Origin of the sequence: Enterobacter sp. BIDMC92, from assembly GCF_001030225.1 — a bacterium.
GTDB classification, from domain to species: domain Bacteria; phylum Pseudomonadota; class Gammaproteobacteria; order Enterobacterales; family Enterobacteriaceae; genus Enterobacter; species Enterobacter sichuanensis.
This window is the reverse complement of the sequence record NZ_KQ087598.1, coordinates 1,147,784-1,205,454: the sequence shown is the minus strand read 5'-3', so window position 1 is coordinate 1,205,454 and position 57,671 is coordinate 1,147,784. Positions and strand designations below refer to the sequence as shown.

51 protein-coding genes and 1 tRNA gene (2 of these 52 running past the window's edge) are annotated in these 57,671 nt (G+C 56.5%); 24 read left to right on the top strand and 28 right to left on the bottom strand.

Features of this window, described 5'->3' with window-relative positions; translation table 11 throughout:
- A protein-coding gene (locus tag SP99_RS05390) for a mechanosensitive ion channel family protein (protein WP_047957937.1) crosses the window boundary here: on the top strand, positions 1 to 743 show its 3' portion. 502 nt of this gene lie to the left of the window's left edge; only the last 743 of its 1,245 coding nucleotides appear in the window; its start codon lies off the left edge, out of view; its stop codon occupies positions 741 to 743.
- Here the strand turns inward: SP99_RS05390 and SP99_RS05385 are convergent, their stop codons facing one another.
- From SP99_RS05385 to SP99_RS05325, 13 genes are all read right to left on the bottom strand, one after another.
- Positions 744 to 1,715 (bottom strand): LacI family DNA-binding transcriptional regulator, encoded by a 972-nt coding sequence (locus SP99_RS05385; protein WP_047957936.1) that lies wholly within the window; start codon positions 1,713 to 1,715, stop codon positions 744 to 746.
- Between the two features lie 75 nt (positions 1,716 to 1,790).
- Positions 1,791 to 2,933: a Gfo/Idh/MocA family protein gene (locus tag SP99_RS05380; RefSeq protein WP_047957935.1), complete on the bottom strand. Its 1,143-nt coding sequence runs from the start codon at positions 2,931 to 2,933 to the stop codon at positions 1,791 to 1,793.
- Positions 2,926 to 3,951 carry a sugar phosphate isomerase/epimerase family protein gene (locus SP99_RS05375; protein ID WP_047957934.1) on the bottom strand — a complete coding sequence of 342 codons (1,026 nt, stop codon included), beginning with the start codon at positions 3,949 to 3,951 and terminating at the stop codon, positions 2,926 to 2,928. Before SP99_RS05375 ends, SP99_RS05380 begins: the two co-directional genes overlap by 8 nt.
- 15 nt (positions 3,952 to 3,966) lie before the next feature.
- Complete coding sequence (locus tag SP99_RS05370) at positions 3,967 to 5,205, bottom strand: MFS transporter (RefSeq protein ID WP_047957933.1); 1,239 nt, start codon at positions 5,203 to 5,205, stop codon at positions 3,967 to 3,969.
- Between the two features lie 229 nt (positions 5,206 to 5,434).
- The gene (gene pheP, locus SP99_RS05365) at positions 5,435 to 6,823 is read right to left on the bottom strand and encodes a phenylalanine transporter (protein WP_047957932.1); all 1,389 of its coding nucleotides are present in this window, start codon (positions 6,821 to 6,823) and stop codon (positions 5,435 to 5,437) included.
- A gap of 102 nt (positions 6,824 to 6,925) precedes the next feature.
- Positions 6,926 to 8,899 (bottom strand): PhoX family protein, encoded by a 1,974-nt coding sequence (locus SP99_RS05360; protein ID WP_047957931.1) that lies wholly within the window; start codon positions 8,897 to 8,899, stop codon positions 6,926 to 6,928.
- A gap of 127 nt (positions 8,900 to 9,026) precedes the next feature.
- A complete protein-coding gene (locus SP99_RS05355) occupies positions 9,027 to 11,213 on the bottom strand; it encodes a TonB-dependent receptor (RefSeq protein ID WP_047957930.1) in 2,187 nt (728 codons plus the stop codon).
- 184 nt (positions 11,214 to 11,397) lie between these two features.
- Entirely contained in the window at positions 11,398 to 11,673 is a 276-nt protein-coding gene (gene yahO / locus SP99_RS05350) for a DUF1471 family periplasmic protein YahO (RefSeq protein WP_025759522.1), read from the bottom strand.
- A gap of 150 nt (positions 11,674 to 11,823) precedes the next feature.
- Positions 11,824 to 12,855 (bottom strand): ABC transporter ATP-binding protein, encoded by a 1,032-nt coding sequence (locus tag SP99_RS05345; RefSeq protein WP_047957929.1) that lies wholly within the window; start codon positions 12,853 to 12,855, stop codon positions 11,824 to 11,826.
- A 1-nt stretch (position 12,856) separates the two neighbouring features.
- On the bottom strand, positions 12,857 to 14,431 hold the full coding sequence (locus tag SP99_RS05340) for an ABC transporter permease (protein ID WP_025759519.1): 1,575 nt from the start codon (positions 14,429 to 14,431) through the stop codon (positions 12,857 to 12,859).
- A 25-nt stretch (positions 14,432 to 14,456) separates the two neighbouring features.
- On the bottom strand, positions 14,457 to 15,473 hold the full coding sequence (locus tag SP99_RS05335; RefSeq protein WP_047957928.1) for an iron ABC transporter substrate-binding protein: 1,017 nt from the start codon (positions 15,471 to 15,473) through the stop codon (positions 14,457 to 14,459).
- A 296-nt stretch (positions 15,474 to 15,769) separates the two neighbouring features.
- Positions 15,770 to 16,951 carry an acyltransferase family protein gene (locus SP99_RS05330; RefSeq protein ID WP_072060256.1) on the bottom strand — a complete coding sequence of 394 codons (1,182 nt, stop codon included), beginning with the start codon at positions 16,949 to 16,951 and terminating at the stop codon, positions 15,770 to 15,772.
- 169 nt (positions 16,952 to 17,120) lie between these two features.
- Positions 17,121 to 17,197, bottom strand: a tRNA-Arg gene (locus SP99_RS05325).
- Between the two features lie 279 nt (positions 17,198 to 17,476).
- Here SP99_RS05325 and SP99_RS05320 point away from each other — a divergent pair.
- From SP99_RS05320 to fimZ, 3 genes are all read left to right on the top strand, one after another.
- Positions 17,477 to 18,175, top strand: coding sequence for an EAL domain-containing protein (locus SP99_RS05320; protein ID WP_047957926.1), 699 nt, complete (start codon positions 17,477 to 17,479; stop codon positions 18,173 to 18,175).
- 24 nt (positions 18,176 to 18,199) lie between these two features.
- A complete protein-coding gene (locus SP99_RS05315; RefSeq protein ID WP_047957925.1) occupies positions 18,200 to 18,916 on the top strand; it encodes a helix-turn-helix transcriptional regulator in 717 nt (238 codons plus the stop codon).
- Between the two features lie 810 nt (positions 18,917 to 19,726).
- On the top strand, positions 19,727 to 20,359 hold the full coding sequence (gene fimZ, locus SP99_RS05310; protein WP_047957924.1) for a fimbria biosynthesis transcriptional regulator FimZ: 633 nt from the start codon (positions 19,727 to 19,729) through the stop codon (positions 20,357 to 20,359).
- Positions 20,360 to 20,410: 51 nt separating this feature from the next.
- On the opposite strand, the gene sfmF is transcribed toward fimZ, so the two are convergent.
- The 6 genes from sfmF to fimA form a co-directional block, all read right to left on the bottom strand.
- Positions 20,411 to 20,935, bottom strand: a complete 525-nt coding sequence (gene sfmF, locus SP99_RS05305) for a fimbria assembly protein (RefSeq protein ID WP_025756112.1) — start codon at positions 20,933 to 20,935, stop codon at positions 20,411 to 20,413.
- A gap of 9 nt (positions 20,936 to 20,944) precedes the next feature.
- Positions 20,945 to 21,949 (bottom strand): type 1 fimbria D-mannose specific adhesin FimH, encoded by a 1,005-nt coding sequence (gene fimH / locus SP99_RS05300; protein ID WP_025756113.1) that lies wholly within the window; start codon positions 21,947 to 21,949, stop codon positions 20,945 to 20,947.
- 13 nt (positions 21,950 to 21,962) lie between these two features.
- Complete coding sequence (locus SP99_RS05295) at positions 21,963 to 24,527, bottom strand: fimbrial biogenesis usher protein (protein ID WP_045286672.1); 2,565 nt, start codon at positions 24,525 to 24,527, stop codon at positions 21,963 to 21,965.
- 14 nt (positions 24,528 to 24,541) lie between these two features.
- Positions 24,542 to 25,234, bottom strand: a complete 693-nt coding sequence (gene fimC / locus SP99_RS05290) for a type 1 fimbria chaperone FimC (protein WP_047957923.1) — start codon at positions 25,232 to 25,234, stop codon at positions 24,542 to 24,544.
- A gap of 34 nt (positions 25,235 to 25,268) precedes the next feature.
- Positions 25,269 to 25,814 carry a type 1 fimbrial protein subunit FimI gene (fimI, locus tag SP99_RS05285; RefSeq protein ID WP_047957922.1) on the bottom strand — a complete coding sequence of 182 codons (546 nt, stop codon included), beginning with the start codon at positions 25,812 to 25,814 and terminating at the stop codon, positions 25,269 to 25,271.
- Between the two features lie 68 nt (positions 25,815 to 25,882).
- Positions 25,883 to 26,446: a type 1 fimbrial major subunit FimA gene (gene fimA, locus SP99_RS05280; RefSeq protein ID WP_025756117.1), complete on the bottom strand. Its 564-nt coding sequence runs from the start codon at positions 26,444 to 26,446 to the stop codon at positions 25,883 to 25,885.
- A gap of 310 nt (positions 26,447 to 26,756) precedes the next feature.
- Here fimA and folD point away from each other — a divergent pair, with 310 nt between their 5' ends.
- The 5 genes from folD to SP99_RS05255 all read left to right on the top strand — a co-directional run bounded on the left by folD (position 26,757) and on the right by SP99_RS05255 (position 31,261).
- A complete protein-coding gene (gene folD / locus SP99_RS05275; RefSeq protein WP_047957921.1) occupies positions 26,757 to 27,623 on the top strand; it encodes a bifunctional methylenetetrahydrofolate dehydrogenase/methenyltetrahydrofolate cyclohydrolase FolD in 867 nt (288 codons plus the stop codon).
- Between the two features lies 1 nt (position 27,624).
- Positions 27,625 to 27,837: a ribosome-associated protein YbcJ gene (gene ybcJ / locus SP99_RS05270; protein ID WP_045286674.1), complete on the top strand. Its 213-nt coding sequence runs from the start codon at positions 27,625 to 27,627 to the stop codon at positions 27,835 to 27,837.
- Positions 27,838 to 28,066: 229 nt separating this feature from the next.
- Positions 28,067 to 29,566 (top strand): PTS transporter subunit EIIC, encoded by a 1,500-nt coding sequence (locus SP99_RS05265; RefSeq protein WP_025756120.1) that lies wholly within the window; start codon positions 28,067 to 28,069, stop codon positions 29,564 to 29,566.
- An 83-nt stretch (positions 29,567 to 29,649) separates the two neighbouring features.
- Positions 29,650 to 30,666: a Mal regulon transcriptional regulator MalI gene (gene malI, locus SP99_RS05260; RefSeq protein WP_025756121.1), complete on the top strand. Its 1,017-nt coding sequence runs from the start codon at positions 29,650 to 29,652 to the stop codon at positions 30,664 to 30,666.
- Between the two features lie 73 nt (positions 30,667 to 30,739).
- Positions 30,740 to 31,261 (top strand): metal-dependent hydrolase, encoded by a 522-nt coding sequence (locus tag SP99_RS05255; protein ID WP_047957920.1) that lies wholly within the window; start codon positions 30,740 to 30,742, stop codon positions 31,259 to 31,261.
- Positions 31,262 to 31,346: 85 nt separating this feature from the next.
- Here SP99_RS05255 and cysS read toward each other — a convergent pair whose 3' ends face one another.
- Positions 31,347 to 32,732 (bottom strand): cysteine--tRNA ligase, encoded by a 1,386-nt coding sequence (cysS, locus tag SP99_RS05250; protein WP_045286676.1) that lies wholly within the window; start codon positions 32,730 to 32,732, stop codon positions 31,347 to 31,349.
- A gap of 174 nt (positions 32,733 to 32,906) precedes the next feature.
- Here cysS and ppiB point away from each other — a divergent pair, with 174 nt between their 5' ends.
- From ppiB to mnmH, 5 genes are all read left to right on the top strand, one after another.
- On the top strand, positions 32,907 to 33,401 hold the full coding sequence (ppiB, locus tag SP99_RS05245; protein WP_025756124.1) for a peptidylprolyl isomerase B: 495 nt from the start codon (positions 32,907 to 32,909) through the stop codon (positions 33,399 to 33,401).
- Positions 33,402 to 33,404: 3 nt separating this feature from the next.
- The gene (gene lpxH / locus SP99_RS05240) at positions 33,405 to 34,127 is read left to right on the top strand and encodes a UDP-2,3-diacylglucosamine diphosphatase (RefSeq protein WP_047957919.1); all 723 of its coding nucleotides are present in this window, start codon (positions 33,405 to 33,407) and stop codon (positions 34,125 to 34,127) included.
- Positions 34,128 to 34,246: 119 nt separating this feature from the next.
- Positions 34,247 to 34,756: a 5-(carboxyamino)imidazole ribonucleotide mutase gene (gene purE / locus SP99_RS05235; protein ID WP_025756126.1), complete on the top strand. Its 510-nt coding sequence runs from the start codon at positions 34,247 to 34,249 to the stop codon at positions 34,754 to 34,756.
- On the top strand, positions 34,753 to 35,820 hold the full coding sequence (purK, locus tag SP99_RS05230) for a 5-(carboxyamino)imidazole ribonucleotide synthase (RefSeq protein WP_047957918.1): 1,068 nt from the start codon (positions 34,753 to 34,755) through the stop codon (positions 35,818 to 35,820). Before purE ends, purK begins: the two co-directional genes overlap by 4 nt.
- Before the next feature lie 84 nt (positions 35,821 to 35,904).
- A complete protein-coding gene (mnmH, locus tag SP99_RS05225; protein WP_047957917.1) occupies positions 35,905 to 36,975 on the top strand; it encodes a tRNA 2-selenouridine(34) synthase MnmH in 1,071 nt (356 codons plus the stop codon).
- 90 nt (positions 36,976 to 37,065) lie between these two features.
- On the opposite strand, the gene SP99_RS05220 is transcribed toward mnmH, so the two are convergent.
- The 3 genes from SP99_RS05220 to ybbA all read right to left on the bottom strand — a co-directional run bounded on the left by SP99_RS05220 (position 37,066) and on the right by ybbA (position 41,492).
- On the bottom strand, positions 37,066 to 38,211 hold the full coding sequence (locus SP99_RS05220; RefSeq protein ID WP_025756129.1) for a porin: 1,146 nt from the start codon (positions 38,209 to 38,211) through the stop codon (positions 37,066 to 37,068).
- Positions 38,212 to 38,394: 183 nt separating this feature from the next.
- Positions 38,395 to 40,809: a putative ABC transporter permease subunit YbbP gene (gene ybbP, locus SP99_RS05215; RefSeq protein ID WP_047957916.1), complete on the bottom strand. Its 2,415-nt coding sequence runs from the start codon at positions 40,807 to 40,809 to the stop codon at positions 38,395 to 38,397.
- Positions 40,806 to 41,492: a putative ABC transporter ATP-binding protein YbbA gene (gene ybbA / locus SP99_RS05210; RefSeq protein WP_047957915.1), complete on the bottom strand. Its 687-nt coding sequence runs from the start codon at positions 41,490 to 41,492 to the stop codon at positions 40,806 to 40,808. The genes ybbP and ybbA overlap by 4 nt, the downstream gene beginning before the upstream one ends.
- Between ybbA and tesA the strand changes: the two genes are divergently transcribed.
- From tesA to SP99_RS05195, 3 genes are read left to right on the top strand one after another with little or no spacing between them, the layout of a single operon-like run.
- The gene (gene tesA, locus SP99_RS05205; protein ID WP_156167785.1) at positions 41,460 to 42,086 is read left to right on the top strand and encodes a multifunctional acyl-CoA thioesterase I/protease I/lysophospholipase L1; all 627 of its coding nucleotides are present in this window, start codon (positions 41,460 to 41,462) and stop codon (positions 42,084 to 42,086) included. The genes ybbA and tesA overlap by 33 nt on opposite strands.
- 28 nt (positions 42,087 to 42,114) lie before the next feature.
- A complete protein-coding gene (locus SP99_RS05200) occupies positions 42,115 to 42,885 on the top strand; it encodes an SDR family oxidoreductase (RefSeq protein WP_047957913.1) in 771 nt (256 codons plus the stop codon).
- Positions 42,886 to 42,943: 58 nt separating this feature from the next.
- The gene (locus SP99_RS05195; protein ID WP_047957912.1) at positions 42,944 to 43,798 is read left to right on the top strand and encodes a co-chaperone YbbN; all 855 of its coding nucleotides are present in this window, start codon (positions 42,944 to 42,946) and stop codon (positions 43,796 to 43,798) included.
- A gap of 49 nt (positions 43,799 to 43,847) precedes the next feature.
- On the opposite strand, the gene fetB is transcribed toward SP99_RS05195, so the two are convergent.
- Both fetB and fetA read right to left on the bottom strand, forming a co-directional pair.
- The gene (fetB, locus tag SP99_RS05190) at positions 43,848 to 44,630 is read right to left on the bottom strand and encodes an iron efflux ABC transporter permease subunit FetB (protein ID WP_024906866.1); all 783 of its coding nucleotides are present in this window, start codon (positions 44,628 to 44,630) and stop codon (positions 43,848 to 43,850) included.
- Complete coding sequence (gene fetA / locus SP99_RS05185) at positions 44,623 to 45,294, bottom strand: iron efflux ABC transporter ATP-binding subunit FetA (protein WP_047957911.1); 672 nt, start codon at positions 45,292 to 45,294, stop codon at positions 44,623 to 44,625. Before fetA ends, fetB begins: the two co-directional genes overlap by 8 nt.
- 154 nt (positions 45,295 to 45,448) lie before the next feature.
- Between fetA and SP99_RS05180 the strand changes: the two genes are divergently transcribed.
- Positions 45,449 to 46,363: an SPFH domain-containing protein gene (locus SP99_RS05180; RefSeq protein ID WP_008499312.1), complete on the top strand. Its 915-nt coding sequence runs from the start codon at positions 45,449 to 45,451 to the stop codon at positions 46,361 to 46,363.
- Positions 46,360 to 46,812, top strand: a complete 453-nt coding sequence (locus tag SP99_RS05175; RefSeq protein ID WP_025756135.1) for an NfeD family protein — start codon at positions 46,360 to 46,362, stop codon at positions 46,810 to 46,812. Before SP99_RS05180 ends, SP99_RS05175 begins: the two co-directional genes overlap by 4 nt.
- On the opposite strand, the gene cueR is transcribed toward SP99_RS05175, so the two are convergent.
- Entirely contained in the window at positions 46,809 to 47,219 is a 411-nt protein-coding gene (cueR, locus tag SP99_RS05170; RefSeq protein ID WP_025756136.1) for a Cu(I)-responsive transcriptional regulator, read from the bottom strand. The two genes, SP99_RS05175 and cueR, sit on opposite strands and share 4 nt — an antisense overlap.
- 108 nt (positions 47,220 to 47,327) lie before the next feature.
- Between cueR and copA the strand changes: the two genes are divergently transcribed.
- From copA to ybaK, 3 genes are all read left to right on the top strand, one after another.
- Entirely contained in the window at positions 47,328 to 49,826 is a 2,499-nt protein-coding gene (gene copA / locus SP99_RS05165) for a copper-exporting P-type ATPase CopA (protein ID WP_047957910.1), read from the top strand.
- A gap of 50 nt (positions 49,827 to 49,876) precedes the next feature.
- On the top strand, positions 49,877 to 50,671 hold the full coding sequence (locus SP99_RS05160) for a TraB/GumN family protein (RefSeq protein ID WP_045286622.1): 795 nt from the start codon (positions 49,877 to 49,879) through the stop codon (positions 50,669 to 50,671).
- 199 nt (positions 50,672 to 50,870) lie between these two features.
- Entirely contained in the window at positions 50,871 to 51,350 is a 480-nt protein-coding gene (gene ybaK, locus SP99_RS05155; protein ID WP_047957909.1) for a Cys-tRNA(Pro)/Cys-tRNA(Cys) deacylase YbaK, read from the top strand.
- A 121-nt stretch (positions 51,351 to 51,471) separates the two neighbouring features.
- On the opposite strand, the gene ushA is transcribed toward ybaK, so the two are convergent.
- Complete coding sequence (gene ushA, locus SP99_RS05150; RefSeq protein WP_045286620.1) at positions 51,472 to 53,124, bottom strand: bifunctional UDP-sugar hydrolase/5'-nucleotidase UshA; 1,653 nt, start codon at positions 53,122 to 53,124, stop codon at positions 51,472 to 51,474.
- A gap of 169 nt (positions 53,125 to 53,293) precedes the next feature.
- On the opposite strand from ushA, the gene SP99_RS05145 reads away from it, so the two are divergent.
- Together SP99_RS05145 and ybaL are read left to right on the top strand one after the other, a co-directional pair.
- Positions 53,294 to 54,502 carry an MFS transporter gene (locus SP99_RS05145; protein WP_021241625.1) on the top strand — a complete coding sequence of 403 codons (1,209 nt, stop codon included), beginning with the start codon at positions 53,294 to 53,296 and terminating at the stop codon, positions 54,500 to 54,502.
- A 229-nt stretch (positions 54,503 to 54,731) separates the two neighbouring features.
- Positions 54,732 to 56,408, top strand: coding sequence for a YbaL family putative K(+) efflux transporter (gene ybaL / locus SP99_RS05140; protein ID WP_047957908.1), 1,677 nt, complete (start codon positions 54,732 to 54,734; stop codon positions 56,406 to 56,408).
- A 104-nt stretch (positions 56,409 to 56,512) separates the two neighbouring features.
- Here the strand turns inward: ybaL and SP99_RS05135 are convergent, their stop codons facing one another.
- A protein-coding gene (locus SP99_RS05135) for an inosine/guanosine kinase (RefSeq protein ID WP_025756143.1) crosses the window boundary here: on the bottom strand, positions 56,513 to 57,671 show its 3' portion. Its footprint extends 146 nt past the window's final position; 1,159 of the gene's 1,305 nt are visible here — the last part of the coding sequence; its start codon lies beyond the right edge, outside the window; its stop codon occupies positions 56,513 to 56,515.

Here is a 57,671-nt window from a genome sequence, read left to right as displayed (position 1 = left end):
TCAGCGGCCTGGGGGCCATGGCGGCGGTCTTAATGCTGGTGTTTAAGGATCCTATCCTGGGCCTGGTGGCGGGTATTCAGCTCTCGGCCAACGACATGCTCAAGCTCGGCGACTGGCTGGAGATGCCGAAATACGGTGCCAACGGCACGGTGACGGACATCGGGCTGACCACCGTTAAGGTGCGCAATTTCGATAATACGATTACGACGATTCCAACGTGGGCGCTGGTTTCCGACGCCTTTATCAACTGGAGTGGCATGTCCGCCTCCGGTGGGCGACGCATTAAGCGCAGCCTGAATATTGATACCACCAGCATTCATTTTCTCGACGAGCAGGAACAGCAGAAACTTATTCAGGCGAAGCTGCTGAAGCCCTATCTGGCCGCGCGTCATGAGGAGATTAACCTGTGGAATCAGCAGAACGGTGAAGGGGAATCGATATTAAACCTGCGCAAGATGACCAATATCGGCACTTTCCGCGCTTACCTGAATGAATATCTGCGCAACCATCCGCGGATTCGTAAAGATATGACATTAATGGTGCGCCAGCTGGCGCCGGATGCTAACGGCCTGCCGATTGAAATATATGCCTTCACCAATACGGTGGTCTGGGCAGAATATGAAGAGATTCAGGCCGACATCTTCGACCATATTTTCGCGGTGGTGGATGAATTTGGTCTGCGTATTCACCAGTCGCCGACCGGGAACGATATTCGCTCGCTGGCAGGCGCTGTTGCCAGATAATCAGGTGCTGGCGCGGGAAATAAAGCGCCAGTCCATCATCACTCTTTCCGTGGGCGCATCCGGGTTGTCGATCTTATTTAAGAGCAGATCGACCGCCTTGCGCCCGATATTGCGCGACGGCTGTTCGATGGTCGTCAGCGAAATCATGTCCGCCAGCTCAGTGCCATCAAAACCGACGACTGCAATATCCTCCGGCACGCGCAGCCCTGCCTGCTGAATAGCGCGCAAGGCCCCTGCCGCCAGGGTGTCGGAAACGGCAAATACCGCGTCCGGCGGGTTTTCCTTCAGCAGATTTTGCATGGCGGCCATTCCGGCGCGGGAGCTGAGATCGCTTGCGTACTCAACTGCCTGATACGCCAGGTCTTTAAGGTGGATCACGCTCTTGTAGCCGCGCTCGCGCAGCCGGGCGTATTTATAGCTGAGGTCGTGGTTGATCATGGCAATGCGCTTGCGGCCACCTTCAGCAAGCTGGCTGACGGCGTGCTGCGATGCATCGACGTCGTTAATCCCCACACAGGAAACCGTCCCGGCATCGGCGTATTCAGCGCACTGCACCCAGGGGGCAGTGCCTATCAGCGCGGCCAGTTCCGGCAGCTTCGAAAAGGCGTCCATAGTGATAATGCCGTCGACGATTTTGCCGGAAAGCAGGCTCAAGCCCGAGCGGGAGCGTTCGATATCAGAGCCAGAGTTGCAGAGCAGAATGCGGTAGCCGTTTTTCTCGGCCTCTTCTTCGATGCCTTTCACCACCTCGGCGCAGAACGGGTTGGCAATGTTCGAGACCATCACCAGGATCATATAGCTGCGGGCCGTGCGCAGCTGGCGCGCCAGCAGATTGGGCTGGTAGTTACTCTCTTTAATCGCCTGCAGGACGCGATCGCGGTTTTTTGCTTTCACGGTATCGCTGTTGTTGAGCACCCGGGAAACCGTCGCCACGGAGACCCCGGCCAGCTGAGCGATTTTCTGAATTGACATAGCGACGACACATCCTGCGGTTAGCGTTTTGTGCAGGCTACCATAAATTTGTTGCCCGGCGAACCGGGCAACGCGTCATTGCGCCACGCGAACCCAGTGCTGTTGCTGGTGGCTTTTTACTATTGCATCAATGATATACATCACGTTCGCGCCATCATGGAAGGTGGCAAACGCAGGCCGTTCCGGCATTGCGCCCGTCTGCACGGCACGGTAGAACTGCGCCATCATGTTTTTAAAGGCATCCGGCCAGCCTTCAATATGCCCGCCGGGGAAATGGGCGCTGTCGGCCACGTCTGGGTTCATCAGGCTCGGATCGTCGCTGAGCGTCTGGTTTGCCTGTGCGCGATGGCCGATCCACAGCTGCTGAGGGCTCTCCTGATCCCACGCCATCGACCGCTCGCTGCCGTTGATCTCAAACGTCAGGCGGTTTTTGCGCCCGGCGCTCACCTGCGAGACGCTAAAGCTGCCCTTGCTGCCGTCGTCAAAGCGGAACAGCACCGAGCCGAAGTCTTCGGTGGTGACCGGCTTGTCCTCATAGCGGGCGTGCTCCTCGTGCACGAAGGTCTGATTTCCGGCCACGCTAGCCTTGCGCGTCGGCCAGACGATAGCGAGGTCGGCCATAACCTCGGTGATGCGGCGGCCGGTGACAAACTGCACCGTGTCGCACCAGTGGGAGCCGATATCCGCCACCGCGCGCGACGCCCCGCCCAGCGCGGCATCCACCCGCCAGTTGTAGTCGGTTTCGAGCAGCATCCAGTCCTGCAGATAGCTGCCGTGCGCGGCAAACACCCGTCCGACGCTGCCCGCGCGCAGCATGCTCGCGGCCTGTCGCACCATCGCAAACTGGCGATAGACAAAGCTGACGCCATGTACCACACCCGCCTGCTCTGCCAGCACCACCAGCTCGCGGGCCTCGTCCGGGGTCATGCACAGCGGCTTCTCGGAAAAGACGTGCTTTCCCGCGCGCAGGATCTGGCGGTTAATCTCTGCGTGCAGGTGATTTGGCGTGCAGTTGTGCACCACGTGCAGATCGGGATGTGCGAGTAACGCATCCACGCTGCCGTAGGCGTGCGGGACGTTAAGCCGACGCGCTTTTTCCTGCGCCTGCGCCTGCGTGCTGTCGCACAGCGCGACGACCTGCACAAAACCCAGGCGCCTGAGCGCCTCGATATGCGCCGGGCCGATAAACCCGCTGCCGATAATGCCGACGTTAATCATGGCTGCCTCCTGCCGCGAAATCGTCAAACGCGCGCCCGGAGACCGGAATAATGTGGCGGCGGATAAACTCGCTGCCTTCGCGGGCACCGGTATCGCCATCCTTCAGGCAGCACTCCCACTCCAGTACCGCCCAGCCGTCGTAGTCGTACTGCGTCAGTTTGCTGAATATGCCCCTGAAGTCGATCTGCCCGTCGCCCAGCGAACGGAAGCGACCGGCACGGTTGATCCACGGCTGATAGCCGCCATACACCCCGCTCCGCCCGCTGGCGCGGTATTCGGCATCCTTCACGTGGAATGCTTTGATGCGCGCGTGATAGATGTCGATAAAGGCCAGGTAGTCCATCTGCTGCAGCAGCATATGGCTCGGGTCGTAGAGAATGTTGCAGCGCGGGTGATTATCCACCAGCGCCAGAAAACGCTCAAACGTCACCCCGTCGTGCAGGTCTTCCCCCGGATGCAGCTCAAAACAGACGTCTACGCCCTGTTCATCGAAGGTATCCAGAATCGGCCGCCAGCGGGCTGCCAGCGCCGCGAACGCCTCCTGGAAACGTTGCTCGTTATGCGGCGGCCACGGGTAGAAAAACGGCCAGGCCAGCGAGCCGGAGAACGTTGCGTGCGCTTTCAGGCCCAATCTGGCGGAGGCGATCGCCGCCTGCTTCAGTTTCTCCGTGGCCCACGCCCGGCGGGCCGCATCGTTACCGCGCACGGACGCGGGCGCGAAATGGTCAAACGCGTCGTTGTAAGCCGGGTTAACCGCCACAAGCTGCCCTTCAAGATGGGTCGACAGCTCGCTGATGACAAGCCCGTGTGCGGCCAGCTTAGCGGTGACGTCATCGCAGTAGGCCTGGCTCTCTGCGGCTTTCTCTACATCAAAAATGTGCGGATGATTGCAGGGGATCTGCACCGCTTTATAGCCCTTATCTGCCGCCCACCCTGCCAGGCCGTCGAGCGAGTTAAACGGTGCCTCTTCGCCAATAAACTGCGACAGAAAAATACCGGGTCCTTTCATCGTCCTCATACCACCTCCAGAACGTTACGCCTTGTCATCGTCATACCTGAACGTGAGAAGGAAAATAAGCGCGATCGCAGCGGCAGCCACCGCCGGGATCCACCAGAATGTCACCCACGCCTGCGGCACGGTATGACCCGCCACCAGGCGGTTGTAGAGCGCCCCGGAAATCTGCGAGCCGAGCAGCATCCCGATACCGTAGGTGAACATCACAATCATGCTCTGCGCCTGGCCTTTTACTTTTTCGCCCGCCACGCGGTCGGTGTAGATAAAGCCCACCACAAAGAAGAAGTCATAGCACACGCCGTGCAGCAGAATGCCAATGTACAGCAGGAAACGTCCCTCTTCGCTCACGCCGAGGGCAAACATGGCGTAACGCACGAACCACGCCAGCATGCCGATCAACAGCATAACTTTCACGCCCAGACGGCGGAACAGCAGCGGGATCACCAGCATGAAGACGATCTCCGACATCTGCCCGAACGACATGGCAGTGCTGACATCAGCAATCCCTGCGTCTGCCAGATAAGACGCGGTATAGGCGTAGTAGGTACCGAGCGGCACGGAGATCAGCATCGCGCAGACGGAAAAGACGAAGAAGTGACGGGTTTTAAGCAGCGCGAAGGCATCCGCGCAGAACAGATCGCGCACCTTAACCGGCAGCCCTTTAGCGGGGGCTGGCGTGTGCGGCAACGTCAGGCTGTAGAGGGCCAGCAGCACGGAGCTGGCCGCCGCCACCTGGAAGATGGTGACGCTTGCCGCCACACCGGTAACGCCAATAAATATCCCCGCCGCAATCCAGCCGATAGTGCCGAATACGCGAACCACCGGGAAGGTTTTATCGACGTTTGCCAGGCTGTGAAACGCAATGTTGTTGGTCAGCGCAAGGGTTGGCATGTAGCAGAGCGTGTAGCCAAACAGCAGGCCGATCAGCAGCGCACCGTTTTCAGCAATCAGCGCGCCCGGCACAAACCACAAGATCGCCGCCCCGGCGAGATGCATCACCGCCATGACCTTTTGCGAGGCAAAGAAGCGATCCACCAGCATGCCAAGCACAAACGGCGACAGAATAGAGGCGATTGGCCCGGCAGAGAACGCATCACCAATCAGCAAAGACATGTTGTGCTGGGTCATCACCAGGCCGAGCGTAACCGACCAGCTACCCCAGATAAAAAACTGCAGAAACATCATCAGCGACAGCCGCGGCACCAGCAGCCGGTGCTGCGCTATCGCCTTTCCACTACTTTCAGTTGTTGACACCATAACGAGCCCCACCCTCAAAAAGTAATCGATTACAAAACAGTTCAGGTAAAAAGTAATCGATTACAAAATAAAGATCCTGTGGATCGTAGAAGATTTGGGAGGGGGGTCACGATAAAGGTAGAGTGGTGCTTTGTAGGCCCGGTAAGCGTAGCGCCACCGGGCGTGAAGACGGGTGCGGTCTGGTGCCCTCACCCCGGCCCTCTCCCACAGGGAGAGGGAGAAAACCGTGCTACTTTTTCCGCGAGAGCTTGAACGCGATAAACAGGAATACGACCCACACCGGCAGCAGCAGCGCGGACAGGCGCATCGCATCCATGGTGCACATCAGCACCAGAATCAGCCCGAGGAAGGCGATACAGAGGTAGTTGCCCGCCGGGTAGAGCAGCGCCTTAAACTGCGTCTCACGCCCCTTGCGGCGCATGGCGGCGCGAAAGCGCAGGTGCGCCAGGCAGATCATGATCCAGTTCAGCAGCAGCGTGGCGACAACCAGCGCCATCAGCAAACCAAAGGCAGATTTCGGCAGCAGGTAGTTAATCAGCACCACCAGCGAGGTAATGGCCCCTGAGAGCAGCAGAGAGTTGACCGGCACGCCACGGCGGCTGACGCGGGTGAGGAACTTCGGCGCATTGCCCTGCACGGAGAGACCAAACAGCATACGGCTGTTGGAGTAAACGCCACTGTTATACACCGACAGCGAGGCCACCAGGATAACGAAGTTCAGCACCGAGGCTACCACATTGCTGTTCAGATCGTGGAAAATCATCACAAACGGGCTGCTGTCAGATTTCACTTCCACCCATGGATAAAGCGCCAGCAGCACGACCAGCGAACCGATGTAAAACAGCAGAATACGGTACACCACCTGGTTGACCGCTTTCGGAATGCTTTTATGCGGATCGCGCGCTTCAGCGGCGGTGATCCCAATCAGCTCCAGCCCGCCGAACGAGAACATAATGACCGCCAGGGAGAGGATCAGCCCCTTCCAGCCCGTGGCCAGGAAGCCGCCGTGCTGCCAGAGGTTGTCGATGGTCGCTCGTTCGCCGCCGTGACCGGAGAACAGCAGCCACAGGCCAAAGCCGATCATGCCGATGATCGCCAGCACCTTAATCAGCGCGAACCAGAATTCGGTTTCACCATACAGGCGTACGTTCACGAGGTTGACGGCGTTGATGATAATAAAGAAGGCAGCGGCCCAGACCCACGTCGGGACATCGGGCAGCCAGTACTGCATATAGATGCCTGCGGCGGTCAGTTCGGCCATTCCCACCAGCACAAACATTACCCAGTAGTTCCAGCCGGAGAGGAAGCCTGCGAACGGGCCCCAGTATTTATACGCAAAGTGTGCGAAGGAGCCTGAAACCGGCTCTTCAACGACCATCTCGCCAAGCTGGCGCATGATCAGGAAGGCGATAATGCCGGCAATGCCGTAACCGAGCAGCACCGCCGGACCGGCCATCTGAATGGCAGGGCCGATGCCGAGAAACAGCCCGGTACCGATTGCGCCGCCAAGGGCAATTAACTGAATATGTCGATTTTGCAAACCACGTTGCAGCGTCGGATTCTGTTCCGACGAAGCTTCAGCGCTACCGTTGCCTGAAGCGGATGACGCGTCTTTCACGTCCTACCCCTGTCTCTTTTTTAGAAGGGGCACGTTTTAACACTTCATGCTGGCGGTAGCAAGTTTAACGCCGGGGCACGTTATGCACCCGGCGATGAGAGGTTATGAGCCGATGATCCCGCCGTCCGCTTTGGTGATCACCACCGTTGAGGAACGCGGGCGTCCACTCGGGTTTGCATCTGGCCAGCTGGAGACGGCACGCGGATTGGCCGGGTCGGTAATATCATCCCCGCCCTCCCCCGGATGTTGAATGTTAATGAACAGCGTCCGGTTGTCCGGCGTAAACGCAATCCCGGTGATTTCACACCCGCGCGGTCCGGTCAGGAAACGGCGGTACTCATTGGTGCCCGGAATGGTGGCCACCATCTGGTTATTGCCCATCCCCTCGTAGGCTTTCTTGTTAATGGTGCTGGAAGAGACGTCGGTCTGGATCCACAGTACCCCCTGGTGATCGAACGACAGGCCATCGGGGCTGCCGAAGGCCGCCCCCTGCATCGAACCTTTGGCCTTCGGATCGTCACTGTCGGTACGCCCGGCCATCACCAGAATATCCCACTTAAAGCGTGTGGCGGCAGGATCGGCCCCCTCTTCGTGCCAGTGCATAATATGACCAAACACGTTATTAGCGCGCGGGTTAGCGGCATCAACCGGCGCCTTACCCTCTTTCCCGCGATCGCTGTTGTTGGTGAGTGTACAGTAGACGCTGCCGCTGGCGTGCGGGTCGACCGCTATCCACTCGGGGCGATCCATTTTCGTTGCCCCCACCACGTCAGCCGCGAGGCGGGTTTTAATCAGCAGATCGCCCTGGTTTTCAAAACCGTGGTCTTGATCCAGACCATTTTGCCCGAAGATCAGCGGCAGCCAGTCGCCGCTGCCCTCCTCGTTGAAGCGGGCAACGTACAGCGTGCCGGACGTCAGCAACTGCATATTGGCTTCACGGTTTGCAGGATCGTATTTTTTGTCCGAGACAAATTTATAGATGTACTCAAACTTCTGGTCATCCCCCATATAGACCACCACGCGGTTATCGGCGGCGAGCGTGACGGCTGCCCCTTCATGCTTGAAGCGGCCCAGGGCGGTGTGTTTACGCGGCGTGGAGGCCGGGTCGTAAGGATCAATCTCCACGACCCAGCCGAAGCGGTTGGGTTCATTGGGGGTTTTATCGACGTTAAACCGCTCATCCACCTCGTTCCAGCGATAGGAGTCATCGCTGTCGCTGATGCCGTAGCGTTTTTCCAGCGGGTTGAGTTCGGCTTTTTTGACAAAAATATCTGACCAGTTCTCCTCGCAGGTGAGATAGGTGCCCCACGGCGTATGTCCGTTGGCGCAGTTTTGCATGGTGCCCAGCACGCGCTCCCCTTGCGGATCGGCGGCGGTTTTCATTAAGTCCTGATGCAGTGCCGGACCGGTAAGCGCCATCGGGGTATTAACGGTAATACGGCGGGCATAAGAAGACGGGCGAACGACCTGCCAGTCGCTGCCCGTTTTTTTGACTTCCACCACCGACACGCCCATCGCGTTCTGCCCCTTACGAGCTTTATCGAGACTCCAGTTCGCCGTGCCGTCGGTAAACAACATCCCGTTGTCGATGTATTCATGGTTCAGCGCCAGCAGGCCATGCGCCGGGTTTTGCTCCCCTTGCGGCAGACTAAACCACGCCATACCGTCGTGGTGCATGCCCGCCTGCACGGCCTGTTCGTCCGTGGTATTGCTGGCGTCCGGCTTAAACGCCGGCATGTTATCTTTGATACCCGTCGGGTCGCCCCAGCGATAAAACGGTCGGGCAATATAGCCTTCCGGCACCCTGACCGTATCCTCCGTAGAGACGTCGATGCTGGTAAAGCCCAGGGAAACCGCTTTTGCCAGCGCGGAAGGCTTCGCTACTGCGGCAATGGCATTTTCGGGTTTGATCAGAAAGGGGAATGAAACGGCAGCGCCCGCCACGGCACCCATCTGTAAAAAACGGCGGCGGGAGAGAAACACCTGTGCAACCTCGGAGAATACCGGGTTAGCGCTGCGGTTATTGATTTCGTCGCGATGTTCTTTTTTAAATACGGATTTCAGAGGTCTGCCCATAGCGGCTTCCTGTCATTGGCCAAGAGGTAAGGAGTTGGCGACCAGTCTAAGAAGCTTTTATTACAATTTTATAACACGATGAGGGCGGTGTGGGGCGTCCCTGCCCCGGATAACGAGGGTGGAACGCTTAGAACGTGTAGCCAACCGAGACCTTAAAGGTGCGCGGCTCGCCCTGCGTAATATAGGTACCGGAATCGTCCACGCTGGCCCAGTAGTTTTCATTGGTCACGTTGTCGATGCCTGCACGTACCGTCATCTGGTTTTCGTTGTGATTTACCGCGAAGCGATAACGCATCCCCAGATCCAGCGTGGTGTAACTGTCGAGCTTTTTGCTGTTCGCAAGGTCGGCATACTGCGTGCCGGAGTGGTTTACGCGGGCGGTGGCGGTCAGCCCCTCGATCGGCTTGATGTCATATTCCGCGCCCAGCACGGCGTAAAAGTTCGGGACACCAATGGCATCGTTACCCTGGTTGAGACCGTTGTTGGTTTTGGTCAGCTCCGCCTGCAGCCAGGTGGCGCTGGCGTTGAGGCGCATCCCCAGCATCGGCTCGCCGAAGACATTCAGCTCCAAGCCGCGGTTGCGCTGCTCGGCGTCCAGGCCGTAATGCTTCGTCTGGCTGTCGAGAATAGCGGAAGGCATTTTGATTTCGAACAGCGCCAGAGAGCCGCCCACGCGGCCGAAGTCGGCCTTCACGCCCACTTCGTTCTGTTTAGAGTGAACGATACCGGTGCTCTGCCCGTAGTTAATGGCGGTGTCAGGGGCGTTTTTACCCGGCTGCAGCGCTTCGGTATGGTTAGCATACAGAGAGATCTGCTCCCACGGCTTGTAGACCACGCCGTAGGTTGGCATCCAGCGGCTGCCGTCGAAGCCATCGGCATCGTTTTCCGCGCCGGTCACTTTGTTATACCCGCGAATGACCACTTTCTGATGACGTGCCCCGGCGGTAAACAGCAGCCTGTCGTCCAGCACGCCCAGAGTATCGCTCAGCAGCCAGCCCTGCGTGCGGGTGCGCCCGCTGGTCAGCGGATCGCTGTATTTGCCGCCCAGGCCGTTGAAGTTTGAGCTGTCCGGCATATCAACCCCGGTGTTGTGGTAGATATTGGTGGTCGGGTTGTCTGCCGCCGCGGACATTTTCCACGCGATTTTTTCGTTTTTGGTCATCGCGGAGTAACCCACGTTCACCTTGTGCGACACGAAGCCGGTCGTGAAGTGACCGCGGATCCCCGCCATCCCGCTGACTGAGTCGCTGATGCGATTGGTATCAAGGCGGCTGACCGTGGCCTTACCGCTTTTGTCCAGCAGCTTCGGTGCGCTGTAGGTCCCTTCTTCATGAGCGTGCTGCGCGCCGAGTCCGGTATACGCCGTCCAGTTGTCGGTGATGTCGTATTCGCTGCGCCACATCCCGAATTCGTTCTCGATGTTGCTGTAGGCCCACTTCTGGGAAATGTTGCGATCGTTTTTCGGCGACTCCGGCACAAAATCCACCGCCGAAATATTGACGCTGGTCGGGCTGCCGTGGAAGGTTTTCTTCTGGTAGCCGAGATCCAGCGAGGTGCGGAAGTTGTCACCTTTGTAATCCAGACCGGTGGAGAGCAGCGTGGTGCGGCGGCGGTCATTCGGTACGCCGGTTTCCCCTTCACGATGGATCAGATTCACCCGCGCGCCAAACTGGTCGTTGTCGCCGTAGCGACGGCCCGCATCCAGCGTGGTGCCAACCTGGGAATCCGAGGTGTAGTCAACGCCGACTTTCGCCTGCGGGAGTTCGCCCGCGTGTTTTGGCTCAAGGTTGATCATCCCGCCCACGCCAGAGCTTGCCGCGCCGTTCATCAGGGCGTTTGCCCCTTTGAAGATCTCAATCCGCTCGACCATCTGCGCATCCACCACCTGACGCGGAAGGACGCCGGACAGCCCGCCAAAGGTCATATCATCGCCGTCAAACTTCAGGCCGCGGATGCGGTAAGTTTCCGCGCTGTTGCCATACCCCTGAACGTATTGCACGCCAGCGTCATTAGCGACCACATCGGCAATGGTTTTCGCCTGCTGATCGTCCACCAGCTTTGCGGTGTAGCTGATGATATTAAAGGGTACATCCATGGCATTCTGCTCGCCGAGCATCCCCATACGCCCGCCGTTCGCCACCTGTCCGTCGAGGAAGGCCGGCACAAGCTGGTCGCCGCCGGGGGTAAAGTCGCTGGCTGGTGCCGACTGCACAACGAGAGTCTCTTCTTTTTGATTATCCGCCGCGTAAGCGGAATGTGTCGCCGCACCGACGGCGAGTGCCAGCAGCGTTTTGTGTAATCTGGTGTTGTTCATCGTTAACCCATTTGAAAGTGCGCGCAAAAATGACCCGTGAGCGGGCCTTAGAATCTATTGGTTGCAATGCAAATGAGAACTATACGCATTATCTATGCGTTAGCAAGTGTAACCGCGTTCATACGGGAGGCGTGGTAAGCGATGAGGGGAATAGCCACCCCGTTTCGGGGTGGCTGCAGTGACATTACTTTTTCTTGTAAATATTGGCCGTACCGTGAATTTTATTGTTGGTGTTCCCGGAGGTGAGCACCAGGACATCAGCGCCTTGCTTATCGGCTTTCTCGATCAGTTCTTTTTTAGCATCATCGATAGAGACTTCACCTGAGGTGTTTACCGTACCGATTTTCTGATATTGAGACTCAACTTTCTTAAACTCCTCCTTCGTCAGAAGCTCAGCAGCGAAGGCATGAGTTGTAAAGAAAAACGCAGTTCCCAACAAAACAGCAATTGTCTTTTTCATAACCTTTTTTCCTTGAGATTAATCAGCAACAACGAAAAGCCCCACTCATTATGGTGAGGTTTTATGAGCATGGTAGATAAACTCAGGTAATGCCATAGGTCATGGAAAATTCTTTTATAACAACCCGTTGCATGAAATTACTAACGAATATTAAGAATATTCAAATACCCGCGCAGTGCCAGCAATATCAATGCGTACCGCGGTGCCAGGGTTCCATCCTGGCTGGCTTACGGTTTTCAGAACCACGGGATGTTGCTCCCCGGCTAACGCAAGGGTGAGCGTCGACAACTGGCCGGTAAAGTCCACATCAAGAATCGAGATCGGGCTTTCATGTGCGGCACATGCCGTCACGCGCAGCTGCTCAGGACGCAGCATCACGCGGCCCTGCCCTGTCGCATGTGTGTTGTCCGTTGCCACCTCACCCAGCGCGCACACGGCGTAACCGGCAGCAAGCCGAGCAGGCAGGATCACGGCATCGCCAAGAAACAGCGCCGTCTCTTCGTCAACGGGAAGGGTGTAGACCTCATAAGGGGTCCCCACCTGCGTGAAACGCCCGGCGCGCATCACGGCCACCTGTGTGGCAAAGGAGAGCGCTTCGTTCTGATCGTGGGTGACCAGAATCGAAGCCACGCCTGCTTCCGCCAGCAGATCGGCCGTGGCTTTGCGCGTCGTGGCGCGCAGGCCGGTATCCAGCGCTGAGAACGGCTCGTCCAGCAACATCAGTGAAGGACGCTGGGCCAGCGCACGAGCCAGCGCCACGCGCTGCTGCTGTCCGCCGGAAATCTCATGCGGCCAGTGCGTCGCAAGCTGCCTGTCCAGAGAGACCATCTCCATCAGCGCCTCAACGCGCTGGCGTTTCTCGTGGCGGGTACCGTCCAGCCCCCAGGCGATGTTATCTGCCACGTTAAGGTGCGGGAACAGCGCCCCTTCCTGAGGAACAAAACCGATCCGGCGCAGGTGGGCGGGCACAAAACGGTTTTCATCGAACAGCGTTTTTCCCTGCATGACAATGCGCCCGGTATCTGGCGTTTCAAACCCGGCAAGGATCCGCAGCAGCGTGGTTTTACCCGACCCGGATGGCCCGACGATCGCCGTCCTGCTTCCCGGCGCAACGCTCAGGTTCAGGCTGTCGAGCACCTGCGCATCAGCGAACGATTTAGAAATGGCGGTTAATTCAAGCATGTCATAGCCCTGCAATTTTTTTCGACTGCATATAGAGAATGGCGGTCAGCGGGAGGGAAATCAGGATCATCAGCATCGCGTAAGGCGCGGCTGCAACATAGTCAATTTCGCTGGTCAGCGCCCAGAATCCGGTGGAGAGCGTGCGCGTGCCCAGTGGAGAGAGCAACAGGGTGGCGGTCAATTCATTGCTGACGCCGAGGAACACCAGCGCGGCACCCGCCGCCGCACCCGGCGCGGCCAGCCGCATCGTGACGCTCCAGAGCGCCTTCGCGGGCGTGCTGCCAAGACTGCGCGCCACGTTCTCCAGCTCAACCGGCGCCTGGGCAATCCCCGCCCGCAGATTAATGAGCGCCCGGGGCATAAACATCAGCAGGTAGGCAAGAAACAGGGTAACTTCCGTCTGGTAGATGGGACGGGCGTAATGAATGGTGACGGTGACCAGCGCGAGCGCCGTGACAATCCCCGGCAGCGAGCTGGTGATATAGATACACCCTTCCAGCATCCGGAAGATGCGGCGCGGATAGCGGATACCGAGCCACGCGATGGGGATCACGCACGCCGTGGTCAGCAGGGCTCCGCCCACGCCGAGCATCAGCGTCTGGCGCAGCGAGTGCCAGAGATCGGCGCTCAGCCAGTTTTGAACGCCGCCGAGCCAAATCCAGCGACACAGAACAATTAACGGCACACCCAGCGCCAGCACAATCAACACGATGAAAAACAGCTGACCCAGCGCGGCGGCTGCAGGCTTCAGCGGCCAGCGTTTCTGTTCACGGGCGGCCCCGGCACCGATACGCGCGTAACGTGCTTTTCCGCGCGTCACGCCTTCCAGTACTAAAATAGCCAGGCAGCACAGGGCCAGCACGCCCGCCAGCATGTTAGCGGCCGGGCCACTGAAGGTAGACTGAAACTGGTCATAAATGGCCGTCGTGAAGGTGTCGAAGCGAATCATCACGTACAGGCCATATTCCGCCAGCAGATGCAGTGCCACCAGTAGCGCACCGCCGCAGATAGCGAGTTTGAGCTGCGGCAGCACCACGCGGAAAAAGACCCGCCAGGGCGGGGTACCAAGTGACGCAGCCACGTCTTCGAGTGTCGGGTCCAGGCGACGCAGCACCGCCGCAACCGGCATATAGATAAACGGATAGTAGGCAAGGACAGAGAGGAACACGCCCGCAGAGAGCCCGTGCATGGACGGGACAACGCTCACCCAGGCATAGCTTTGCACAAACGCGGGGATGGCCAGCGGGGCGACCGCCAGTGCGGACCAAATCCCCCGCCCGGCAAGCTGCGTGCGCTCGGTGAGCCAGGCGATGGCCACGCCCGTCACGATGCAAAGTGGAACCGCAAGGGCCGTCAGCCACAGCGTGTTGCTGAGCAGCTCAGCCACACGCGGGCGGAAGACCAGCGCCTTTATGGTTTCCCAGCCCGTCTCAATGCCAATGGCAATGATAAAGCCCAAAGGCAGAAGCGCCATTAATGAAAACAACACAGCTAACGCAACCATCGGCAGTGCAGGACGCCTGCGGGCAGGCTCCTGCACTCTGTTTTTTCCGATGTCGAGACTCAGACCAGACATAACACCTTCACTTCACTTTCAGTGATCACAGCAGGCCGGCTTGCGTCATCAGCTCGATAACTTTTTTACTGTTGAGCGTTGAAGGCTCTACTTTCGGGGCATCAAGATCTTTCAGTGGAACCAGTTTCGGGTTTGAGGCCGCGTTCACGCCCACGGCGTATTCAAAGGCATTATTGGTACGCAGGCTTTCCTGCCCTTCTTTACCGGTAATGTATTTAATGAAGGCCTGCGCCTGCGCTTTATGTTTGCTGGACGCCAGCACACCACCACCAGAGAGGCTAACAAACGCGCCCGGATCCTGGTGTTTGAAGTAGTAGAGTTGGGTGTTTTTGCTGTTTTCGCCCGTTTTGGACTGATCGACAAAGCGGTAGTAGTGATAGATCACGCCGCCATCGATCTGGCCGGCATTGACCGCTTTCATCACGGTGCTGTTGCCTTTATAGGCCACGAAATTAGCTTTCATCGCCTTGAGCCATTCCAGCGTGGCCTGCTCGCCTTTCAGCGCCAGCATTGCGCTCACGATGGCCTGGAAATCCGCGCCTGATGGTGATGCTGCCCAGCGGCCTTTCCACTCGGGTTTCGCCAGGTCCATCAGCGACTTAGGCAGCTGCTGTTCGCTCAGTTTTGCCGGGTTATAGACAAACACCGTGCTGCGGGCCGCGATGCCGATCCAGCGACCGTGCGCCGGACGATATTCTGCCGGCACCTGCTTCAGGGTCTCTGCGTCCAGCGGCGCAAACAGGTTGGCATTATCAACCAGCACCATTGACGGAGAGTTCTCGGTCAGGAATACGTCCGCCGGGGATGCGCTGCCCTCCTGAACCAGCTGGTTACCCAACTCGCTGTCATCGCCGTTACGCAAAGTCACTTTGATGCCGGTTTCTTTGGTAAAACCGTCAACCCACGACTTCACCAGGTTTTCATGCTGCGCGTTGTAGACAACGATACCTTCGCTATTATCGGCAGCAACCGATTGTGTGGAAAGGAAAAGTGAGGAAGACAACAAGGCAAGCGAGAAGCAGGACAGCAGGCGAGAATTCATGAATATATCCTTAATAGACCAACGGGAGTAACCACTCATAGCTTTGTGGGAAAGGATTAAAGCATACAACAACGCTAATGATAATTAGTATTAATTACAGTTATCATTAAAAGTTTTATATCTCAGCCATACTTGCATTGACAGAATAAAATGTTGCCAGCTAAAGATACTACATTAAAAGATTAAGAAAACCTTAAGAAGAAATTAAATACAGAATGGACAATATTTAATTAAAAAATGAAAAGACACTTAGCTGTGTCTTTTCATTAAAAATATCACACTTTATGGCAAGCACATTAGTTTAATTGACTACCAGAGGCTGAAATTTTTTGAGCACTGTCGTCTTTAATCAACAATCCATATTTTGAGAGTGCAATACTGCGAGCGTCAATGGCCCACCAAAAAATGTAAGCCAGCAAATATACAGCTACAAAAGTAATTAACGCCGCCATAACTGCATTAAATGCATAGGAATGCCCTTGACTTTTTAAATAATAAAAAACTCTAGTAGTCACAACATAAAATACAGGCATTTGAATTAAGTAGGCAGAGAAGGAAACTTTTCCTAACCATACACTCACCCTGTTATTAACCAAAAAAGAAATGCAATCTGATTTCAATAAGGAAACCACAATCAAAACACCAGATATCATATTAAAGAAATAATAATGCTGAAAGCTGCCCCCAGGCATATCAAATGTTATCATGGAGGAAAGTAAGTGGTATGAGGGTTGACGTGGATGATACCCAGCAAGATATAAACCTGACATAAATAACACTAATGACGACACTCCGTGTCGAATGTCCTTCATATAGAATATCGCCACACCAAAAAAGAACGCTGAGTATCCATATCCTTCTTTACCTGGCATGCACAACATAAATAAAAAAGCAATTATCGCAGCAATCAGACCTTTATAACTTAAGGAATTAATAAAAGGAAGCGATGCAAAGACTAACAATGAACCATAAAATTCAACTTTCATTGTCCACGTCACCCAGTTATAGATATTATCCCCCAAGAAAATTGCACCGAAAACGCCATTATAAATAGCACTACCAAAGTCAAGCTTCGCCCCTACACCATAACTTTTTATCCATGGCAAACCGTCAGTTTTATTCTCAAAAAAACTCAAAATAATAAAACAAATAATAACTGAAGCAAGTACAGGAAGCATAAGCCTAATGTAACGCTTTAAGGCCATATTGATGCAACTGTTAAGAACATTATCTTTCGTTAGACATGCATAAGTAAGAATAAAACCACTTAACGCAAAAAATATGTATACAGCAGAAGTACCAGAATAAAGAAAGCCCACAGGATAACTATAAATGAGAGCGTCAAAAGAACCTTTTATCAACGCAGGATTTTCGCCATGTAAATACGGTAATAAAATAAGGGAAAGATGTGATGCAATAACTAACAGACAAGCTAAACCACGAATCCCTTCGACGGATGTGTTTTTTACAATGTTCAAGATTTATTCCCAATAGAGTTAAACCCATTTTAAGATTAATCTTAGTATCTCATCTAACTTGCTTAATGTGAAGGTTGATAAGGAATGAACAATAGAAAGAAGAGAGGGACAACTGTTGCTGAGAAGAAGCAAGAGCGAGCAGTAAAGTATAGATAAGAATGGTTATAAATGGCACGCCCTGTAGGATTCGAACCTACGACCTACGGCTTAGAAGGCCGTTGCTCTATCCAACTGAGCTAAGGGCGCACTGAGAAGAGTGAACTTCGCGGCGGTGAAACGCGAAGAATTATACGGTCAATGGCAGGTGAGTCAATGCCTTTTCCGTTTTCTCCCCTGATTAGGGCTAGCTGATTGTAAATATGACTGTTTTTTCTCCATTCAGCCACCTTTCTCTCGTACAATTTCCTGCTGCGAAAAGGCTTAGTTGCATTTAAGTAACGCCTGCTGTTTTCCTGAACGTCAGCTTGTCACACTAGAGAGAGGTAACCCGGCCGCCTGGAGGCTGACAGACAACAGGACAATGGAGTGACAGCGCACAACCTGATCGATACGCCCCCCCGGTTAGAATACATCTCTCAGGAGATCGTCGGCATCAAGCTTGAGCCCATCGTCGCCCTCCGCTCCTTGCACCAGGTAGGGGTGGAGGTCCTCAGCATCCTCAGTGAATCACGGTACAGTGAGGGTTTTTTCGGCGATCGGTCTGCAGAGTGGTCGATATCACTGCTTGAAGCACAGCTTGCCGCGTTAAAAAATACGCCGCGCGGTCATAACCTTTTTATTAATCTGCCGATAACCGTCCTGACAGAGTCTGCGCCTTTTCAGCGGCTTATCAGGCTGCCTGGCGCGCCGCTCCATATTGAGATTGTCGACCCTGCAACGTTTCTGGCGCTGTCTGCCGCACAGAAGCAGCGCGTCATTGAGAATCTGATGCAGGTCAGAAACCGGGGGCACGCTGTCTGGCTGGATGACGTAGATGAGATTCTGGTGCAGTCGTTTTTATCCAGCCGGCTTCCGTTAAGCGGCATCAAAATAGATAAGGAAGCATTCTGGCGTTTACGCGACACCCCTGCGCTGAGGCAACTGGTTTCCCGCTGCTTTCAGCTTGCCGGGCATGTGCTTATCGAAGGTATTGAGACTGAACGCGATCGTACCTGGGCACTGGAGGCAGGCGCCGATCTTGGCCAGGGATATTACTGGCCGTCCTGGACATGGCCGGAGGATTAAAACGCCATTTCCAGGAGGGAGGCCATGCGAATGACAGTGCGCCGTTACCGGCGGCGGCGTACAGGAAGTGATGCACTGGGATTTACGCGCTCACCTTTTACTCCCCCCTTTTTCGACCGGCTCGAGTTTTTGAGCCAGTCCATCAGCCAGCCCCGCAAAACAGATGCCCCGTTTATCATTCTGGTGACGGAAGATCACTTCCTGCGCACCGGTTTTCTCAACGGGCAGTTTCCCCTGAGCAGCTGCTGCAACTACGCCACGCTGGACGACGCCCTTGTCGCCCAGACACAGTGGCCATCAGCCCGTCTGGTCGTCGATATTGAAAGCCGCTCCACGGGCCTTCTGGATAAACTGGATCAGCTGCGAAGGCATAGCCTGTTTCCGCCTTTCCTTACCCCCTGGCTGTTAGTCCGGGCCGATAACTACGATACCCGTCTCTTCTGCAAAGCGGCGGGCCCTTTTCATGTGCTCGAACGCCAGCTGAACGCCACAGCCCTCCAGCATAGCCTGCTGAATACCAGCCCCCCTCAGGGCTCCGACAAAGAGTGGTTCTCCCGCAACGAATGGCCAATCCTGCAGGAACTCTCCCGGGGCAAGACGCTACGTCAGATTGCCCTTATGCAGAACCGTCCCTATAGCCGCATTATCTATCGTCTCAGCTGTATTCTGCTGAAACTGGGGCTGAGCCATCGCCAGGAATTGCTTCACCTTCTTAATAACCTCTCAGACTGCACGTTTTAACCCACGCGCTAACCCCTTATTTCCTAAAGCGCTTTAGGAATTTACTTACCATTAACGTTGCAAAAATGTTAATTTTTAACATTAAATTCGAAATTACAACTATTCCTAATTTATGGGCGCAAACCTTGTGAAATGCCACAAATTGAAGGAATTACAGTACTTTCCTCCATCCGTTAAGTGAATGGAGAAAGCGTTAACAGGATGATAATGATATAAAAACAAGCAGCTTAGCGGCGGCACCCTGGAGTAAGAAGCGAAGCAGGTAGCATGTTCTCCTGTGCAACAGAGGCGTTTATCCGGGTTAACCCGGGTACTTTCAGATGAAGGTTTGACGGCCCGTGAGGTCAATTTTTCACCTCATCATCGCGGGTTCGTCCTCTGAAATGACGCGCGTTTTTGTTAACAATAAATTAACACAAAGAGATATCTGTTATTTTTTGTTATTACATAAAGATGAAAATATGCGGTAAATGGGATAACAGGATATTTCCGCTAATTTTAAAAAAATAGCGATTCAGATCCAGAAGATAATATAAACCAATACCCTGCGATTAATTTACAGGGTTTTCGGAAAAAACTTACACGGTATAATAAGAAGCGTATCAAATATGAATAAGAAATACCTTTTTGCCAACACCAGCCAAATGAGATGACCGCGCTGAGGCATAGTTCTTTTCACTACGTCAACAAGGATGCTTTCGCTCTTTCCAGGGAAATACTACGGTATAGGGATCTGCACTTTTATCCTTCCGGCATTTCGAGAGTTTTACAAACTCTGCATAACGCTTTTAACAATCTGAGGCATTAAAAATGAAACCGGCATCCGTTATCATTATGGACGAACATCCTATCGTCAGAATGTCGATAGAAGTCCTGCTACAGAAAAATAAGAATATCGTCGTCAAGCTGAAGTCTGGCGATAGCCATGAAGTCCTTGACTGTATCCGCAATCACCCTATCGATCTGGTGATCCTTGACATTGAACTCACGGGCACGGATGCCTTTGCTTTGCTAAAGAGAATCAGGAACTTAAACAAGCACATCAAGGTTCTGTTCCTCTCGTCTAAATCTGAGTCATTTTACGCAGGTCGCGCCATTCGCGCCGGAGCAAATGGTTTTGTCAGTAAACGAAAAGATTTGGGTGAGATCTACAACGCAGTAGAAATGATCCTGATGGGCTATTCATTTTTCCCGTCAGAAACGCTGAACTTTATTAATCATCTGGGTTCGGGGAAAGGAATGGCAGCAGATATGCCATTATCGAATCGTGAGGTCACGGTATTACGTTATCTGGCGAATGGATTATCCAATAAGGAAATTGCTGAACAGCTACTATTAAGCAACAAGACCATTAGTGCGCACAAATCCAATATTTATTCCAAGCTGGGTGTACAGAGCATCGTGGAATTAATTGATTACGCCAAAGCGCACGAACTGCTATAACCTGAATTCACTCCCTGCAGCTTATCTGAGCTTCAGGGAGTGCGGTCAGTGTTAATTATAATTAATCATGAAGGTCGCATCCGCATCAGCCCGTCCGGGCTGAGGGTTATCTGCAGTGGCGATATAATTGGCATAAAACGACAATGTCGCATTCCCCAGCGCGTCAACCGGGACCGACTGGCTGGCCTGCTGGAGAGCCAGTCGCGTTTTATCCGCATCCCTGATCTCAACCGCGACATGACTTGCCGTACTGGCGTCATTCAGCGCCAGCAAACCGTTATTGCTCCCGTCGGCTTTGCCCGAAAACGTAATCGAGGCTGCACCCGGCGGACAGCCAGTCAGCTTCAGGGTAAACGGCATGGGCTGCGTACGGCTCCCGGTGGTACTGAGCTGTTTGGTGGGCCAGGTGCCCAGCGTGACGGTTTTGTCGCTGTCGCTGCCCTCCGCGACGCAGGTAAAATCGACAATATTGCCGGACATCTGAATATTGATCTCGCCCAGTGCTGTCGCTGACCACGCGTTGGTCTGAAACATCACCAGCGCCAGCGCAGTAACATGTCCTTTCCAGTTCCGCATCTCTCCCCCTTAATCGTAATCCACGCGGAGATAGCCGCGAGAGGTGAACCGGCCTTCTGCGGGTTTATTCCCGGTAATGCTTACCGGCCAGACGCGGATCCCCACCTGCGCCTGTGCACTGTCATCCAGGCGGAACGGAATTTTGCTGTTCAGGTTGTTAGGCGTCAGAGGCGTGCCGCTATCGTTCGCCACCACAAATCCCAGATCGGGGTTATCGGAAACCAGCGCATTGCCAGCGATTTTTTCCGCCTCGATACGCATCGTCAGATACGCATTGGCCTCCACGTTCGTACACTTAATGGCAATGGTTTTACTTTGTGGTGAGACTTTCTGGGGACGGTTTCCGGCACCCGCCTGGCTGAACAACGACGCGCCGATATCGCCAAAATCGAACTCCACCACCTGCCCGGCATTTATCGCGCAGCTTTGTGGCACCTGAATGGTACCGCTATAGCTAATGGTATACACCGGCGTATTCAGGGAGTCAGATGGCGTGGTGGTCACATATACGGTGAACATGGTCCGTTTCGGGATCACCACCATGTTGATGAACCGTCGGGTGACTCTCAGGCGAAAGACCAGCTTTGAGTCGGTAACCGGAAACGCCTTGTTCTTTGGAACGTTAGGGTGCTCCCCCATCTGGATGTAGTTCGCCGGCGGATAGAACGTCCCCGCGAAGTCATCGTGGATCTGCATCGCGCCATCAAGATAGTCATTGAGCTTCACATACTTGTAGCTATCAATCACCGTCGTTATCGGCAGACTGGTGACGTAGCTACGCATGGTGGACTTGCCTGTCGTCCCTCTGGGACATATGGCATTCACGCCGACCAGCCCGGACTTTTGCGCCAGGGTCACAATCTGCCCAGGCTTGTTATTGGAGCTGTTAAAAACGTTTGAGAGATCGTAGGAGATATCCTTCGCCACCCCATTGGCGTTCTGACAAATCGTTGCCCAGGCGGGCATCGCGCTGCACAGCAGCGCAAAGCTCATTACGTTGCGTAAAATGCGCATCTTTGGATCCCCGTTAACGATCACAGCTGGCCCCCGCCATGGTAATGGCCTGGTTCTGACTTTCAGGCGATAAGCGATAGTGAGCGCGACACTGAGACTGCGCCCCGTCGCCCCACTGGATCAGCAGTTCGCCTTCCAGCGGCAGCCCACTCAGGTAAATCTGCCCGTCATCCCCTACCATGCTGGTCACCCCGCTTTGCGTTTCGCGGACCACCGCGCCAAACGGCACGGGCTGGTTGCCGCGCGTCACCGTCAGCAGGGCGCGCACGCCAATGCGGGTATCAAAGCTGGCGCGCACCAGCGCGCCTTTGGTCGGCACCACGCTGCTCACGTTATTTTCGATATCGGTGTTGTTACTCATGGTGTTGGTATCCAGCGCCACGCGGTTATAGCGGTAGACGGTGGCATACGGCATCACCGCATAGCCTCGCCAGTCGGTTTTCACGCCGGTCTGGTTCTCGACGCTGACGCCGGATGCCCCCGGGGCTTTGATCAGCACGTTGGTGTCACCCAGCGGCTGGCTGAAGGTCACGCCGTCAGCATGGCCGACCACCCCGCCGGAGAGCTGCCAGTTGAGATCGTGCTGATCGCGGCTGTAGTTATAGCCCACGCCCAGCGTGCCGTAGGTCGCCTGCCAGTTGGCGCTGGCGCTTCCGCTTGAGCCATTGGTGCTGGTGTGTCCCTGGGTCACGCTGTAGTTCAGGTTGCGATCCTCCAGCAACGTTCCGCTGACCCCGGTTTGCCAGCTCGTGTCGCCATCGCTGTTTCGACTGGCGGATGCCGTGGCGTAGGCCCTGTCGATGGCGCTGTCCCGGCGATAACCCTGACGGGTAAAGAGGCTGAACGGCACAGAGACGTTAAACGAGGCGATCCGGTCGGTACCGTCGATCCCGACGGATTTGTTCCACGACCACGAAACGGAGTAGTTGATCCCCTTCACGCCCCCCGCGTACCCCAGCTGATACCAGAGGTTCGACTCGTCCGTTCCCCAGTAGGTTTGCTCGCTGCCGGAGATATACACCGAGCCGTAATCTCCCAGCGACTGAGAAACATTGAGCTGGAAGCGGCCTTTTTTATTCCACGTCAGGTTGTGGTAACTCTGCACGTCCGGCACATCGTTATCGTCCTGGCTGTCGGCATACTGATAGCCTTCCATTGAGCGCCAGGCGACATCGTCTAGGGTATAAAACCCTTTTGTGGAGTAGCGGTAGCCCAGCAGCTGGAAGTTGGTGCCGAAGCCGTTAAGGGATTTCGCGTAGAGGAAGCGCAGAGACTGCCCCTCATGTTTGCTGTCGTCCGCAAGCTGGCTGCGGGCATGGGTAATATCGAGCGAGACCGCTCCCCAGTCACCGAGGTTTTTACCGGCCCCGATGGCCACCGCGGTATAGCGTGACGCGAGCTGCGTGCCGCCGTAGAGCGTGTAGCCGTTGGCAAGGCCGGTAATCAGGGTGCCCTGGGTGAAGAACGGCGTATCCTGGTCGCTGTTGCCGCTGCGATAATCCCCGGCCACCAGGTCATACTTCCAGCGCCCTTCACGCTGCAGAAGCGGCACGGTGGAGTACGGCACGGTATAGCGCTGCTGGGTGCCGTCTTTCTCTTCGACCGTCACCTCAAGGTCACCGCTTGAGGAGGTCGGGTTGAGATCGCTAATGGCAAATGCGCCCGGCTGCACGTAGCTTTGATAGATCACGTAGCCGTTCTGACGCACCACCACTTTGGCGGGCGTCCGGGCAATCCCGCGCACGGTAGGTGCGTAGCCCTGCAGGCTGTCCGGGTACATGCTGTCAGACGAGAAAAGCCGCCCGCCGCGAAAACCGACGCTGTCAAAAACGTCATTCCCGGTATTGCTGTCGCCCAGCACCAGTTCACTTTTCAGCGGGATAACGGTGCGCTGCGCCCAGGTGCCAATGTTCTGCCACTCGTTGTGGCGCTGCCCGTTAGTCTGCGTGTAGCGCCAGGCGCCATTATTTCGTAAACGCCAGGCGCCGTAGTTCAGGCCGCTCTGCAGGTTCAGGTAGTAGCTGTCGTCTTCGCTTCCCCGGTTGCCCGTGAAGCTGTAGTTCACCAGGGCAGCGGGGATGCCTTCATCCCACTGTTCAGGCGGAATGTAGCCCCGGGCGCTGTTCTGCAACGCCACCTGCGGCAGGCTGACGTTCAGACGCTGCGAGGCAAAGTTAAATACCGTTTCGCTGCCGGGTATGGCCGTGGTCAACGGCACGCAGGTCTCGCCCTGCACCTTAGCCAGCTCGGGAAACGCCGCCACATTCACGCCAAAGCGATCGAGCATCGCGCGCGTAATACACGCCGACAACCCGCCCGCTACCGGCGGCGCGTCCCCGGCCTGCTCAAAACGCACGTCCTGGGTGCCGATAAACTCATCGTTACGCCAGATATCCACGCGATAAACGCCGGGTGCCTGCTGGTGTCCTTGTTCAAAACGCGACAAATCCGCCACGCTGGCGGCGTCGTCGGAGAGGAAGGCCGGGTTGAAGTAACTTTCGCTCCAGCCAGCCTGTGGCCAGAGCGCCGCCATCAGCGCCAGCGCAACCGGGCAGTAACGTCTCTGGTGGTTTTTCATCGCCCTGTCTCTGCTCACAGGTTAACGCTACGCGCCGGTGTGATGGCACCGTAGTCATTCACGCTCTGCCAGGAGAGCGTACCGCCGGCACCGGCTGGCAACACCTGCTGCGCCGCGCTTTTCGGCGCCACCATCAGGTTCTCCAGCGGCTTGCCCCCCAGCTTCAGATTGACCAGGGTGATGTAATACGGTGAAGCGTTGCTGACTTTAAGATGGTTACCCGCACGCTCAAACCGCAGCTGGGAAAGCGCCTCTTCCGGCTGCATCGCCAGGTTGTTCGGGCGTACAAACAGCTTGATGCGCGAGAGGATCGCCAGCTGCAGCACGTTATTGTTTTCCGTTTTCGCTTTGTTCACTGACGGGATCGCCTTCACGTTCATGTAAAAGAGCGATTCGCGGTCGGCAGGCAGCGCAGGTCCGGCATAAATAATACGCAGCGTGTTTTCACTGTCCGGCTCGCTCACAAACAATGGCGGGGTGACGGCAAAGGTTTTTTCTTTTTGCCCGTTTGCATTTTCGATCCACGCGTTAATTAAATAGCGTTCTTGTTTATTGCTGTTGGTGATCGCCAGCGATGTTTGCTTCGCATCGGCCGGGTAAATAACGCGGGTGGCCCCCAGCGCAATACCGCCGGACGCATTCGCGCATGCAGAAACCATCATTAAAATAAACGCTAAAAAAAGTCCTGGTTTAATTCGGGTATTCATCACAACCGTACCTTTAATAATGTGTTCGCAGGTGTCAGGGATAAATCAACGTAAACCAGACATCCGACTGAATTTTGCCTGGCTCGAGGTGTTCGGAAATTGCCCGATAGCGGGCGCTAAAATGGAACGTGAGCTCACGGGTATCGACCGGCAGCCAGCTGACGGCCGGAGCATTAGGGATAATCTGACGCTGCTGATCGTCAAAGAGCGCCAGGCCCACGCCGCTGCTGACAGGTGCCTCACCTGGCCGCGATGTTGCCAGAAAAACCTGCGGATCTTCTGCGGGCGTGACGCCCTGAAACTGAATCCCCACGGTGCGCGAGACATCAACGCTGCAGTCCAGCAGCCGCACGGTAAAGGGCACGTTCACCGTGGAAAAACTGCCCACCCCGGAAAATGAGTTGGTTCGGTACTGCCCCATGTCGATGCGCATATTCTGGCTGTCCGGCGCCACGGCGCAGCCGCCGTTCACCAGCTCACCTCTGAGATGCACTTTGCCCCCGTCGATCACCACGGTATGCGCTGATACCGGGCCAGCCATCGCAAGGGTTAACAGCAGTAGTGTTCCAGTCCTTGTCATCCTTCGTTCCTGGCTTTAGCGTATGACGGGCCTCGTCCGTGAGGCCTGAACATCCCTGTGCGGAGGAATTACTCGTATTTCATTACGAAGGTGGCGTCAGCGTTCGCCTGGCCTGGCTCGGTGGTTGCAGCCGTTGACTTATAACGCGCGGTGAATTTCAGGGTGTTAGTCCCTTCGATCAGGGTCTGCGCGGCAGAGAAGGTGGCACCGTCTGGCGTCAGAACGCTGGATTTGCTGTCGAGGATCTCGATACCTACGCCTTTCGCGGTGTTGTCGTTGCTACCGGAGCTCACGGCCAGCAGGGTTTTGTCAGTTGGGTCGATCTGACCGGTGAACGCAACGGCTGCGGTTTTGGCCACCAGCGGATCGCAGTCGTTCAGTTCGATGCTGAATGGAATATTAGAGGTGGTGTCGCCCACTTTAGTGAATTTCGCGGTACGATACTGACCCAGATTAACGGTCTGCTCGGAAGAATCCGTATTTACTGAACAAGCAGCGTTAACCAGCTCACCTTTAAAATGTACGGTACCGCCATTTACGGAAACCGGGGTAACAGGATCTGCTGCATTTGCGGCACCCGCTACCAGGGCAAACGTGGCAATAACAGTAGAAGCAATGTTGCTGAGTTTCATGTCTATTCCTTTAAAATGTAAATAACCCTTCCCGCGAATAATCGGGAATAAGAAATACGTTCAATTGATGAATTGAAAGCTTATTTCGGAGGAGACAAAGTAGCTCAGGAAGTGTTTTTTAAATATGTCAAAACGCTGCCATTTCGCCAGGTCACATCCTAATTCCGCCTAAGAAATTGACCATCCCTTAAGAAGGGTTTTTACGCCCCACAGATGAAAACTCGTAAAGGGTGACTGACAGCGGCGCTCGCTTCTGACAAAATACAGGCCATCCCCCCTTTCAAACGTTACAGACGGAATCTTCTCTCTGATGGCAGCAAAGATTATTGACGGTAAAACGATTGCGCAGCAGGTGCGCTCTGAGGTCGCGGAAAAAGTGAAGGCGCGTAAAGCGGCCGGAAAGCGCGCCCCCGGGCTGGCCGTTGTGCTGGTTGGTAGCAACCCGGCATCGCAGATTTATGTCGGCAGCAAACGCAAAGCGTGTGAAGAGGTGGGCTTCGTCTCCCGCTCTTACGATTTGCCAGAAACCACCACCGAAGCAGAACTGCTGGAACTGATTGACACCCTGAATGCCGATAAAGAGATCGACGGTATTCTGGTTCAGCTGCCGCTGCCTGCAGGCATCGACAACGTGAAGGTGCTGGAGCGTATCGCGCCGGATAAAGACGTTGACGGTTTCCACCCGTACAACGTCGGCCGTCTGTGCCAGCGCGCGCCGCGTCTGCGTCCGTGCACGCCGCGCGGTATCGTGACGCTGCTGGAGCGTTATAACATCGACACCTACGGTCTGAACGCTGTGGTTATCGGCGCGTCCAACATCGTGGGCCGTCCGATGAGCATGGAGCTGCTGCTGGCCGGCTGCACCACCACCGTGACCCACCGCTTTACCAAAAACCTGCGTCACCACGTCGAGAACGCCGATCTGCTGATCGTCGCCGTCGGTAAGCCGGGCTTTATTCCAGGCGAATGGATTAAAGAGGGGGCGATTGTCGTGGACGTCGGGATTAACCGTCTGGAAAACGGCAAGGTGGTCGGCGACGTGGTGTACGAAGATGCCGCGGCTCGCGCCTCTTACATCACGCCGGTTCCGGGCGGCGTAGGCCCGATGACCGTTGCAACCCTGATTCAGAATACGTTGCAGGCATGCGAAGAATATCACGACGTAGAGGACGCGTAAGATGGCGACTTTTTCATTAGGTAAACATCCGCACGTTGAGCTGTGCGATCTGCTGAAGCTGGAAGGCTGGAGCGAAAGCGGCGCGCAGGCCAAAATCGCCATTGCCGACGGGCTGGTGTTAGTGGACGGCGCGGTGGAAACCCGCAAACGCTGCAAAATTGTCGCGGGCCAGACCGTGAGCTTTGAAGGGCAGAGCGTGACCGTTACGGCCTGAGTCCCCCCTCACCCTGACCCTCTCCCCAAAGGGGAGAGGGGATAAAAATCCCTCAAAACCATCACGGTTATTTATCGATCCACTTCAAATAATCATTATTTCCTCTGCTGAAAAGTGAAAATTCAGTTGCGCGTTTTTCACGCTTTGCCCACGATAAGTAGAACGTTCTACTAAAACGTTCTACTTACAATAACAGCGCCAAAAAAGCGCTACTCGGGGGGACATCAGCATGAGTCTGATATCAGGGTTTGTTAAATCGCTGTCTAAGTTATCGATGATTGGTCGCGCCTTAATGCTGCCAATTTCACTGCTTCCCGCTGCGGGCCTGCTGCTGGCTTTCGGCGATAAGTTTCATCTGCCGCTGATGATGAACGCGGGCGGGGTTATCTTTGATAATCTGCCGATGCTGTTTGCCATTGGCTCTGCCGTGGGTCTGGCATCGGAGTCCGGTATTGCGGCGCTGTCTGCAGCCGTTTCGGTGTTTGTCACCAATATCACCATCAGCACCGTGCTGAGCATCACGCCGGAAATGGCTTCTCAGGGCGGAAAGTATGCCATGGTCGTCGGCATCCCGACGCTGCAGATGGGCGTCTTCGGTGGCCTGATCTGCGGTATTCTCGCCGCCTGGTGCTATAACCGCTTCCACACCATGCAGTTGCCGGAGTTCCTGGGCTTCTTCTCCGGTAAGCGCTTCGTGGCGATTGCAACGGCGTTCCTTTCGTTCCTGATGGGGCTGCTGCTGCCGTACGTCTGGCAGCATATTCAGGCCGGTATCGACGCGCTCTCAGTGGTGGTTAACGGCGATAATCAGGCAGCGTCGACCTTTATCTTCGGTCTGGTGGAACGTGCGCTGATCCCGCTCGGTCTGCACCATATCTGGTACCCGTCTTTCTGGTATTCGTTTGGGGATTACACCACCCAGGCAGGCCAGGTCATCCACGGCGATCAGACCATCTGGTTCAAGATGCTGGAAGAGGGGGTGAAATCCTTCAGCAGCGACACCTACCAGAACGCAGGTAAGTTCATGCAGGGTGAATTCCCGCTGATGCTGTTCGCGCTGCCCGCCGCATGCCTGGCGATGTACCACGAAGCGCACACTAAAAATAAGAAAATCGCGGCCGGTATTCTGTTCTCCGCGGCGCTCACCTGCTTCCTGACGGGGATCACCGAACCGGTTGAGTTTACCTTTATCTTCGTGGCGCCGATCCTGTACGTCTTTAACGCCATCATGGCAGGTCTGGCCTACATGACCATGTATCTGCTGCATGCGCATATCGCCAAGTCGTTCTCCGCGGGCTTTATCGACTACCTGTCATTCGGGATCCTGCCGTCATTTAACGGCTACCAGACTAACTTCCTGAATGCCATTATCATCGGCATTCCAATGGGCCTGATCTATTACTTCACGTTCCGCTTTGTGATCCGCCGTTTCGACGTGAAAACGCCGGGCCGCACTGAGGTCACCGCCAATGCGGATGAGAAGTCAGATTCCGAGCTCGCAACCGAGATCATTACCCTGCTGGGCGGCGCGCATAACATCGACTCTGTCGGCTCCTGTATCACCCGCCTGCGCCTGGAAGTGGCAAAAAGTGAGGCGGTAGACCGGGACGGGTTGAACGGACTCGGCGCACGCGGCGTGGTCTTCGTCGGCGACAACGGTATTCAGGTGATTTTCGGTGCCAGAGCACAGTTTATCGCCCAGACCATGTCCACCATGATCGGCAAATAATAAGATGCCTCAACGACGCGTCTCCTGTACGCTGGGAGACGAGTCGTATCTGGCTGATAATCGGTTAATTTCAGGGAGCGGTTTTGAAGAAAGTCAGCATTATTGATGTCGCCAGGCACGCGGGCGTGTCGGTCTCAACCGTCTCGCTGGTGCTGCGCCAGAAAGGGAAAATCTCAGAGGCAACGATCGAGAAGGTCAACGCTGCCATCAATACGCTGGGCTATGTTCATAACGTCGCCGCAGCCAATCTTCGCGCCAACACCTCCAACCTGATCGGCCTGATCCTCCGTGACTTTAGCGACAGCTTTTCCATCAAGGTGATGGCAAGCATTGTTCAGGAGCTGGAGAAACAGGGGTATATGGTTTTTCTCGGCCAGCCGCTGAACGATCGGGAGCATTTAGAGCGTACCCTGCTCTCCTTTAAGCAACAGGGCGTGGCGGGCGTGATCTATCTCGCGTCCGATACGCGCGCCTCCACCCTGCCGGAGCAGATTCGCCAGTGTCCGCTGCCGCTGGTGGTGGTCTCGCAGTCTCTGCTGGATGAAAAATGTAACCTGGTGATGCGCGATAACCGCCAGGCGGCGAGCCTTGCCGCGCGCTATCTTATCGAACGTGGTCACCGCAACATCGCCTACATTGGCGGGCGTGAAGGCTGTCTTATCCGCGAACAGCGCCTGCTCGGATTTCGCAGCGCGATGATGCAAAACGGACTGGTCTGGCGCGACGAAAGCTCCCCCGCCTGTAGCGATGACACACAGGCCGCGGCCATCGCCACCCGTCAGTTGCTGGAGAAAAACAACACCATCACAGCCCTGCTCTGCCACTCGCCGGATGCGATGATCGGTTCCATCTCCGGTATTCATCAGGTTGGACGTACGGTGGGTAAAGATGTGTTTCTGACGCAGCAGGTCGCGCTGGTCGGTTTCGAAGATATGCTGCACGTTAACCTCACCTCGCCGTCGTTTACCTATGTCTCCTCCGCCAGCGACGAGACCGGGCGTCAGGCTGCAGGGCTTATTATCCGCAAGCTGAAAGAGCCGACGCTGCAAACGCAGCGCATTACCCTCTCCGGGCAACTTATAGCCCGGGAATCGGCGTAAATTCAGAATTTAGCACAGGTCAACTGCCGCAAAATGGCTGCTATAGTTCCATGATTTGCCATGGATAAATACGATGCCTACCGTTATTACTCACGCTGCTGTTCCGCTTTGCCTGGGCTTAGGTCTCGGTACCCGGGTCATTCCTCCCCGCCTGCTGTTTGCCGGAATTGTCCTCGCCATGCTGCCGGATGCCGACGTGCTGGCGTTCAGGTTCGGCGTCGCGTACGGCAACGTTTTCGGGCATCGCGGCTTTACCCATTCTCTGCTGTTTGCCTTTGTGGTGCCGATACTGTGCGTCCTGATCGGCCGACGATGGTTCAGGGCAAGCCTTGTGCGGTGCTGGCTGTTTTTAACCGTGTCATTGCTGTCGCACAGCCTGCTGGACGCCATTACGACAGGCGGGAAAGGCGTCGGCTGGCTGTGGCCATGGTCAGATGAACGCTTCTTTGCGCCGTGGCAGGTGATTAAGGTCGCGCCGTTTGCCCTGTCACGCTATACCACGCCGTACGGGCATCAGGTGATCATCTCTGAGTTGCTGTGGGTGTGGTTGCCGGGGGTGGTGCTGATGGGGGTGTTATGGTGGAAGAGACGGTAAAAAAAGCCGGGTGGCGGCTACGCCTTACCCGGCCTACTGTATGTTGTAGGCCCGGTAAGCGTAAGCGCCACCGGGCATTACGGACTTACTTACGACGCCAGGTGGTCCCCTGCGGGCCGTCTTCCAGAATAATGCCCATTTCGGTCAGACGGTTACGCGCCGCATCTGCTGCCGCCCAGTCTTTCGCCTGACGCGCTTCCAGACGCGCCTTGATCAACGCTTCAATCTCCGCCACTTCGCCGTCATCCGCCTGCGCACCGCTTTGCAGGAACACGTCCGGCTCCTGCTCCAGCAGGCCAAGCACGGAGGAGAGTTTACGCAGGTGAGACGCCAGCGCATTCGCTGCCGCCATGTCTTCTGACTTCAGACGGTTCACTTCGCGCGCCATATCGAACAGCACGGAGTACGCTTCCGGAGTATTGAAGTCGTCGTTCATCACTTCAATAAAGCGTGCTTCGAACGCCTCGCCGCCAGCTGCCGCCACGGATTTGTCAGTCCCGCGCAGCGCGGTGTACAGACGCTCCAGCGCAGAACGCGCCTGCTTGAGGTTCTCTTCGCTGTAGTTCAGCTGGCTGCGATAGTGGCCGGACATCAGGAAGTAACGCACGGTTTCCGCGTCGTAATATTTCAGCACGTCACGCACGGTGAAGAAGTTGCCCAGCGATTTAGACATCTTCTCGCGGTCAACCATCACCATTCCGGAGTGCATCCAGTAGTTCACGTACTCGCCGCCGTGGGCGCAGGTGGACTGCGCGATTTCATTTTCGTGGTGCGGGAACATCAGGTCAGAACCGCCGCCGTGGATGTCGAAGTGTTTGCCCAGCTGTTTGCAGTTCATCGCCGAGCACTCAATGTGCCAACCCGGACGGCCTTCCCCCCATGGGGACGGCCAGCTTGGTTCGCCCTCTTTGGACATCTTCCACAGCACGAAGTCCATCGGGTTACGCTTCACGTCAACCACGTCAACGCGGGCGCCAGCCTGCAGCTGGTCCAGGTCCTGACGGGAAAGCGAACCGTAAGTCGGGTCAGTCGGCACCGAGAACATCACGTCACCATTGTCCGCCACATAGGCGTGACCGCGCGCAATCAGCTTTTCCGTGATCTCGATAATTTCGTGAATATGGTGGGTCGCGCGCGGCTCGCTGTCCGGGCGCTGAATATTTAAGGCGTCGAAGTCTTTGTGCATCTCGGCGATCATACGATCAACCAGCGCGACAAAGCTTTCGCCGTTCTCATTCGCACGCTTAATGATTTTATCGTCGATGTCGGTGATGTTACGCACGTACTTCAGTTTGTACCCGAGAAAACGCAGGTAGCGCGAAACCACATCGAAGGCGACGAAGGTGCGGCCATGGCCAATGTGACAGAGATCGTAAACCGTAATTCCACACACGTACATGCCGACTTCCCCGGCATGGATAGGTTTAAATTCCTCTTTTTGGCGCGTCATTGTATTAAAGATTTTTAACATCGAAGATTCCATGTAAACACGTGTGTGGTTGAAAACCGGCTATTCTACCCGTAATTCAAACCTGAAGCAGCACACAATGCAAGGTGATCGCATCCTGTGGTTATGCTATAACAAGCCCCTATATATGACCCGAACGCGGGTCGACGTACCACAATAACGGAACAGGATGCACAAATGGTTACTTTCCACACTAATCATGGCGATATCGTAATCAAAACCTTTGATGACAAAGCGCCTGAAACAGTTAAAAACTTCCTGGACTACTGCCGCGAAGGTTTCTACAACAACACCATCTTCCACCGTGTGATCAACGGCTTTATGATCCAGGGCGGCGGTTTCGAACCTGGCATGCATCAGAAAGCCACCAAAGAGCCGATCAAAAACGAAGCGAACAATGGCCTGAAAAACACCCGTGGCACGCTGGCGATGGCCCGTACTCAGGCGCCTCACTCTGCGACCGCACAGTTCTTCATCAACGTGGCTGACAACGACTTCCTGAACTTCTCCGGCGAAAGCCTGCAGGGTTGGGGCTACTGCGTCTTCGCAGAAGTGGTTGAAGGGATGGACGTGGTTGACAAGATCAAAGCCGTTTCTACCGGCCGCAGCGGCATGCACCAGGACGTTCCGAAAGAAGACGTTGTGATTACAAGCGTGACCGTCAGCGAGTAATTCGTGGCGACACTCTTTATTGCAGATTTGCATCTGCAAACAGAAGAACCGGCGATCACCGCCGGTTTTCTGCGTTTTTTAGCGGGTGAAGCCCGACATGCGGATGCGTTGTACATCCTCGGCGACCTCTTTGAAGCCTGGATTGGCGACGATGACCCGAACCCGCTACACCGTGAAATGGCGTCGGCCATCAAGGCGCTGGTGGATTCTGGTGTCCCCTGCTACTTCATCCACGGTAACCGTGATTTCCTGCTCGGCAAGCGCTACGCCCGCGAAAGCGGCATGACGCTGCTGCCGGAAGAGCAGGTGCTCAACCTCTATGGCCGCAAGGTGCTGATCATGCACGGCGATACGCTCTGCACCGACGATACAGGCTATCAGGCGTTTCGCGCCAAAGTTCACACCCCGTGGATCCAAACGCTGTTCCTTGCCCTGCCGTTATTCATCCGCAATCGCATCGCCGCGAAAATGCGTGCGGGTAGTAAGGCTGCCAACAGCAGCAAATCCATGACCATCATGGACGTTAACCCGCAGGCGGTGGTGAACGTGATGGAAAAGCACCGCGTCCAGTGGCTGATCCACGGTCATACCCATCGGCCTGACGTGCATTCACTTATTGCCAACGGCGAGCCCGCCCACCGCGTGGTATTAGGCGCGTGGCACAGCGAAGGGTCTATGGTTAAAGTCACCCCGGAAGGTGTGGAGTTGATCGCTTTCCCGTTTTAACCGCTTCTCGTCTTTTTGCCTATTTCTCAGCCACGCAACCGTTTTCCTTGCACGTATAACATGCTATTCTCTGTGCCCTCGAAAGCAGTGTGTTTCGCACCACAGGAGTTTTAAGACGCATGTCTTCCCGCAATAATCCGGCGCGTGTCGCCATCGTGATGGGGTCCAAAAGCGACTGGGCTACCATGCAGTTCGCCGCCGAAATCTTTGACATCCTGAATGTTCCGCACCATGTAGAAGTGGTCTCCGCGCACCGTACACCAGACAAACTGTTCAGCTTCGCCGAAAGCGCCGAAGAGAACGGTTATGAGGTGATCATTGCCGGTGCGGGCGGCGCAGCACATCTGCCAGGAATGATTGCCGCCAAAACCCTGGTGCCGGTACTGGGCGTTCCCGTACAAAGCGCCGCGCTGAGCGGTGTCGACAGCCTCTACTCCATCGTCCAGATGCCGCGTGGTATTCCTGTCGGCACGCTGGCGATTGGCAAAGCGGGTGCCGCCAACGCCGCCCTGCTGGCCGCGCAGATTCTGGCGACGCACGACAGCGCGTTGCATCAGCGTCTGGCGGACTGGCGTAAAGCTCAGACTGATGAGGTGCTCGACAATCCGGACCCGCGGGGTGCGGCATGAAGCAGGTTTGCGTCCTCGGTAACGGTCAGCTAGGCCGTATGCTGCGCCAGGCGGGTGAACCGCTGGGTATTGCCGTCTGGCCCGTCGGGCTGGATGCGGAACCTGAAGCCGTCCCGTTCCACCAGAGCGTGATTACCGCTGAGATCGAACGCTGGCCGGAGACGGCGCTGACCCGCGAGCTGGCGCGTCATAACGCCTTTGTTAACCGCGATGTGTTCCCGATTATTGCCGACCGCCTGACGCAAAAGCAGCTGTTCGACAAGCTCGGCCTGCCGACCGCGCCGTGGCAGCTGCTGTCCGATAAAAGCGAGTGGAATGATGTCTTCGCGATGCTGGGCGAACTGGCGATCGTGAAGCGCCGCGTGGGTGGCTACGATGGCCGCGGCCAGTGGCGTCTGCGCGCGAACGACACCGCCGAGCTGCCGGATGAGTGCTACGGCGAGTGCATCGTTGAACAGGGCATTAACTTCAGCGGTGAAGTGTCGCTGGTTGGCGCGCGCGGGCATGATGGCCGTACGGTCTTTTACCCGCTGACGCATAACCTGCATCAGGACGGTATTCTGCGCACCAGCGTCGCCTTCCCGCACGCCAGTGCTGACCAGCAGGCGCAGGCGGAAGAGATGCTCTCTGCCATCATGCACGAACTCGGTTATGTGGGCGTCATGGCGATGGAGTGTTTTGTCACGCCGTCTGGTCTGCTGATTAACGAACTCGCGCCGCGCGTGCATAACAGCGGCCACTGGACGCAAAACGGTGCCTCCATCAGCCAGTTCGAACTGCATCTGCGCGCCATCACTGACCTGCCGCTGCCGCAGCCGGTGGTAAACAGCCCGTCGGTGATGATCAACCTGATCGGCACCGATCTGAACTATGACTGGCTGAAGCTGCCGCTGGTGCATCTGCACTGGTACGACAAAGAGGTTCGTCCGGGCCGTAAAGTGGGTCACCTGAACCTGAACGACAGCGACGCAGGCCGCCTGAGTGCCAGCCTGGAAGCCCTGATCCCTCTCCTGCCGCCGGAATACGCGAGCGGCATTGTCTGGGCGCAATCAAAGCTCAGGTAAGACATCCCCGCCGGGGAGTTGACCTTCCCCTTCCCCGGCGTACAATTCCCGCCCATTGCTGCTCAGTTTTCTTCTGGAAAAACCATGAACGATGGAACGGACTATCGCGCGATCCTCGCGTCTGATACCCCTTTAATCGACGTTCGCGCGCCGATCGAATTTGCCCAGGGCGCGATGCCTGCCGCCCTTAACCTGCCATTGATGAACGACGACGAACGCGCCGCCGTAGGCACCTGCTATAAACGCCAGGGGCCCGAGGCCGCGCTGGCGCTTGGCCATAGCCTGGTGCATGGCGACACGCGTGAGGCCCGTATCAACGCCTGGCGCGACGCCAGCCTTGCCCATCCTGAGGGCTTTCTCTGCTGCGCGCGCGGTGGCCAGCGCTCACATATCTCGCAGGCCTGGCTGAAAGAGGCGGGTGTCGATTACCCGCTGATCCGCGGCGGCTATAAGGCCCTGCGTCAGACGGCGATTCAGGTGACCCTCGAGCAGTCACAAAAACCGATGGTGCTCATCGGCGGCTGTACCGGAAACGGTAAAACGCTGCTGGTGCAGCAGCACGCGCAGGGAATCGATCTGGAAGGACTGGCGCACCATCGCGGTTCATCCTTTGGCCGCACGCTGACGCCGCAACTTTCCCAGGCAAGCTTCGAAAATTACCTTGCGGTCGAGCTGCTGAAAAAAGACGCTGCGCGCTGGGTGCTGGAAGATGAAGGCAGGATGATTGGCTCTAACCATCTGCCGGAATGCCTGCGCGACCGCATGGCTGAAGCCCCTGTCGTCGTGGTAGAGGACCCGTTCGATATTCGGCTTGAGCGCCTGCGCGAAGAATATTTCGACCATATGTGGGCGGACTTTTCAGCCGCATACGGCGAGGAGGCGGGCTGGAAAGAATACAGTGAATATCTGCACCACGGCCTGTTCGCCATCCGCCGCCGTCTGGGGTTGCAGCGGTACGCTGAGTTCACCGCGCTGTTAGATTCCGCGCTGCTGGAACAGCAACGTACTGGCAGCACTGACGCGCACTTCAGCTGGCTTGTGCCGCTGTTAAAGGACTATTACGACCCGATGTACGGCTATCAGCTGGAGAAAAAGGCGGAGAAGATTGTCTATCGCGGGACGTACGAAGAGATTGCTGAGTGGCTTGATCGCTGAAAAATAAAGCCGGGTGGCGGCTACGCCTTACCCGGCCTACGTGTGCTTTTGTAGCCCCGGTAAGCGCAGCGCCACCGGGGAACAGACGACTCAGAAGTCGTAACGCAGACGCACCAGGTTCATGTCGCCCAGGTTGTCGGTGCTGGAGGTGAACACGTGTTCGTAATCCACGCGGAAACCGTAATCCAGCTGGAAGCTGATACCCACGCCGTTATCGATGCGCTGGTAGTTACGACCGTTCACATACTCAATACGGTCGCCCATGAAGTAAGGCTGGATGGATTTAACCGCATACTGACCGATTGGGAATTTGTACCCTGCGAAGTATTCAATACCCCACGCGTCACCGGCGAAGTAGTCATTCACAGACACTTTTTTGGTGGTCAGGAAGTTCTGATACCAGCCGCCGCCTGCGGAGAAGGTCCAGTTATCCGGCGTCCAGCTCAGCGCGGTACCGAGGATGTTCTGGTCATAGGTTTTGCTGTCGCCGTTGTCCGGGTTACGCATGTCCGCACGAGTATAGTTCCACGCGGCGCCCCAGGTCAGATCGGTGGTCAGGTGGTAATCCAGACCCAGTGAACCGCCGCCTTTACGCTTGTAGCGCAGGCCATTGCCCGGCAGGTATTCGCTGTCTTCAAACAGGTAAGATGCATAGATGTCGGCATCACCCACGGTTTTCTTATATTTCAGCATCTGACGTGAACGATAAGAACCATCGTAGTCGCCGTTGATCCCGTTACCTGGCGCCTGAGCGATCATGTCGTAGTCCCAGATATCGGTTTTCGCACCAACCACATCATAGTAAACGCTGTTCTGTTGACCGAAGGTCAGCGTGCCCCAGGTGTCACTCTTCAGACCGGTGTAAAGCATACGACGCGTGGTGTCGTGCGCACCTTCGGCGTAGTGGTGATCCCAGTTAAACTGCGCGGGAATATTCACACCCAGCTCGTAGTAGCTGATCCAGCTGATGTCATCAAACAGGTAGTAATCAGCCGCGAAACGGAAACGGGTGCCGCCGTCAAAGCCGTTACGCTTGTAGCTGTTTTTACCGTCGTCGCCGGTCATGTTCTGGAACTGAGGACGGATGCTGCCGCCAACGGTAAAGTTCAGGCGGCTCAGCGGGTTACCCGCCTGAGGATCCTGTTTAAGAACGGTGATTTCCGCCTGAGAAGCGAAGGAGGTCAATGCCACTGCCGCGCCGATCGTTACCGCCAGCGCTGATTTTTTTATAGTCATTATTTTTCCTTAATAGACACGCTGCTAAATATTTAGCTAGTGAATATTAACTGGAAATAATCGGGCTGTGTGGTCGGTTTTTTAATGTTTTGTGCTACTAAATGAGTGGGTATTATCACTTTGTGCTATTTAAACATTGCGTGCCGGCATTAAAATCCGACACGCAATTATCACCGAGCTAAATCAACTGGCAAACTGACGGAACAGGGCTTTGCCCTTTAACAGCCGCGTGCCGAGCCAGCCGCCACAGAGGGAAAGCAGCACCGCACCATAGAGAGGCAGGGTCAACCAGAGACGCCAGTCAGGCTCCCATGGGAAATCGAAGACCTTTGTCTGCAACACCGCCAGGGCCGTCTCAGCGCCAATTGCCGCCACCAGACCGGCCACCAGCCCCAGCAGGGCGAACTCGCTCCAGAGCGTCATCCGCAGCAGCCGCTTACCGGCCCCCAGCGTTCGGTAAACCACCAGTTCCTGATGACGCTGGCGCATGCCCACCTGCACCTGGGCCAGCAGCAACAGCACGCCGCAAATCGTCACCAGCACCACCATCACCTCCAGCGCGCGGCTCACCTGCTCCAGCACCTGCCCTACCTGCTTCAGGATCGCCCCAATATCCAGCAGGCTGACCGTCGGAAACTCCCGGTTTAGCTGGGTGAGCATGCCGTTGCCCTTTTCCCAGCGGAAGCTGGTGAGCCAGCTCTGCGGCTGTCCGTCCAGCGCTCCCGGCGGGAAGATGAAGAAGAAGTTAGGCCGCAGGCTCTCCCAGTCCACTTTACGCAGGCTGGTCACCTTCGCGGTAAAATCCTGGGTATCGCCGGTAAAGGTGACGCGGTCTCCCGGCTTCACGTTCAGGCGCGTCGCCAGCCCCTCTTCCATCGACACCTCTCCCGCTTTTGGCGGCCAGGTGCCGGCCGTAATCGGGTTATGATCGGGCCGTTTTTCCTGCCACGTCAGGTTGAGCTCACGGTTAAGCGACTCGTCCTTGTTCCCTTCCGTTGGCACGCCGTTGATCTGCGTGAGCCGCGCGCGAACGATGGGATAGAACGCCTCCGGGATGATATGGTGCTCAGACAGGAACGCCTTCAGCGGCGTGACCTGCTCAGGGGCGATATTGATCAGGAAATAGTTCGGGCTTTCCGGCGGGAGCTGCTGCTGCCAGCGGTCGAGCAGATCGCCACGCAGCACGAGCAGCAGGGCCAGCAGCATAAACGACAGCGAAAAGGCCGACAGCTGGCTCAGCGTTGACCACGGCTGATGCAGCAGACGGTTCACCGCCAGGCGCACGGGCAGGGATTTTACCGTCAGCCTTTTCAGGACGTTGAGCAGTATCCAGCCCAGCACGCCGCAGAGCAGCGCCAGAACCACCGCCCCGGCCAGCACGGCCCACAGCAGCGTGCTGCCCCCCATCAGCCAGGCCAGCAGCCCCACCGCCACCGCCATAATCACCGGCAGGTAGAACTTCAGCGGCCAGACGTTCGCCACCACATCGTTGCGGAGCACGCGCAGCGGCTGCGTCGCGAGCAGCAGGCGGTAGGGTCGTAGCCCCACCAGCACCGAGATCACCGTCATCGCGCCCATCGCCCACAGCCACGGCCAGAAACTGGCCGGCGGCAATGCGGCCGGGAGTACCGGTTTCAGCATTACCAACAGCAGTTTTTCAAACAGCAGCCCCATTATCCCGCCGGTTAGCGCGGACAGCATCAATAGCATCAGCCACTGGCCGACAATCAGTTTGCGCAGTTGCTTGCGCCCTGCGCCGAGCGTTTTGAGGATCGCCACCAGGTCATAGCGGCTGCGGCAGTAGCGCCCCATCGCAACAGCGACCGCCGCCACCGCCAGCAGCAGGGTCAACAGTGCCGACAGCAGCAGGAACTGCTGGGAACGCTCCAGTGATTTACCGAGCGCCCCCTCGTCCTGCTCCAGCCCGTACCAGCGGTGCTCCGGTTTGAGCTGCGGCAGAAGCCATTTTTCATAGTCATTAAGCTCGGCAGGCGTGCCGCCAAACTTGTAGCGCCAGGTGACGCGGCTGCCCGGCTGGACCGCATGGGTTGCCGCGACATCCGCGGTGTTCATCAGCAGGCGTGGCGCAAGCTGGAAGGGGTTAAAGCCGGAGTCCGGCTCCTGCACCACTTCCCCGGCGATTTTCAGTGTGGCATCGCCGACGTCGATGCTGTCGCCGGTTTTCAGATTCAGCAGCGCCATCAGCCGGGGAGCCAGCAGCACCGTGCCGGGCGCAGGCTTCAGCCCGGGCGGGCTGGTCTGCAGTTCGCCGTACATCGGGTAGATCTCATCGACGGCTTTAACGCTCGCCAGCTGCGGCGTGTCGCCCGCGAAGGTCATCGTCTGGAAGCTTATCTGTTCTCCCACAGTCAGTCCCCGCCTGCGCGCTTCGTCAATCCAGCCCGGCGGAACGGCGCGCGAACTTTGCAGCGCCCGGTCTCCCGCCATAAACTCCCGGCTCTGCTGGCTGAGCCCTTTTTCCATCCGGTCGCTGACGCTGCCGAGCGCCAGCACGCAGGCCACCGCCAGGCTTAGCGCCAGCCAGACAATCAGTAGCGAGGGGGAACGCCACTCGCGCCAGAACCAGCGGGTAATCATGCCTCCTCCTCAAGCATACCGTTCACCAGCCGCAGGCGCCGGTCGCAGCGGGCGGCAAGCTGGGGATCATGGGTCACGAGGATCAGCGTAGTGCCGTGTTCGCGGTTAAGTGAAAACAGCAGGTCGGCAATCCGGTCGCCGGTTTTACGGTCAAGGTTACCGGTGGGCTCATCGGCAAACAGCACTTCAGGGCGGCCGTTAAACGCCCGCGCCAGCGCCACGCGCTGCTGCTCGCCACCGGAAAGCTGCGCGGGAAGATGGTCGAGACGTTTCCCCAGACCGAGCTGTTCCAGCAGCGCCTTCGCGTGAGCCCGGCTGTCACGGCTGTTTTCCCCGCGCAGAAGCGCCGGGAGTTCGACATTTTCCAGCGCGTTGAGGGTCGGGATCAGCATGAAGGACTGAAAGACAAAACCAACGTGACGTGTGCGCAGCGCGGCGCGCGCCTCTTCATCAAGCTGATGCAGCGGCTGCCCGACAAGATGGACCTCACCGCTGCTGCCGTCGTCCAGACCGGCCAAAATCGCCAGCAGGGTGGACTTACCAGAGCCCGATTCGCCAATCAGCGCGATGGTTTCAGCGCGTTTGACAACGAGTTCAACTCCAGTAAGGATGGAAAGCTCGTGTTCCCCCTGACCGACGGACTTCTTAAGATGATGAACTTCAACACTGTTTTCCGCTGGCATTTGCCCTTCCTGTTTTTGATTCTGATGACCTTCCGCGCGGCGGCAGCGGACACGTTACTGGTTCTCGGTGACAGCCTGAGCGCAGGCTATCGTATGGCGGCCAGCGCGGCCTGGCCCGCCCTGCTCAATGAAAAATGGCAGAGCAAAACGACGGTTATCAACGCCAGCATCAGCGGTGATACCTCGCAGCAGGGGTTGTCGCGCCTGCCTGCGCTACTCAAACAGCATCAGCCGCGCTGGGTGCTGGTTGAGCTTGGCGGCAATGATGGCTTACGCGGTTTCCAGCCTCAGCAAACGGAACACACCCTGCGCACCATTTTGCAGGACATCCGGGCGGCAAACGCCCGGCCGCTGCTGATGCAAATTCGCCTGCCCGCCAACTACGGTCGTCGGTATAATGAGGCCTTTAGCGCGATCTACCCTAAGCTTGCCAAAGAGTTTGATATTCCGCTGCTGCCATTTTTCATGGAAGAGGTCTATCTCAAACCCCAGTGGATGCAGGACGACGGGATCCACCCCAATCGCGATGCGCAGCCGTTTATTGCCGACTGGATGGCAACGCGGCTGGCTCCTTTAGTTAACCATGACTCCTGATTAAGCGGAGATCCTGACAGGTAAAGTTATGCAAAAATCGGTCTTAATAACAGGATGTTCCAGTGGAATCGGCCTTGAAAGCGCGCTCGAATTAAAGCGCCAGGGATATTGGGTGCTGGCGGCCTGCCGCAAACCCGACGATGTCGAACGCATGAACGGGCTGGGCTTTACCGGCGTGTTGCTGGATATGGACTCGCCGGAGAGCGTTGATCGCGCCGCGGATGAGGTGATCGCCCTGACCGGCAATCGCCTCTACGGGCTGTTTAATAATGCGGGTTATGGCGTGTACGGTCCGCTGGATACCCTCTCCCGCGAAACGCTGGAGAAACAGTTTTCGACTAACTTCTTCGGCGTACATCAGCTCACCATGCGCCTGCTCCCCGCGATGCTGCCGCATGGTGAAGGGCGCATCGTGATGACGTCATCCGTGATGGGGCTGATTTCAACCCCAGGTCGCGGCGCCTATGCCGCCAGCAAATATGCGCTGGAAGCCTGGTCCGACGCCCTGCGCATGGAGCTACGCCACAGCGGCATTAAGGTCAGCCTGATTGAACCAGGCCCGATCCGCACCCGCTTTACCGCAAACGTTAACCAGACGCAGGCGGATAAACCGGTCGAGAACCCCGGCATTGCCGCACGTTTTACGCTCGGACCCGAAGCGGTGGTGGCCAAAGTGCGCCATGCTTTTGAGAGTGACAATCCCAAAATGCGCTATCCGGTGACGCTGGTCACCCATGCCGTAGGCTGGTTAAAACGTCTGCTGCCGGGCCGGATGATGGACAAAATTTTACACGGTTGAGTTGAAGCGACGACGCGCATCCCCATGTAAAGAGTAAACCGATAAAAGAGAAGGCCGCATGTCCGTACAGAATATCGTCAATATTACCGAAGCAAACCTGCAACAGACCCTTGAACAGTCGATGACCAAACCGGTGCTGTTCTACTTCTGGTCTGAACGCAGCCAACACTGTCTGCAGCTGACGCCGGTGCTGGAAAGCCTTGCCGCCCAGTACAATGGTCAGTTCATTCTCGCCAAACTGGACTGTGACGCACAGCCGATGGTGGCGTCTCAGTTTGGTTTGCGCGCGATCCCCACCGTCTATCTGTTCCAGAATGGTCAGCCTGTGGATGGCTTCCAGGGACCGCAGCCGGAAGAGGCCATTCGTGCCCTGCTGGATAAAGTGCTGCCGCGCGAAGAGGAGCTGAAAGCGCAGGAAGGCATGGCGCTGATGCAGGAAGGCAAATATGACGAGGCACTGCCGCTGCTCAAAGAGGCGTGGCAGCTGTCGAAACAGAACAGCCAGATTGGCCTGCTGCTGGCGGAAACGCAGATTGCCCTGCACCGTTCAGAAGACGCAGAAGCCGTCCTCAGGACCGTTCCTCTGCAGGATCAGGATACCCGCTATCAGGGGCTGGTGGCGCAAATTGAGCTGCTGAAGCAGGCCGCGGATACCCCGGAAATTCAGCAGCTGCAACAGCAGGTTGCCGATAACCCGGCCGATGCGGCGCTGGCAAGCCAGCTGGCACTGCAGTTGCATCAGGTGGGACGTAACGAAGAGGCGCTTGAGCTGCTGTTTGGTCATCTGCAAAAAGACCTTGCTGCCGCAGACGGCCAGGCGCGCAAGATGTTCCAGGAGATCCTGGCCGCGCTGGGCACCGGTGATGCGCTGGCGTCGAAATATCGCCGTCAGCTGTACGCCCTGCTCTACTGACAAAAAAGCCCGGTGGCGGCTTCGCCTTACCGGGCCTACAAAAGCCATATCACCCTGTCTTTTTCAACTGCGTCACCACCAGCTGGTGGCGCGCGTTGTAGAACTTCCGGTAGGTCAGGTAACAGGCAATGATGGTGGACAGGCTGGCCGTGGAGAGCAGCATAAACGTCACCATGATCTGATACTTAATCGCTTTTACCGGATCGATACCGGCGAAAATCAGCCCCGACATCATTCCCGGCAGGCTGACCAGCCCCACCGTTTTGGCGGAATCCACGGTCGGGATCAGCGATGAACGAATGCTCTCACGAATCAGCCGCGCCGAGGCCACTTTTGGCGTTGCCCCCAGGCTTAATTTCTCCTGCAACTGCTGCTGTTCGCTGCTGAAACGCTGGCCGAGGTTGTTGTAACACAGCCCAACGGCCACCATGGCGTTCCCCGCAATCATCCCGGAGATAGGGATAACCTGCATCGGCGTAAACTCAATCGAGCCGGAGAGCACCAGCACCGCCAGCGTGAGCGCCGTGCCGGTGGTAATCGCGATAAACGACGAGATAAACGCTTTATCAATGTATTTACTGCGTTTTTTCGCATTCCACGCCGCGTTAAAGCAGATAAAGAGCACCATCAGCAGCGTAAGCACCGCGTGGTTAACGTTGAAAATGTATTTCAGCACATAGCCGACGATGATGAGTTGAATCACCGCGCGGCAGATACTCCACACAATGTCTTTTTCCAGGCCCAGCTTTTCCCGGTAGCTAACCACAATCGCAATCAGCACCAGCACCATGGAAAACGCCAGGGATTCGTTCGTAATATTATGCTCACCCACGGTTTGCCTCCTGCATTTTCCCGCCGTGCGGCTGCAGCCTAATCACGTCATCCGCATGGCTAATTTCGTTAGCGTCGTGCGTGACCCACAGCACGGCAATATTCTGCTCGCGAACGTAACGATGAATAATCTCGTTGACGTTGCGTTTGTTGGTGTCATCGAGCGCGCTGGTGATCTCGTCCAGCAACAACACCTTCGGTAAAAACTGCAGATTGCGGATCAGCGAGACGCGCTGTTTTTCTCCGCCCGACAGCGCATTGATGGATTGGGTCAGTGTCTCCTGCGCCAGGCCAAAGCGGGCCAGATCGTTAATAAAGCGTTCCGGCTCCGGCGTTTTATGACGAATTTGCCACGGAAAAATCAGGTTGTCATAGACCGTATCGCCAAACAGCGCCGGGGTCTGTACGCAATAAGAGACCTGCTGGCGATAGCTTTCCGGAGAGAGCGACGCAACGTCCTGGCCTTCAAAGAGAAGGGTCCCCTCTGTGGGGCTGAGCAGCGAGGCCACAATTTTCAGCAAGGTGCTTTTGCCACAGCCTGATGGCCCGGTGATTAATTTAAACTCGCCCGGCGACAGGCTAAATTCAACGTGCTGAAGGATGGTGTTATCCCCGACACGAAATCCAATATCCCTGAGTTGTAACAGGTTTTTTTTATCGTTCATTCCGCTTCCGTTAACCGCGTCTTGTAAGAACCGTCTGTAGCATAATCTTTTTCCAGTCTATTTTCAGAGGCGAATTTCAACCGGATAGCCGATATACTTATGAGCAATAAACACACACGTTCTCTCATCACGGCATGCAAAACAGGAGGTTTTTATGCTTATTGTTGTTCCAGTCCTTATTTTCGTTGCGCTGGTTATTGTGGGCGCAGGCGTCAAAATTGTTCCTCAGGGTTATCAGTGGACCGTCGAGCGTTTCGGTCGTTATACCAACACGCTCCAGCCTGGACTAAGCCTGATTGTCCCGTTCATGGACCGGATTGGCCGTAAGATCAACATGATGGAACAGGTTCTGGATATTCCTTCCCAGGAAGTGATCTCGAAGGATAACGCCAACGTCACCATTGACGCCGTCTGCTTTATTCAGGTGATTGATGCGCCAAAAGCAGCGTATGAGGTGAGCAACCTGGAGCTGGCGATCGTCAACCTGACGATGACCAACATCCGTACCGTGCTCGGCTCGATGGAGCTGGATGAAATGCTCTCCCAGCGCGACAGCATCAATACCCGCTTGCTGCACATTGTTGATGAAGCGACGAACCCGTGGGGCATTAAAGTGACCCGCATCGAGATCCGCGATGTGCGACCGCCTGCGGAACTGATCGCCTCCATGAACGCGCAGATGAAGGCTGAGCGAACCAAACGAGCCTACATTCTGGAAGCGGAAGGGGTACGTCAGGCTGAGATCCTGAAGGCAGAAGGGGAAAAACAGTCGCAGATCCTGAAAGCGGAAGGCGATCGTCAGTCCGCATTTTTACAGGCAGAAGCGCGTGAACGTTCCGCCGAAGCGGAAGCCCGCGCGACGCAAATGGTGTCCGAGGCGATTGCCGCCGGTGATATCCAGGCGGTGAACTACTTCGTCGCGCAGAAATATACCGATGCGCTGAAAGAGATCGGCTCCGCCAATAACAGCAAAGTGGTGATGATGCCGCTGGATGCCAGCAGCCTGATGGGCTCTATCGCCGGGATTGCTGAACTGATCAAAGACAGCGGGAACGAGCGTAAAAAATGATTGAGCTCATCGTCGCACATCCTCACGCTTTCTGGTTAAGCCTTGGAGGGTTATTGCTGGCCGCGGAGATGCTGGGCGGCAATGGCTACCTGCTGTGGAGCGGTGTCGCCGCGGTCATTACCGGGCTGCTCGTCTGGCTTCTGCCGCTTGACTGGGCGTGGCAGGGGGCATTATTTGCCGTGCTGACGCTGGTGGCCGCGTGGCTGTGGTGGCGCTGGCTTAACCGACAGGTTAACGAGCAGAAACCGGTGGACGCGCATCTCAACCAGCGCGGACAGCAGATTGTCGGCCAGCGTTTTACGCTTGATACCGCGCTGGTGAACGGACGTGGGCATATGCGCGTGGGCGACAGCTCGTGGCCGGTGGTCGCCGACGAAGACCTCAGCGCCGGCACGCGGGTTGAGGTCATTGCGGTGCAAGGCATTACCCTGCGGATTAAAGCCTGCTAAGCAGAGGTCTTACGATGGCAGCAGCCGGCAAGATTATCGATAATCGGGCAGTCGGCGCTGTCATCCCCCGGACAGGATTCCGCGAGCTGTAGCAGCTGTTCGCGCATCGCCTGTAGCTCAATGATATGGCGTTCAATCTCGGCCACTTTTTCCAGGGTGCGTTTTTTCACGTCTGCGCTGTGACGCTTTGGATCGTTAAACAGGTTAACCAGCTCACCGCACTCTTCCAGATTAAACCCGACCTGCCTTGCCTGGCGCAGTAACGTCAGTTCATCCAGATGCAGCTGCGTGTAGCTGCGATAGCCGTTTTCACTGCGAAGCGGCGGCGTCACCAGCCCCTTCTCTTCATAAAAGCGAATCGCTTTGCTGGTTAAACCGGTTTTTTTCGCCACATCGCTGATATTCACATTTCCCCCTTGACCTTCCCCTTGATGGAAGGTTTAACCTTCATAACAGTCAGTAAAAAGCACGATATCGGTCAACAACTGACCAGATCATTATACGGGAGTTTTACTATGTCTCACACTATCGACCTGACGCTGGATGGCCTCTCCTGCGGCCACTGCGTCAAACGCGTAAAAGAAAGCCTTGAACAGCGCCCCGATGTTGAAAGCGCTGAAGTCACTATCGATCATGCCGCCGTCACCGGCAGCGCCAGCGCGGATGCGCTGATCGATACCATCAGGCAGGCCGGCTATGGGGCGGAGCTGAGCCACCCAAAGGCTAAACCGCTGGCAGAGTCATCATCCCCGTCGGAAGCACTGACAGCGGCCACTCCTGAGCTTCCGGCAGCTGATGATATTGATGACAGCCAACAGCTGCTGATCAACGGCATGAGCTGCGCCAGCTGCGTCTCCCGGGTACAAAACGCCCTGCAGGCGGTACCGGGCGTCGCCCAGGCACGGGTCAACCTCGCGGAGCGCACTGCGCTGGTGATGGGCAGCGCCTCCGCAGCAGATTTAGTTCAGGCCGTTGAAAAAGCGGGCTACGGCGCAGAGGCCATCGAAGATGATGCCGAACGCCGCGAGCGCCAGCAGGAAACGGCAATTGCCACCATGAAGCGCTTCCGCTGGCAGGCGATTGTCGCCCTGCTGGTGGGTATTCCGGTGATGGTGTGGGGGATGCTCGGCGACAACATGATGGTCACCGACGACAACCGCACGCTGTGGCTGGTCATTGGTCTTATTACCCTGGGCGTGATGGTCTTCGCGGGCGGTCATTTCTATACCAGCGCCTGGAAGAGCCTGAAAAACCGCACCGCGACGATGGATACGCTGGTTGCGCTCGGCACGGGTGCGGCGTGGCTCTACTCCATGAGCGTGAACGTCTGGCCCCAGTGGTTCCCGATGGAAGCGCGGCATCTCTATTATGAAGCCAGCGCGATGATCATCGGTCTGATTAACTTAGGCCATATGCTTGAAGCCCGCGCCCGCCAGCGCTCCTCGAAAGCGCTGGAAAGGTTGCTCGATTTAACCCCGCCAACCGCGCGCGTGGTCACGGACGACGGGGAAAAGAGCGTCCCGCTGGCCGAGGTTCAGCCCGGCATGACGCTGCGTCTGACCACGGGCGATCGTGTTCCCGTTGACGGTAAGATAACGCAGGGCGAAGCCTGGCTGGATGAAGCGATGCTGACCGGCGAGCCGATTCCCCAACAGAAATCAGACGGTGACGCCGTTCATGCCGGTACGGTGGTACAGGACGGCAGCGTGCTGTTCACCGCCAGCGCCGTCGGCAGCCACACCACGCTGTCGCGCATTATTCGCATGGTGCGCCAGGCGCAGAGCAGTAAGCCGGAGATTGGCCAGCTCGCTGACAGAATTTCCGCCATTTTTGTGCCGGTGGTGGTCGGTATTGCCCTGTTGAGCGCGGCGATCTGGTATATCTTCGGCCCGGCGCCGCAGATTGTGTATACCCTGGTGATTGCCACCACGGTGCTGATTATCGCCTGTCCTTGCGCCCTTGGCCTGGCGACGCCGATGTCGATTATCTCCGGCGTAGGCCGCGCCGCCGAGTTTGGCGTGCTGGTGCGGGATGCAGACGCGCTACAGCGGGCCAGCACCCTGGACACGCTGGTGTTTGATAAAACCGGCACGCTGACCGAAGGCAAACCGCAGGTAGTGGCCGTCACGACCGCAGGCATTGCCGAAGCGGACGCGCTGCGGCTTGCCGCGGCGCTGGAGCAAGGCTCCAGCCATCCGCTGGCGCGCGCCATCCTTGATAAAGCGAATGCATCTGCCCTGCCGCAGGTCAGCAACTTCCGTACCCTGCGCGGGCTGGGCGTCAGCGGTGAAGCCGAAGGCCACGCGCTGCTGCTGGGCAACCAGGCATTGCTTAATGACAACGGTATTGATACCTCCGCGCTGGAAAGCGAGCTGAAAGCGCAGGCGTCTCAGGGCGCCACGCCGGTTCTGCTTGCGGTCGATGGCCAGGCCGCCGCGCTGCTGGCCGTGCGCGATCCGCTTCGTCAGGATAGCGTTGACGCCTTGCAGCGCCTGCATCGCGCGGGCTACCGCCTGGTCATGCTGACCGGGGACAATCCGACCACAGCCAACGCCATCGCGAAAGAAGCAGGTATTGATGAGGTCATTGCGGGCGTCCTGCCGGACGGCAAAGCGGATGCGATTAAGAACCTGCAGCGTCAGGGCCGTCAGGTGGCGATGGTCGGCGACGGCATCAACGATGCCCCGGCGCTGGCCCAGGCGGACGTGGGGATTGCCATGGGGGGTGGGAGCGACGTGGCCATTGAAACCGCCGCCATTACGCTGATGCGCCATAGCCTGATGGGCGTTGCCGATGCGCTGGCCATTTCAAAAGCCACGTTGCGCAACATGAAGCAGAACCTGCTGGGGGCGTTTATCTATAACACCCTCGGTATCCCGATTGCGGCCGGCATTTTATGGCCGCTGACCGGCACGCTGCTAAACCCGGTGGTCGCAGGTGCGGCGATGGCGCTCTCCTCCATCACCGTGGTGAGCAACGCCAACCGGCTGCTGCGCTTTAAACCGAAGGATTGAACCTTGTACTCGTACGCGCTAGCATGACCCTTTCCATTCATGGAGCGCGTATGGGTCTGTTTAATCGTATAAAAACATCGTTTCGCGCCCTCTTTCCTCGCCGTTACGCCTGGCCGGGTCTGGATATCTCTCTCCCCGGCGGGCAACACCTGCATCTGGTAGGCAGCATTCATATGGGTACGCAGGATATGTCTCCCCTGCCGCCCGGCCTGATCAAGCTGCTGAAACACGCCGACGCACTGGTCGTTGAGGCGGACATCTCCGGCCATGAGTCGCCGTTCGCTGGCCTGGAGAGCGATCTCACGCTCGCGGAACGTCTGGATGAAACCCAGCTTGCGGAGCTGACGCGCGTGGCGGATGAAACGGGCGTCTCGCTTTCCATGATTGACACCCTGCCGCTGTGGCAAATTGCGATGGTGCTGCAGGCCACGCAGGCGCAGCGTCTGGGTCTGCGCGGTGATTACGGCATTGATTACCAGCTGCTGAATGTGGCCAGGGCGCGCAGTCTGCCCATCATCGAACTGGAAGGGACCGACAGCCAGATTGCGCTCCTGCGACAGCTGCCCGATGACGGCCGTATGCTGCTGGATGATACGCTGACCCACTGGCACACCAACGCGCGGCTGCTGCAAACCATGATTGGCTGGTGGCTGGACGCGCCGCCTGCGGAGGGTAAGCTGGCTTTACCGTCGACCTTCAGCGAATCGTTATACGATGTGCTGATGAATGCGCGCAACCAGGCCTGGCGACAGACGCTGCATGCGCTACCTGCGGGGCATTATGTGGTGGCGGTCGGGGCGTTACATTTATACGGAGAAGGGAATTTGCCGTCGCTGCTGAAATAAAAAAATGGCCAATATTTCTATTGGCCCGTCAAAGAGGAATTTCATCGTTTTTATTATGCCGAAGGAGACCTTCGGTTGAGCCGATTGTCGCTCAAAGTGACCATCACTGCCAATACTATTGCGCAAGATGGTGCTATTTTTTAGACAAACGTCAGGCGTATGCTGATGGCATGATTTGTCTGTCGTAAGAAGGATAGCTATGACTCCCGCCGTTAAATTACTCGAAAAAAACAACATTTCTTTCCGGATCCACACTTACGATCACGATCCGAATGAGACCAACTTTGGTGATGAAGTGGTGCGCAAGCTGGGTCTGAACGCGGACCAGGTTTATAAAACGCTGCTGGTTGCGGTGAATGGCGACATGAAGCATCTCGCCGTCGCGGTTACGCCGGTGGCGGGACAGCTGGATCTGAAGAAAGTCGCCAAAGCCCTGGGGGCGAAGAAGGTGGATATGGCCGACCCGATGGTTGCGCAACGCTCCACGGGCTACCTGGTGGGTGGGATCAGCCCGCTCGGGCAGAAAAAACGGTTGCCGACGCTGATTGATGCCCCTTCACAGGAATTTGACACTATCTTTATATCCGGCGGCAAACGCGGGCTGGATATTGAGCTGGCCGCGGACGATCTGGCGAAAATGCTGGACGCGAAGTTTGCGGATATTGCACGCCGGGATTGAGAAATTTGCCGGGTGGCGGCTTCGAGGTAAAAGCAAAACGGTAACAGGCGTTACCGTTTTTTGTGTTCGCGCCCTCTCCCGGTGGGAGAGGGTTGGGGTGAGGGCATCAGGCCGCACAACACTACTGCCAGCTCACCTCACCTTTCGGCTCATACGCATTCACGTCTATCGGTGAATTCTGCTCGATGAACTGCTTCAGCACTTCCGCATCAATAAAGCCGGTATTCACGTAGCCCGGTTTATTATCAATATGCGGATAACCGTCGCCGCCAGTGGCGTTAAAACTCAGAGTCGCCAGACGGTAGGTTTTGCCAGGATCGACCGGTTCACCTTTAATCTTAAGATCGTTAAGCTTGCCGTCTTTCGCCACAAAGCTGACGTTGGCAAACTGCGGATAGGCCCCGGAATCCGGTTTCATCTGCGCCACAGCGGTCAGATAGTCAATGACCTCTTTCCCGCTCATATCGGCATAGACCACCACGTTACCGAACGGCTGCACCTTCAGGACGTCTTTATAGGTGATGTTGCCGCCTTCGATAGAGTCACGAATGCCGCCGCCGCTCATCACGCCGAAGTCAGCGCCGGTACGCGCCATTTGCGCCGCCAGTACCAGGTGACCCATGTTGGTCTGCACGAAGCGAACTTTACTGCGGTCCCCTTCCAGACGCCCGTTCAGCGTGCCGATTTTCACATCCAGCTGTGCCTTACCTTTGTTCTGGAACGGCGTCAGCAGGGAGAGCATTTGCTGGTTTTCGGCGATCTCTGGCGTGTATAGTACGCGCTCACTTTTCCCGTCCGGGTAGGTGACCTTTTTCTTCAGGTTGACCGGAATGAGCTGATAATGCACCAGCTTCATCTCACCGTTACGGAACTCGAAGTCCGCCCGGCCCACGTATTTGCCCCACTCGTGCGCCTGCACAATCCAGATACCGTTCTGACGGTCTGGCGCGCACGGCGTACCCGGCACGTAATCCACCTGCTTTTTGTTCTCCGAGGCCATACACACCGGATCCTGTGAGTGACCACCCACAATCATCGCCAGCGAGCCCGCAGGCAGGCTGCGCGCCATCTCCACGTCACCCGGTGCGTTAGAGCCGTGCTCACCGTTGTCGTAGTGCCCCATGTGGGTGGTGGCGATAATCACGTCCGGCTTTTCGTTTTGCTGCAGCTCCTGAATCACCAGCTTCGCTTCGTCCGCCGGTTTGCGGAATTCGATATCGGTAAAGAACTCAGGGTTGCCAATTTTCGCCGTATCGTCGGTGGTTAAACCAATGACCGCGATCTTCAGATCCTGACGCTTAAACAGCGCCCAGGGCTTGAACAGGCGTTCTCCGGTACTTTTCTGGTAAATATTGGCGGAAAGGAAAGGGAATTTGGCCCATTTTTCCTGCTGACGCAGCACGCTCAGCGGATTATCAAACTCATGGTTACCGACGGCCATCGCGTCGTAGCCAATCAGGTTCATACCGCGGAAATCGGGCTCGGCATCCTGTAAATCGGATTCCGGCACGCCGGTATTGATATCGCCTCCTGACAGTAACAGTACGCTGCCGCCCTGGGCTGCCACCTCTTTACGAATGCCGTCCACCAGCGTTTTTTGTGCCGACAGGCCATATTCGCCGTATTCACTGCGCCAGAAATGACCGTGGTGATCGTTGGTATGCAGAATGGTGATTTTATAGGTTTTGTCTTTTTCATACGCCTGCGCGGGCAGGCTTACCAGACCCCAGGCGGCAATCAGCGCCAGCGCGACGCCCCGCTTCATTAACTTCATCTTCTCTCTCCCTGACCAATAGACAAAGGCAGAAATTACAGTGACTAATAAGAATAGACAAATAAGTTTTCAGAATTGCGACTTTCTTCAAAGGTCCCGGGCGGGTATGTTAGTTGGATAATAATTACACCCTGCATCGCTAATAACTCAAGACGTGGTAATTCTCTCTATGGCAATCAGTGAATCAACCCAGCCCGTTCCGGGCGCACCGGCGTCGCGCACCTCCTTTAAAGTATTAGGCGCAATCAGTCTCTCGCATCTGCTCAACGACATGATCCAGTCGTTGATTCTGGCCATTTATCCGCTGCTGCAGTCCGAGTTCTCCCTCACCTTCGTGCAGATCGGGATGATCACCCTGACCTTCCAGCTGGCTTCCTCACTGCTGCAGCCGGTGGTGGGCTACTGGACGGATAAATACCCGATGCCGTGGTCGCTGCCGATCGGCATGTGCTTTACCTTAAGCGGACTGGTGCTGTTGGCCATGGCCGGAAGCTTTGAAGCCGTGCTGATTGCAGCCGCGCTGGTGGGTACCGGCTCGTCCGTTTTCCATCCAGAGTCCTCGCGCGTGGCGCGTATGGCCTCCGGGGGGCGTCACGGTCTGGCGCAGTCTCTCTTTCAGGTGGGCGGCAACTTTGGTAGCTCCCTCGGCCCGCTGCTGGCCGCGGTGATTATTGCCCCTTACGGTAAAGGCAATGTGGCCTGGTTCGTCCTGGCCGCACTGCTGGCGATTATTGTGCTGGCGCAGATCAGTCGCTGGTATGCCGCTCAGCATCGGGTGAATAAAGGAAAACCTAAAGCGAAGGTTATCAATCCCCTTCCTCGCAATAAGGTTATCCTGGCGGTGGCCGTCCTGCTGGTCCTGATTTTCTCGAAATACTTCTATATGGCGAGCATCAGCAGCTATTACACCTTTTATCTGATGCAAAAATTCGGATTATCGGTACAAAACGCGCAGATTCACCTCTTTGCCTTCCTGTTTGCCGTCGCCGCCGGCACGGTCATTGGCGGGCCTGTAGGGGATAAGATTGGGCGTAAATATGTTATTTGGGGCTCTATCCTCGGCGTAGCGCCCTTTACCCTCATTTTGCCGTACGCCAGCCTTGAATGGACGGGGATTTTAACCGTGATCATTGGTTTTATCCTCGCCTCCGCGTTTTCCGCCATTCTGGTCTACGCGCAGGAGCTGCTGCCTGGACGTATCGGTATGGTTTCCGGACTCTTTTTCGGTTTCGCCTTCGGTATGGGAGGCCTTGGCGCCGCGGTATTGGGGATGGTTGCGGATCACACCAGCATCTTCCTGGTTTATAAAATCTGCGCTTTCCTGCCACTTCTTGGGATGTTGACCATATTCCTGCCTGATAACCGCCACAAAGCGTAAGTAAAGGGTAGCCAAAGTTTGTCTTTGGCTGCCTGTCCCCCTGATGCCATAAGGGTTTCCTCTACTTCCCCTCGCTGAATTTAGCAAAATGCGCTTTTTTTGGTGCTTATTGCTGTTTTATTCAAACTTCAACAATTATTCATAAACATAAGGGTAAAAATTGTCATAAACTATTACTCGGTTTTTGGTTTTTCACCAAAAAGGATCACCCACAACGAAAGGAGACGGAATGCACCACGCCACACCGCTTATCACCACCATTGTTGGTGGACTTGTGCTCGCTTTTATCCTCGGCATGATTGCCAATAAACTGCGTATTTCTCCTCTTGTCGGCTATCTGTTAGCGGGCGTCCTGGCCGGGCCGTTTACGCCAGGGTTCGTGGCGGATACCAAACTGGCCCCTGAGCTGGCGGAATTGGGCGTGATTCTGCTGATGTTTGGCGTCGGTCTGCATTTCTCCCTGAAGGATTTGATGGCGGTAAAGTCGATTGCCATACCGGGAGCGATCGCCCAGATAGGGGTGGCGACGCTGCTGGGGATGGCACTTTCGGCTGTGCTGGGCTGGTCGTTGATGACCGGCATCGTATTTGGGCTGTGTCTCTCGACCGCCAGTACCGTGGTGCTGCTGCGTGCGCTTGAAGAGAGACAGCTGATAGACAGCCAGCGTGGGCAAATCGCGATAGGCTGGCTGATTGTTGAAGACCTGGTGATGGTCCTGACGCTGGTGCTGCTGCCTGCCGTGGCTGGCATGATGGAAAAAGACAATATCGGCTTCGCGTCACTGGCGCTGGATATGAGTATCACCATCGGGAAAGTGGTGGCGTTTATCGCCATCATGATGCTGGTGGGCCGCCGTCTGGTCCCGTGGATCATGTCCCGCAGCGCGGCAACCGGCTCACGCGAGCTGTTTACCCTCTCCGTGCTGGCGCTGGCGCTGGGCATCGCTTTTGGTGCCGTTGAGCTGTTTGACGTCTCCTTTGCCCTGGGCGCCTTCTTCGCCGGGATGGTGCTGAACGAATCCGAGCTGAGCCACCGCGCGGCGCACGATACCCTGCCGCTGCGCGACGCCTTCGCCGTGCTGTTCTTCGTCTCCGTCGGGATGTTGTTTGACCCGCTTATTCTGATCCAGCAGCCGCTGGCCGTGCTGGGCACGCTGGCGATCATTATCTTTGGTAAGTCCCTCGCCGCCTTCTTCCTGGTGCGGATGTTTGGCCACTCGCCGCGTACGGCACTGACCATCGCCGCCAGCCTGGCGCAGATTGGTGAGTTCGCCTTTATTCTCGCCGGTCTGGGCATGGCCCTGAATCTGCTGCCACAGGCCGGGCAGAACCTGGTGCTGGCGGGTGCCATTCTGTCGATTATGCTGAACCCGGTGCTGTTTGCCCTGCTGGAAAAATACCTCGATAAAACCGAAACCCTGGAAGAGCAGACCCTTGAAGAGGCCATCGAAGAAGAGAAGCAGATCCCGGTGGATATTTGCAACCACGCCCTGCTGGTCGGCTTTGGCCGCGTGGGAAGCCTGCTTGGCGAGAAGCTGATGGCGCAGGGTATTCCGCTGGTGGTGATTGAAACCTCGCGTACCCGCGTCGACGAGCTGCGCGAGCGCGGCATTCGGGCGGTGCTGGGCAATGCGGCGAACGAAGAGATCATGAACCTGGCGCATCTGGACTGCGCCCGCTGGCTGCTGCTGACCATACCCAACGGCTATGAAGCGGGCGAGATTGTCGCCTCGGCGCGCGAGAAGTGCCCCAATATGGAGATTATCGCCCGGGCGCATTATGACGACGAGGTGGAATATATCACCGAGCGCGGCGCGAATAAGGTGGTGATGGGCGAACGCGAGATTGCGAATACGATGCTGACGCTGCTGGAGAAACCGCCGGTTGAAGAAGGGGTGACGGGTTAAGTGTTGTGCGGCCTGGTCCCCTCACCCACCCCTCTCCCCATAGGGGAGAGGGTGTTAGAGTTCCCTCTCCCCTATGGGGAGAGGGTTAGGGTGAGGGGTTTCTTTTACCTGTCCCAGTACGCCTCTTCGAGGCTGTCTTCCCGTTCCGGCAGGCCGCGCGTTAAGCGCGGCGAGTGCTGGTTTAGCACCTGATAACTGACGCGGTTCGCGTATTTACACACCTGCGCCAGCGACGAGTAGGTCAGCCAGTTGAACTTATGTTTGCTGGAATTGGGTACGTTGGTTTTGTGGTAAGCATTGGCGGTAATGTCATGCAGCAGTGCCGCCAGCGCGCCGTCGCCCGCGCCGTTGGTGTTCATGATCTTCTCCGGTCCGCCCATATAGGGCGCGATATGAGAGTAGATCCGCAGTGGGTTAATGCAATCTTTGTAACGCATGCCGCGGCTGAACTCATACTGGTTAAACTCGGCAATCGCGCCCGGTAGCAGCGGATGCTGGGTTTTGCGTTTACTCTCTTCTTCCGTGAAGCCCGCCATATACAACCCGACAGGACCGGCGGTGCAGAGCACCAGGTCAACCCAGTCCAGCGCTTTATCAGATGCCAGCAGCGGATCGCTTTCACCGGTCAGCGCTTCGGCTTCTTCTTCGTTCATCGCCAGAATCGAGACGTGCTCTTTCAGGAACGCCTGCCACCACTCCGGGTTATCGGCAATCACGAATTTGGTGCCCAGCGTTAACACCACCGGCACATCGTACTTTTTGGCGTACTCAATGGCTTTCATGGTGGCTTCCGGCATCGGCTCTCCCGGCTTGCAGCGCACCAGATAGGAGGTCAGTACCAGCGCCGACGCGCCCGCGATCACCTCTTCAGGAATGCTTTCCGCGCGCAGCTTATTCATGTGGCCCGGGCTGATGGCAAAGGTACGTTCACCGGATTCGCCGATCAGCGTAAAGCAGCGGCCAATCGGCCCGTCAACGCCCTGGAGATAGTTCAGATCGGTGCGGCTGGAGGTGTTGCACAGATAACGGTAGGCGTAGCCACCGATTTCGATATTGCTGCACATGACGCCGAGCAGGACAGAGCGGTCGTCAGCCAGCACGGAGTAGTTGTGCATAGTATTCCCGATGGTGCCACCGGCGAACTGATGGGTAATCAGGTTTTCGCGCACCAGCTCCTGGTACAGCGCTTCGGCCACGTCATCTTCAATCACCAGCGAGTGACCGGCGCTCAGACCGTAACGGGCGACAAACTCATCATCCACT

What these genes read in the sequence shown, in the direction of transcription:
- SP99_RS05335 (WP_047957928.1), bottom strand. Translation starts at nt 15,473, where the DNA reads ATGAATTCTCGCCTGCTGTCCTGCTTCTCGCTTGCCTTGTTGTCTTCC.
- sfmF (WP_025756112.1), bottom strand. Translation starts at nt 20,935, where the DNA reads ATGCGGAACTGGAAAGGACATGTTACTGCGCTGGCGCTGGTGATGTTT.
- SP99_RS05220 (WP_025756129.1), bottom strand. Translation starts at nt 38,211, where the DNA reads ATGACTATAAAAAAATCAGCGCTGGCGGTAACGATCGGCGCGGCAGTG.
- SP99_RS05295 (WP_045286672.1), bottom strand. Translation starts at nt 24,527, where the DNA reads ATGAAAAACCACCAGAGACGTTACTGCCCGGTTGCGCTGGCGCTGATG.
- SP99_RS05200 (WP_047957913.1), top strand. Translation starts at nt 42,115, where the DNA reads ATGCAAAAATCGGTCTTAATAACAGGATGTTCCAGTGGAATCGGCCTT.
- yahO (WP_025759522.1), bottom strand. Translation starts at nt 11,673, where the DNA reads ATGAAAAAGACAATTGCTGTTTTGTTGGGAACTGCGTTTTTCTTTACA.
- SP99_RS05195 (WP_047957912.1), top strand. Translation starts at nt 42,944, where the DNA reads ATGTCCGTACAGAATATCGTCAATATTACCGAAGCAAACCTGCAACAG.
- ybaK (WP_047957909.1), top strand. Translation starts at nt 50,871, where the DNA reads ATGACTCCCGCCGTTAAATTACTCGAAAAAAACAACATTTCTTTCCGG.
- mnmH (WP_047957917.1), top strand. Translation starts at nt 35,905, where the DNA reads ATGAACGATGGAACGGACTATCGCGCGATCCTCGCGTCTGATACCCCT.
- tesA (WP_156167785.1), top strand. Translation starts at nt 41,460, where the DNA reads ATGATGAACTTCAACACTGTTTTCCGCTGGCATTTGCCCTTCCTGTTT.
- SP99_RS05180 (WP_008499312.1), top strand. Translation starts at nt 45,449, where the DNA reads ATGCTTATTGTTGTTCCAGTCCTTATTTTCGTTGCGCTGGTTATTGTG.
- SP99_RS05255 (WP_047957920.1), top strand. Translation starts at nt 30,740, where the DNA reads ATGCCTACCGTTATTACTCACGCTGCTGTTCCGCTTTGCCTGGGCTTA.
- SP99_RS05380 (WP_047957935.1), bottom strand. Translation starts at nt 2,933, where the DNA reads ATGATTAACGTCGGCATTATCGGCAGCGGGTTTATCGGCCCGGCGCAT.
- fimA (WP_025756117.1), bottom strand. Translation starts at nt 26,446, where the DNA reads ATGAAACTCAGCAACATTGCTTCTACTGTTATTGCCACGTTTGCCCTG.
- SP99_RS05375 (WP_047957934.1), bottom strand. Translation starts at nt 3,951, where the DNA reads ATGAGGACGATGAAAGGACCCGGTATTTTTCTGTCGCAGTTTATTGGC.
- folD (WP_047957921.1), top strand. Translation starts at nt 26,757, where the DNA reads ATGGCAGCAAAGATTATTGACGGTAAAACGATTGCGCAGCAGGTGCGC.
- ybbP (WP_047957916.1), bottom strand. Translation starts at nt 40,809, where the DNA reads ATGATTACCCGCTGGTTCTGGCGCGAGTGGCGTTCCCCCTCGCTACTG.
- purE (WP_025756126.1), top strand. Translation starts at nt 34,247, where the DNA reads ATGTCTTCCCGCAATAATCCGGCGCGTGTCGCCATCGTGATGGGGTCC.
- SP99_RS05370 (WP_047957933.1), bottom strand. Translation starts at nt 5,205, where the DNA reads ATGGTGTCAACAACTGAAAGTAGTGGAAAGGCGATAGCGCAGCACCGG.
- fimH (WP_025756113.1), bottom strand. Translation starts at nt 21,949, where the DNA reads ATGCGCATTTTACGCAACGTAATGAGCTTTGCGCTGCTGTGCAGCGCG.
- SP99_RS05345 (WP_047957929.1), bottom strand. Translation starts at nt 12,855, where the DNA reads ATGCTTGAATTAACCGCCATTTCTAAATCGTTCGCTGATGCGCAGGTG.
- SP99_RS05175 (WP_025756135.1), top strand. Translation starts at nt 46,360, where the DNA reads ATGATTGAGCTCATCGTCGCACATCCTCACGCTTTCTGGTTAAGCCTT.
- fimI (WP_047957922.1), bottom strand. Translation starts at nt 25,814, where the DNA reads ATGACAAGGACTGGAACACTACTGCTGTTAACCCTTGCGATGGCTGGC.
- SP99_RS05355 (WP_047957930.1), bottom strand. Translation starts at nt 11,213, where the DNA reads ATGAACAACACCAGATTACACAAAACGCTGCTGGCACTCGCCGTCGGT.
- fetA (WP_047957911.1), bottom strand. Translation starts at nt 45,294, where the DNA reads ATGAACGATAAAAAAAACCTGTTACAACTCAGGGATATTGGATTTCGT.
- copA (WP_047957910.1), top strand. Translation starts at nt 47,328, where the DNA reads ATGTCTCACACTATCGACCTGACGCTGGATGGCCTCTCCTGCGGCCAC.
- SP99_RS05145 (WP_021241625.1), top strand. Translation starts at nt 53,294, where the DNA reads ATGGCAATCAGTGAATCAACCCAGCCCGTTCCGGGCGCACCGGCGTCG.
- SP99_RS05315 (WP_047957925.1), top strand. Translation starts at nt 18,200, where the DNA reads ATGCGAATGACAGTGCGCCGTTACCGGCGGCGGCGTACAGGAAGTGAT.
- fimZ (WP_047957924.1), top strand. Translation starts at nt 19,727, where the DNA reads ATGAAACCGGCATCCGTTATCATTATGGACGAACATCCTATCGTCAGA.
- cysS (WP_045286676.1), bottom strand. Translation starts at nt 32,732, where the DNA reads ATGTTAAAAATCTTTAATACAATGACGCGCCAAAAAGAGGAATTTAAA.
- fimC (WP_047957923.1), bottom strand. Translation starts at nt 25,234, where the DNA reads ATGAATACCCGAATTAAACCAGGACTTTTTTTAGCGTTTATTTTAATG.
- purK (WP_047957918.1), top strand. Translation starts at nt 34,753, where the DNA reads ATGAAGCAGGTTTGCGTCCTCGGTAACGGTCAGCTAGGCCGTATGCTG.
- SP99_RS05360 (WP_047957931.1), bottom strand. Translation starts at nt 8,899, where the DNA reads ATGGGCAGACCTCTGAAATCCGTATTTAAAAAAGAACATCGCGACGAA.
- ybcJ (WP_045286674.1), top strand. Translation starts at nt 27,625, where the DNA reads ATGGCGACTTTTTCATTAGGTAAACATCCGCACGTTGAGCTGTGCGAT.
- ppiB (WP_025756124.1), top strand. Translation starts at nt 32,907, where the DNA reads ATGGTTACTTTCCACACTAATCATGGCGATATCGTAATCAAAACCTTT.
- SP99_RS05385 (WP_047957936.1), bottom strand. Translation starts at nt 1,715, where the DNA reads ATGTCAATTCAGAAAATCGCTCAGCTGGCCGGGGTCTCCGTGGCGACG.
- SP99_RS05340 (WP_025759519.1), bottom strand. Translation starts at nt 14,431, where the DNA reads ATGTCTGGTCTGAGTCTCGACATCGGAAAAAACAGAGTGCAGGAGCCT.
- SP99_RS05160 (WP_045286622.1), top strand. Translation starts at nt 49,877, where the DNA reads ATGGGTCTGTTTAATCGTATAAAAACATCGTTTCGCGCCCTCTTTCCT.
- ybaL (WP_047957908.1), top strand. Translation starts at nt 54,732, where the DNA reads ATGCACCACGCCACACCGCTTATCACCACCATTGTTGGTGGACTTGTG.
- ushA (WP_045286620.1), bottom strand. Translation starts at nt 53,124, where the DNA reads ATGAAGTTAATGAAGCGGGGCGTCGCGCTGGCGCTGATTGCCGCCTGG.
- SP99_RS05265 (WP_025756120.1), top strand. Translation starts at nt 28,067, where the DNA reads ATGAGTCTGATATCAGGGTTTGTTAAATCGCTGTCTAAGTTATCGATG.
- ybbA (WP_047957915.1), bottom strand. Translation starts at nt 41,492, where the DNA reads ATGCCAGCGGAAAACAGTGTTGAAGTTCATCATCTTAAGAAGTCCGTC.